The following is a 44,514-nucleotide window of genomic DNA, read 5'->3' as shown; positions in this document are numbered from 1 at the left end:
GAATTTTAGAGACTGGGTCAAAATCCGCCCAATTGCCCTATCCTCGATGATCACGGCACACCAAAACCCTGATCAGACCTTATTAAAATTTCTTTGAGAAACTTTTGCAGAAACCGCCGTTCGGGGCACGAAGGCGGCAAGTCTGTCGAGGGCTGCCAGATTCTTGAGGCCGGAGATTCGCAGGAGTTCCTGCGGTGGTGTCCCGTCGCGGAGGCGCTCCCCGAGCCACGTCGCGCGCATGAGACTGGGCCGAACGTCGAGGTCGGTGCGGGCGCGCAGGAGAAAATCCGTGACTTGTCCAGAGGTCGCGCTGATGCGGCCGGGGCGAAAGAGCCAATCAGTGGGTATGAGGTCCCCAAGGATTCGCCGGAGGGGTCGGTCCCACTGGGGGCTGAGGGGTACGACGCGTGGCCGGCTCTCCCAGACGATTACGTGGATGTCATCGGTTGTGGTGTCGAGGTCTCTGACGCGAACTCCGAGGATCTCTCTCGCCGCAGCAATTACGCCGAATAGCGAAGACCCCTTCGCCAAGTGGTGGTCGCTTGTAGATTCGATGCCCGCGCTACCGCGGCGAGACGCACATTCCCTCAACTGGCTAGTCGATGCTGATGCTCGAATACTCGCAGTTGACCTTGAGACGGTGGGTTCAAGGCCCGCAATGTATGAGCTGGCCCAACTCATTGACGATTCGCCGATTTATGCCCCAGACGATTGGTCGGGTCGCAACGAGTTACACTCGCACTACGTCCGAGTTCTCGAAAATCTCGGAATAGAGATTGACTATGAAATGAGCAGAAAGGCTTATCAAGCGTGCACCGCTGCGCGAGCAGTCAGCCTCCTGACTGACCCCACCGGAACAAACTCCCTTCGGCTACACGGATTCAAGCTTTTGAAGGAACTTTCGGCGTCGTCCGATTTCGCAGACGTTGCGGCATGGGCGGATGACATCGCTGTCGCGTGGTCGGTGAAGACCGGACTTTCAGACCCGACGCGCTACAACCCGATTTCGCCAGCTGACAAGGTGCGAATCAGTAAGGCCATGGCCTTTCACCTTAGGCACGATGCAGATGCATTTGTTGTTCGGGGGGATGGATGTACGCGGAGGACCTGGCCGAAAAGCTCAAAGCCAGTGGTCATCGGGTGACTCCCAGCCAACTCCTGGTTGTGGCAGGTGCAATGGGGGAAAAACGTTTCGAGTTAGATGGTCTTGAGATTCGCGCTCTCTATGGTCACTCCGTCGATATGCGTATCGAGTACGGTGAGGCGAAAGCTCCCAAGCAGCTTTACCACGCAACCACGAGTGACCGTTTGGCTTCGATTTTCGAGGCACGCGCAGGACTTCGTCCGATGTCGAGGCTCTACGTTCACCTCAGCGATAATCCCAAAGCGGCGATTCAGGCAGGTGCTCGGAGAGGAGCGCCGGTTCAGCTCCTGCGAGTCGACCCGAAAGGCGCGAGCGGGCTGGTCTTCGTGGGGGCAAACACTTGGCTTGCGACTGCGGTGAAGTCCACGGGACTTTCAGTGATGACCGTGGTGGAACAGGTCGCACTTGAAGCCGAGGACTAGAGTCCGGCGTATCGAAGTCTTGGCCCACGGACATGCTGTCAACTGCCGCATCTGGTCCGATTTGGCGACGGTCCCAGCTCGCTGCGCCGTTAGATGACCCCACCACCGCGACGTCGGGTGCGCTAGGTTGACACTCATGAATTGGGAGCCATATTTCTTAGGACTTGCTGCATTCGCTGGCACGGTCTTCGCAGTAACCCTGGCTGCACGACAAATCGTGCCCCACGCCTTCATGCCCACAACTCAGAGCGATGCCCTTCACAGCGATGCAACCCTGGTGACCAAGTGGGATTCAGTCGCCGTCACGTACGAGCTTGCCGCCAGCGCGATGTTCGCAATCGCTGTCATAATCCGGGGTTCGTTCACAGCCTCGGGACTCGTGGTACTTGCGGCCGCGCTTGGCGGATGTCTCATATACCGTCACGGCCGCGCTTACCTGAAGCTCCGTCGTTCTGGCACCGAGAATCTCTCGTGGAAAGATGATGCTTGGGCGGCCGCAAATGTCCTGCCCCTGTCCGCCTATGTCCTAACGGCGTCGCTCTTCGTGTGGGGAGACTTCTTTGGGCACGCATCCGCTGAGCTCCTCGCGGCCGCGATTACCTGGTTGACGCTTTCTGGGACCTACCAGGCAGTCGCATGGTACGAACGTTCGTGGGCTAAACCGCCGGCGGCGAAGAAGGCCTTGTCTCCCGTGTGACTGCGTGCAGTGGGTGCGGTGCGCTGATTGGTGGGACGAATTAGGGTTTTGTCTCTCTCAGGGTCCACCGCCTCGAGCAGTATCGCAGGTGGGAGTCCAGAGATACCGCGGGCACCATGTTCACATTACGACTGGCTCGGGACGGAGCAGAGACGGTGGGGTCTGTGACCCTTTTCATTTCAAACTTGACACAATCTTGGACAAGGTATTCGAGCTGAGTAGCTGCATCCGTCCACCGCTCCGATAAGTCGCCGACGGTTCTATGTGCGCTTCAGGTTTTTCAACCCGTCGATACCGACGGCGAGCACGATCACGGCCCCCTTCACTATGAGCTGGTAGAAGAACGGGACGTTCATCAGAACTAGGCCATTGCTCAGTACGCCAATGATGAGCGCGCCCACCAGGGTTCCGTAAATGCGCCCGCGTCCGCCGGCGAGGGCCGTTCCGCCGAGAACGACAGCGGCGATTGCGTCCAGTTCATAGCCTTCACCGGCCTTGGGCTGTCCGCTTTCGACGCGGGCCGAGAAGATTACTCCGGCCAGTCCAGCACACACGCCCATGATCAAGTAGACACGCACGAGGGTCCATTTGACCTTGATGCCCGCGAGACGGGCCGCCTCGCGGTTGCCACCGATCGCGTAGATGTGCCGACCAAAACTCGTCCGCTCCAACACGAACCATAGGATCACGTAGACCAGAAGCATGATCACAACCGGGGTCGGAATGCCGGCCACAGCACCATTACCAAGACCTCGATAGCCGAGGTCGCTGGCGATGAGAGGTTGGGCATCCGTTAGCGAATAAGAGAAGCCTCGAATGTAGGTGAGCGCCCCGAGCGTGATGATGAATGAGGGCAGCCCGAGATACGCGACAAGAGTTCCATTGATGAGACCTGTGATTGCTCCCACGAGCATGCCACCGACGACCGCGACGATGGCGGGGGCTCCCGCGGTCCAGAGAAGCACTGAACTGACGCCGGTGAGGGCTACGACGGACCCGACGGACAGATCAATGCCTCCCGTAAGAATAACTAGGGTCATTCCGGCAGCAAGAATCGCGTTTATCGACACCGCCCGGGCAACGTTTAGCCCGTTATTGACGCTCAGAAAGTTCGGTGCAATCACGCTCATCAGGGCGACGAGCAATAGCAGCACCGCGAGGATGCCATAACGGTCCCACAAACTGGCTACGTCCACACCGGACTCACGTTTGGGCGACCGCAAGGGTTTCAGATCCGTCTTCTCCGTCAAGGTCATCGTTTTTTCTCCCCCGCGATGGGTGTCTCGGTGCGTTCTTCTTTGATGCGGTGCTCATCGGCGGCGACACCGGTGGCGTACATCATGACGTTTTGTTCTGTCGCTTCCGCACGACTAATTTCCTTGGCGATGAGGCCGTTGCGAACGACAAGCACGCGATCGCTGATGCCGAGCGCTTCCGGCAGGTCCGATGAAATCATCAGGATGGCCATTCCTTGCAGGGTGAGGTCATTAATGATGCGATAGATCTCCTGTTTGGCACCGATATCGACGCCCCGTGTGGGCTCATCGAGTATCAGTACTTTCGGCTGTACGAGAATCCACCGCGACAGTACGACCTTCTGTTGGTTACCGCCGGATAAACCGGAAACGTTCTGACTGATCGATGTGCTGCGCACCCGGAGGGCCGCTACCTCACGCTCGACGGCATCGCGAATCGCGCGCAGGTTCAGAATTCCACCCGTACCGTAATTGTCCATACTGCTCATCACGGTGTTATCGCGAATCGACATGTCCAAAAACAGCGCCTGCTCCTTGCGGCTCTCTGGCAACAAACCGATGCGGTGGCGAATTGCATCTCGCGGGCTACGCACCGAAATTGGCGTGCCATCGATACTCACCTGGCCGGATTTCGCGCGATCGGCGCCGAAAATCATGCGCGCCAATTCGGTGCGCCCTGCGCCAACAAGTCCGACCAGCGAAACGACCTCACCGGCACGAACCTCGAGGTTCATGGGGCCAACATCCCGGCCATTACCAAGCTCGCTGACGGCCAACACGACTTCACCAGCGGAGCGATTCTCGTGCACGTAGAGGTTATTCACGTCGCGCCCCACCATGTGGTTCACCACTTGGGCAGGTGTGACATCCTCGCGGGCTGTCGTACTCACCCATTTTCCGTCACGCAACACGGTGATGCGATCTGACAGCCGCCACACTTCTTCCATGCGGTGGCTGATGTATGCCAAAGCCATACCGCGTGCCCGCATTTCGTCGACCAGGGTGAACAAACGCTCGGCTTCGTTCTGAGACAGCGATGCCGTCGGCTCGTCAAGAACCAAGATCTTTGCGTTTTCGGCCACGGCCCTCGCGATTTCAACCAGCTGCTGCATACCGACACTGAGTCGGCCCAGCGGCACATCAACGGAAATATCTACGCCGATACGGTCCAGCTTCTCCCGGGCCGAGCGCCGCATCTCCTTCCGGTCGAGGACCCCGTGCCGCGTAGGCTCATGCCCCAGCGACAAGTTCTCCGCGATCGTCATTTCGGGAACTGTATTCAGCTCCTGGTGGATGATGGCGATTCCCTGGGCGAGGGCATCCCGCGGATTCTGGATGGTCGTGACTTGCCCGTTGATCTCAATCGTTCCAGCGTCCGGAGTGTACACGCCCGAGAGAATCTTCATGAGCGTGGACTTACCGGCCCCGTTTTCTCCCATCAACGCGTGCACCTCGCCGGCGCGCAGGTCAAGGTGCACGTCATCGAGCGCTTTCGCGCCGCCGAATCGTTTGCTGACGCCGGTCATGCGCAGTAGTGGTGGTGTCATAGTCCGCAGCCTTAGTTGCTGGTCAGTCATGATCATTTGAGGTCTCGCACAGGGGCGACGACGGCAGCGTGGGCTACCGTCGTCGTGCTGAGTGGTTAAACCCAACCCTCATAGGTTGCGACGTTCTCGCTGTTAACGATGGAGCTCGGAACAAGGATGGTGTCGCTGTCGAGAGTCTCGCCGGCGCGCAGTTGCACGGCCATCTCGAGTGCGGTGGCCCCCAGCAGGTTCGGATCCTGCGCTGACGTCGCCTTAAACATCGACGATGCTGACGACATTTCCTTGACGGCTTCGGGCGAACCGTCGACACCGGTGATCACGATGTCGGACTTGCCAGCCTGCTGAGCGGCCAGGGTGGCACCGAGTGCGGTCGGGTCGTTGACGCCGAAGATTCCGACCACGTCGGGATGAGCGGTGAGCATGTCGGTTGTCAGAGTGAGGGCTCGCTCGCGACCGTTGTCACCATTCTGAGTACCCACGACGGTTACATCGGGATGAGCCGCGAGTGCTTCCTCGCAACCAGCCATCCGATCCTGGATCGAGGTGGTCGGAGTTCCGTCCACGATGAGAATCTCGCCGGCTCCGCCGATCTGCTCGATCAGGCTCTCGCAGGAGAGACGGCCAGCCTCAAGATTGTCGGTCGTTACGGTGGCATCAGCATTCTTCGCACCGACATCGACGGCGACGACGGTGATGCCAGCGTCCTTTGCACGCTGCACGGCCGGGCCAATGCCCTCCGAGTCGACGGCGTTAATGAGCAGCACGTCAATACCCTGCTGAATGAACGCATCGATCTGATCGTTCTGCACCGCGAGGTCCTGGCGACCATCCTGCGCTGTGTAGGTAGCCCCGAGTGCCTCGGCTGCAGCTTTCACACCATTGTTCATCGACGCGAAGAATGGGTTGCCGAGGTCCTGCACCATAAGCCCGACGCTAGTCACCTCGGTGCTCGAAGCCCCGGAATCGCTCGTGACGATCTCATTCGTGCATCCAGTCAATGAGAAAGCGGCGATGGCCAGGGTGCCTGTCATCGCGAAAGTCTTGAGAATCTTCATTGGTTCCTACTCCTTTGTAATGACGCTGCACATGGCACCAAAGCAGGTGCACACATCGCGTACCGATCCGGGCTCCTTCGCCCATATGTAACATTGTCCCGATCGCCGGGACAACGTTGTCTAGCTTTACTATATACACTGAGACAACGTTGTCTAGTCGGATACGTGTATTAGCCGACATCCAGAATCAGGAGGATTGATGGACGCCACGGCATCTGGCGCGTTTCCGCGTCGACCCACCATGGCCGACGTTGCTCGCAGCGCCGGAGTGAGTTTAAAAACCGTGTCCCGCGTTATCAACGGTGTGTCTACCGTCGATGTAGCCATGGCCGCCCGGGTCCGCGACGCGGCCGGGCAGCTCGGATTTCGCGCCAACTTCGCGGCCTCCACCCTGCGCTCGGGATCGTCGAGCGCAACGATCGGCCTCCTGATCAAGGACCTGAGCAACGAGTTTTACGCCACCATCGCCTCCGGCGTTGCCGAGGTGGCCAGGGCACACCAGACTCAGCTCATCACAGCGCACTCCGGCGAAAATGCCGAAGACGAGATGGAAGCCATCTTTGACCTGTGCCGGCGCCGGGTCGACGGACTCCTCATCGTGCCGACCGGTGGCAACCATTCCGCTCTGCGATCCGAAATCGACCTCGGCATCCCGATGGTGTTCCTTGACCGCAACCCGGTCGGCCTCGACGCTGACAGCGTGGTCATCGACAACTATGCCGGCGCCCGCGACGCCACTTTGACACTGATATCCGAAGGACATACTCGCATCGGGGTGCTCGTCGACACGCTCAACATGCCGACCATGCGGCAACGCGTCGAGGGCATTCATGCCGCATTCGCTGCGGCAGGCCTCCCCTGGGATGACACGCTTGTGTCCACTAACGTGCGCGGCCCCGCGGAAGCCAGCATCGCAGTGGAACGCCTACTATCCCTATCGCGGCCGCCCACTGCATTCTTCTGCGGAAACAACCGATCCAGTATTGGCGCACTGCGCACCCTGTGGGAACAGCGACGCACGGAAGCCCTGGTCGCCTTCGACGACTTCCAACTTGCGGAGCTCATGCCCCGACCCTTTCGGGTTCTCCGCTACGACAACCGAGCGCTCGGCACGTTAGGCGCCCAGCTGCTGTTTCGTCGCATCAGCGGTGAGATCTTCGACCCTGTGACCGTCGTACTTTCGACCGAACTATGCCCACGTGGCATTCAAAATTTCCAGTGACCGACAAGAAGGAGCCAGAATGACCACGCTTGAGCACCTCAAGAGCAACCAGCCGGCCGACCGGTTCTACCGTGGCGGTAATAAGATTCGCAGCTTCCGCTCGTCCGATGGTGGAGCGGCAACAGGCGATCATGTTCCCGAAGACTGGGTCGGGTCGACCACGACCCTCTTCGGGGATGCTCGGGTCGGTCTCAGCCGCCTCGCGAACGGAACCACGCTGCGCGATGCCGTGGAGCAGCATCCGCAGCATTGGCTGGGTCCGAAGCATGTGGCCGCATTCGGCACCGACACCCGCTTGCTCGTGAAACTACTCGACGCGGGTGAGCGCCTGCCCGTGCACGTGCATCCCACGGATGACTTCGCCTTTAATCATGTGGGCACCCAACATGGCAAAGCCGAAGCGTGGTACATCCTCGAGGGCGGCACCGTGCACCTCGGGTTCACACGCGCGATCGAAGCAGAGGAACTTGGCCGCTGGGTTGACGCCCAGAACGTTACCGCGATCTTGGCGGCAATGCACACCGTTGAGGTTCACGCTGGAGACAGCATCTACGTGCCACCGGGAATGCCGCACGCAATCGGCGCCGGCATCTTCCTCATCGAGGTACAGCAACCCGAGGACCTATCTATCTTGCTTGAATGGCAGGACTATGCCATCGATGGCCCCGCTGACGGCCACCTCGGAATCGGCTTCCGGGCTGCTCTTGATGCCACGGATACACGTGCTTGGACCTCAGCGCAGATCAGTGCGCTGGTGGTTCGGGGCGGGGTTAGTGATCACACGCTCGCAGACTCCTCGGCAGAATATTTTCGTGCATCCCGGGTCAATGTGTCAGCTCCGACGACATTCGCGGCCGGGTTCAGCGTATTGGTCGTATTGTCCGGGACCGGAATGGTGACAGCGTCCGCACCCGGGTCTCAAGCGACCCCGCTGTCGGCTGGAGATACGTTGCTCCTGGCACACGCGCTGGGGGAATTCACCGTCGACGGCAATCTTGCCGTTCTGCGCTGCCAGCCCCCGGAAACTCGATAGGGGAACCTCGCCTCCGCGCGCGATGACGCTTCCCGAAGGGTAAACGGACGCGAGGGGTTCCCCAGCCCGTGCCTCCACGGCACCATAGACGGAGACGTGAATACCCTCGACGCTCGGTTCACTTTCGGCTGTGGTCAGCCACGACCGCGACCGCAGAAAATTCGCCAGATACCGGAGTCGGCCACAGAAGCGACGGGGCGCATTGCGTCGACCCTCGGTCCAGACGAGCCTGAAGACATCGCTGACTAGCTCGTTGCCTGCATTCGCAGATCGACCCCATCTGCACGTGTGCGCCCATGAGCTCCGAGCGCTCCGCCGACGCTGAAGGTGTCGCCATCTGCTCACACCTCCATTCTTCAGCGCTGTAGAGCATTGTTTTATAAAAAATAAAATGTTAGCGTTTGTGCAGGCCACACCGAAGTGGCTGACAAAGGGGCACAAATGAGCGGCTTACCGTCGACCGGCTTGAACCAGACCGACTCCGAGATCGATCCGGATGTCGCGGTAACTCCCCCTAAGGAACGTCGCCGTGTACTGATCTCCAGCTTTATCGGCGCGCTCATCGAGTGGTACGACTTCTACCTGTACGGCATTGCCTCCGCGATCGTCTTCAATCGGCTCTTTTTCCCAGAATTCGACTCCACCGTCGGTACGCTCCTTGCCTTCTCCACACTGGCGGTCGGCTTCTTCGCCCGCCCCATAGGTGGCGCCATCTGGGGTCACTTCGGCGATCGCATAGGCCGCAAGAAAATGCTCGTACTGTCCATTATCGCCATGGGCATCGGCACGACGGCCATGGGGCTCCTACCTACCCATGAGCAGATCGGCATAATGGCACCGATCCTCCTGGTATTTCTCCGCTTGATCCAGGGCCTCGCCGGGGGCGGCGAATGGGGCGGCGCCGTACTCATGGCGATGGAGCATTCCCCCAACAAACGCGGCTTCTCGAGCAGCTTCCCACAGATGGGGCTGACCGGCGGAATTCTCCTGGCCAGCGGCGTATTCGCCCTTATGACTCTCCTGCCGGATGAAGACCTGCTGACTTGGGGATGGCGAGTACCGTTCCTCCTGTCCGGCGTGTTGGTTGTGATCGGCATGTGGATTCGACTTGGAGTGAGCGAGAGTCCCGTCTTTGTTGCTGCCCAAAAGAAGGCAGCTTTGGCGGCCGCCGTCGCTGACCGCAACGGCGAGACCGTTGCTAAGCAGAAGGCCCCGATCATCGAGGTGTTCCGTCACCCCAGAATGCTCATCATCACGATCCTGCTCGTCATCGGACCGTTCGCGGCCAGCGCCATCTACCTCACGTTTGCCACCGCTTATGGCCTTCAGGTCGGCTTCACCGCGGCCCAGATGTTGACGGCAACAATGATCGCTGCGGCCCTGGGCTTTCTCGGCCAGCCCGTGTTTGCGACCTGGTCCGATTCCATCGGCCGCAAGAAGGTCGTGGGTTGGGGACTCGTGCTGCAGTCGATCAGCGGCTTCTTTCTCTTTGAGCAGATGAATCAGGGCAGCCTGATCGGGATGTACCTTGCGATGACCTTCGCCGCCATCGCCCACGCCATGTGTTACGCCCCCCTAGCCGCCTGGTTGGGCGAATTGTTCCCGACGCATCTGCGATATACCGGGTCGTCAATGGGCTACCAAATTGCCGGATCTCTCGGTGGCGGACTTACGCCGGCCTTCTGCGTCGCACTTCTCTTGTGGTCTGGAGGAGCACCGAATTCGATCTTTATTGCCGTCTTTATGTGCGCCATTAGCTTGCTCTCGCTCATCGGGGTTCGCATGGCCAAAGAGACCTACAAGTCAAAGCTTTAACCGATACTCACGCTCCCACGAGCAGAGGAGAACCATGACCATCACAGAATTCCAAACACCAGCCGCAACTCAGGCAGCATCAAAGCTCGGTGTGATCGACGTCGACTTCCACCCGATGCCCCTGCCCACCGACCCCCAGGTCGCCAAGCACATCCCTCAACAGTGGCGCGATTACATCAGCCGCTACGGTCTAGGCGCCATGGGCGGCGGCGTCTTCCCGTCCCAGCGAGAGTTCACGCATCGACTCGACGCCATCGATACCAACGGCCGAGTGGGCCTGGACCCGTTTCTCGCGGTAGAACAGGTATTGGATCCGTTCGACATGACCGCCGCCGTACTGACGTGCCCTCAGGCTTACATCATCACAAACGGCGGGGCGAACATGCCCGAAAATTTGGCCAAGTCGGTTTACAGCGCCTATAACAATGCTCTAGCGGAGACCTGGTGCGGAGCGGATGACCGCTTCCGTGCTTCCGTGACCGTCGCGCGCGATATCCCCGGTGGTGAGAGAGAGATCATTCGCTGCAAGGAGGGCGAATCTGGCGACAAGTTCGTTCAGGTGCTGATCTCCCCGTCCGGCCAGGATCCGATCGGTAAGCAGCGCTACTGGCCGATCTTCGAGGCCTGCGAGAACTACGACATCCCAATTTCGTTTCATGTTCCGGGCCTCGGGCGCCAACCCACGGGCGCCGGGCGGCAGAACTTTTACGCAGAGACCCACGCGGCATTCGGGGTACTGCCCTTGGCCATGCTTCCCAGCATGATCTTCGAGGGCGTTTTCGACCGCTTTCCGAAGCTCAAGGTCGCGGTCCTCGAGATGGGCTGGGACTGGGTCGTCCCGTTCAGTTGGCGTCTCGATGCCACCTGGAGCATGCTGCGCGATGAGGTAGGTCATCTTCAGCGAAAGCCGTCCGAGTATTTGAAGGAACATTTCTGGTTCAGTACCCAGCCTCTCGAAGAGCCGGAGCGTCCCGACCAGACCGAGGACGTCTTTCGAATCTTCGAGGAGTCCGGTTTCGGCGAGCGCCTCATGTTCTCCTCCGACTACCCGCATTGGGACTACGACTCCCCCTACGAATCTGTACCGGAAAGCTTCCCCGAAGCCCGTCGCCGCCGCATCCTTGGAGAGAACGCGAGCAAGCTCTACGGAATCCCGCTTCGGGAAAACAGCGGATTGCCCTCGCCGACGGCCGCGTAACGCAATGTCGACACTGAGCGAAAAGATGGCGAAGCGCCGCATGTCGGGTGTTCGCAACTCTGACGATGCGCGACGCGTCGCGAGAAGTCAGCTTCCGCAGGCGATCTTTGACTACGTAGACGGCGGCGCGGAAGACGAAGTAACTCTGGGATGGAATACTCAAGCGTTTCGTGATCTAGCGTTTGAGCCTCGCGGTGGAACCTGGATCGCAAACCCAATTCTGCGAACGAAGGTGCTCGGCCTCGATCTGTCGATGCCCGTGCTGACCGCACCCTGCGGCGGCATGCGGTTGGTGCATCCAGATGGCGACATCGGCATCGCGGCAGCCGCATCGAAAGCCGGAATCGCACACGTGGCCACCTCCGCATCGGGCTTTTCTCTCGAGGAGATTGCGCAGACTCCTGGCCCGCAGTGGTTTCAGGCCTACCGTTTCTCCAATCAGGAGGCAATGAAGACGCTCATCCACCGCGCCAAGGCCGCCGGTTTCGAAGGTCTCGTCGCGACCATCGACACGAGCGTGGCAGGCAATCGAGAGAAAGACTTTCGCAACGGCTTCAGCTACAACATGCGCATCAACCTAGCCAACGTCGTGAAGATGGCACCAAAGATGGCCTCACGGCCGGGCTGGGTCTACCGGTTCATGCGCGACGGCATGCCCTTTCAGCTACCTAACACCGCCGACCTCACCGTTGACGGCAAGCCGATGGAGCTCACCGAGATGACGCGCGTCGGCAAGGACTCGCACTCCCCCTCGTGGGAGGACATCGCCTGGATGCGCACGAATTGGGATGGCCCGCTGATCGTCAAAGGTATCCTCAACGTGGCCGATGCCGAGCGAGCCAGGCACATCGGTGTCGACGGCATTATCGTGTCCAACCACGGCGGTCGCCAGCTCGACGGGGCCCCCGCCACGATCAGCGTTTTGCCCAAGATCGCTGAGGCCGTAGGGGACGACGTCGTCGTGATGTTGGACAGCGGCATCCGACGGGGCAGTGACGTCGTGAAAGCTTTGTCGCTCGGAGCCAAAGCAGTTCTCATCGGTCGCCAGCCAGCCTGGGGGCTCGCCATCGCCGGGGAGTCCGGGGTAAGCCACACCCTCGAGATTTTGCGCACCGAAATGATTCGGACCATGAGGCTGCTCGGCTGCCCATCGGTCGACCACCTTGACCCCACGTGGGTAGCTGAACGACCTTTGGGTCGCGCCGTTGCCGCACGCCAATGAGAAAGCGAATCTGAAGATGAACCAGGATGTCCGCCGTACCAAACGGCACCAGAAATACGTGGTCGGTCGCGTCGACGAGTTCCCCGAGAGCGGCCGGATGATCGTGGACCTCGGGGGTCGCGAGATCGGGATCTTCCGGATCAAGAACAGGTTCTATGCCGTGCTCAATCGCTGCCCACACCTTGGCGGGCCGCTAGTCAAAGGCCAGCTCGTCAACGCGGTCACCTCGACCGGCCCGGGCAATCTGACTCTCGACAATTCGAAAGACCTCATCACCTGCCCTTGGCACAACTGGGAGTTCGATATCAAGACGGGTCAGTCATTCTGGAATCCGGCGCACCTCAAGGCTCGGCCCTTTTCGGTTGGCGTCGAGGCGGGTAGCGAAGTAGCCGAACAGATCGAGGCCGGCGCCGTCGGACTGATCAAGGGGCCCTATAAGGCAGAGACGATCGAAGTGGCCGTGGAATCGGACTACATCGTACTGTTCACGGTGCCGCAAGCTCCCGGCCTCGTTCAGAATGACGCCACGGCTCTTCACCCCTGCGGCTCTCCGTCAGCCGCCACCAACAAAATGGAAGAAGTCATCTCATGACAACCGCGCTCCTCGCGAAAACCGAAAGACGCCAATTCTGGACGGGTTCCGTCATCGACTGCGATGTGCATGCCAACGTCCCCACCATTGAGACTCTCTTCAACTACCTCGACCCAGTCTGGGTCGAGGGCACCAAAGAGCGCGGATGGCACGGCCCGACCGGACCGCGGCTGAGCTACCCACCGGGAGCCGCAACAACGGCCCGCGATGAATGGCGCCCGGCCCGCCAGATGCCCGCTTCTCAACTGTCCCTGCTGCAAAAGGACATTTTGGACCCGTGGCAGGTTGATCGAGCGGTTCTGAATTGCTACTACGGGATTGACTCGCTGCGGCATCCCGATTGGGCTCCTGCCTTGGCCAGCGCGGTGAACGACTGGATCATTGCGGAGTGGCTCGACAAGGACCCCCGACTCGCAGCATCCCTCGTCATTCCGGCCCGAGATCCCATCGCCGCCGCCGCCGAGATCGATCGGGTCGGCTCCCATCCGGGCTTCGTACAAGTTATGCTTCCGGTTCGGTCCGAGCGTCTGTACGGGCAGCGCATCTTTTACCCCATCTTCGAGGCCGCGACCCGAAACGACCTGGTCGTCGGTCTGCAATGGGGCGGGACGTCGGAGGACGCGCCCTCGCCCACCGGCTACGCCTCCTGGTACGCCGAAGAATACGCCGCCGAGACACAAATGTACCTGGCACAGCTCACCAGCATGGTGTTCGAGGGTACGTTCCAGAAGTTCCCGACGCTGCGCGTCGCGGTGATGGAGGGTGGCTTCACCTGGGTACCGATGTGGGGGTGGAGCATGAACAAGAAGTGGAAGGGGCTGCGCCGAGAAACCCCGTGGGTTGACCGGCTGCCAATGGACATCATTCGTGACCACGTACGTTTTTCCGTGGCGCCGGCCGACCTCGGCCCACGGGAGCACTCCCAACGCATCATCGATTGGCTCGGCTCTGATGACCTCCTGATGTTTGCCACTGATTACCCGCACCGCCACGACGACCGCATCGACGAGCTTCTCGATCTGGTGCCCGAGACCATGAGATCGAAACTCATGTCGGAGACGGCCCGGGCGTGGTACAAACTGTGAGCCCCGCGGGGAACATCAACCTACTCAAAGCGAAAATACTTCGCGGCGAGACTGTCGTTGGTCTGTCCTGCGCGTTGGGAAGCGCCCAAATTGCCGAGGAGTTCGCTCTGGCGAAGTTCGACTACATCTACATCGACCAGCAGCACGGTCTGACTTCTCAGGACACGATGATCGAGATGCTACGCGCCATTGCCCGAAGCTTGACAACACCGCTGGTGCGGGTTGCCCAAAACAATGCCGGCCTCATTGGGCAGGCGCTGGATGCCGGCGCCGAAGGCATCATCGTGCCCATGGTAAACAATGCAGAGGAGGCACAGCTCGCCGTCGCAGCATGCCGCTATTACCCGCAGGGTCGGCGAAGTTGGGGACCCATCCGCGCCAAATACGGGCTCGGCACGGATCCGGCCGCGGTGAATCGTGAGGTGCTTTGTCTCGTCATGATAGAGACCGCCGAAGCACTGGCAAATGTCGATGAGATCGTGCAGACTCCCGGCGTCGACGGCATCTATCTCGGCCCCGCCGATTTAGGCATCAGTCTCGGATTCCCGCCCCTGGCCTTTGAACAGACAACGGATGAGCGGCAACTGGCAGCGATCGAGCGAATCCGGCTGGCCTGCGTGCGGGCTGATCGCGTCATCGGCACCAGCGGCGACCCCCGCAGCATGCGTGCGGCAGGGTTTGGCATGGTCACCGCCGGGATGGACGCGATGCTGATTCGGTCGGCCGTTGCGGAGATCAGCCGCCTGGACGCCGTCCTGGCCGGTTCATAAGCACATCACCAATGATAGAGAGCGATAGATCATGACAATGGTTGAAACCGTCCGAGGCCCGATCCCGATCGAAGACATCGGTGTCACCCTCACACATGAACACATCTTCACAAAAAACCCCGAGCTAGAGCAGAGCTACCCCCATCCCGAGTGGAACGAGGACGCCGCGACGAAGACGGCTATCGACGGGCTAAATGCGCTCCATGCCAAGGGCATCGAGACGATCGTCGATCTGACGGTTCCCGGCCTAGGTCGCTTTATTCCTCGTATTCAAACCGTAGCCGCAGCGGTCGATCTCAATATCGTCGTAGCGACAGGCTTTTACACCTTCAAGGACTTGCCGACTTTCTTTCAGACCACGGGCCCCGGGCGCATGGTCGAGCGAGATGAACCGCTCGAGGAGTTCTTCATTCGCGACATCACAGTCGGCGTCGGCGATACCGGAGTGAAGGCCGCCATGATCAAGGTCGCCACCGACGAGTTCGGCATCACGACCGACGTCGAGCGCGTTATGCGCAGCGCCGCTATCGCTCATCTCGAGACCGGCGTGACGATCACGACCCACACGCACGTCGCCCACTACACGGGCCGTGACCAGCAAAATTTCTTTCGCGAGAACGGCGTGCCACTGGAAAACGTGGTTATCGGGCACTGCGGCGACAGCACCGATATCACCTACCTGCGTGAGCTTTTAGACAACGGGTCCACCCTCGGTCTCGACCGGTTCGGCATGGAGCAAGTTTTGAACGATGACCTTCGAGTTGACACTCTCGTCGAACTCATCGAACTGGGCTACGCCGAGCAGCTGACGCTGTCGCACGATGCCGGGTTCTTCAGTATCAACACCCCGCCGTCGTGGCGAACAAAGAATGCGCCGAACTGGCACCACGCCAATATTTCTGATCGCATCTTGCCAAAAATTCGCAAGCGGGGCATTGCAGAGGAAACCATTCACCAAATCATGGTCACGAATCCGGCACGCATCCTCGCTGGCCGCCGAGAAAAGTAGGGACACAAAAATGTCAATGATTACCTATCACCACGAAAATGGCCACACCGATTTGATTGTGGCGGTCGCGGGTACGTCCGTGATGCGCGCTGCCGTGATCAATGGTGTCGAGGGCATCATCGGCGAATGCGGCGGCCAGGCCATGTGCGCGACCTGCCATGTGTACGTGCGCGAGGAGTTCCTCGACCTGCTGCCGGAGATGAGTGATGACGAAGAAGAGATGCTGGAGATTACGGCCTCGCCGCGCGACGAGGTGCGATCCCGCCTAGGCTGCCAGCTCAAGATCACGACTTCCCTGAACGAGATCGCCGTCGACGTACCGCCGATGCAGGTGCAGTAATGACCGAGAATATCGTCATCATCGGAGGCGGCCAGTCGGGCGTTCAACTCTGTGACTCGCTTCGAACCGAGGGCTACGTCGGCGCGATCACGCTCTACGCCAGTGAGACGCATTTGCCGTATCAGCGGCCGCCCCTTTCGAAAGACTTCATTGCCGAGGGGGCCGATGCGGTTGCCTTGCCGCTGCGGGCGGAGCGATTCTTTGCCGACCGCGCCGTGGACTTTTATCCGGGCATTTCCGTCACGAGCATCGATCTCGGCATCAAGACGGTCACTTTGAGCGATGAAACTTCGACAAATTACTCGAGTCTCGTTTTCGCTACTGGAGCGCGAAACCGCACCCTTACGATCGAGGGCTCCAATCTCGCGGGGATCCACTACCTGCGCACTCTTGACGACGCCACGCTGTTGCGCGGAGAACTGGCCCAGGCCACCCGAACGGTTGTTGTCGGCGCAGGCTTCATCGGTCTGGAATTCGCCGCGGCCGCCCGCCAGCGCGGGCTGGACGTAACCGTGCTCGAATTTGGCCCCCGGCCGATGGGCCGTGTTCTGTCAGAGCCGATGTCCCGCTACTTCACCGAGGCTCACACCCGAAATGGCATCTCCATGAAACTGGGCGAAGGCATCGCAGCATTCGGAGGTGACGGGGGCCGTATAACCAGTGCGATCGGAACAAGCGGAACAGAGTATCCAGCAAATATTGTATTGGTCGGCGTGGGAGTAATTCCCAACGACGAGCTGGCGTCGGCCGCTGGGATCGACAGCGAGAACGGGATCATCGTCAATGCGACGCTCCAGACATCCGACCCAGACGTCTTCGCCCTCGGAGACTGTGCACGGTACCCGCACGCTCAGACGGGTGTTATGACCCGGCTGGAATCTGTGCAGAATGCGACCGATCAGGCAAAGACACTTGCCAAGACCCTCACCGGCTACCCCGCCAACTACGACAGCCTCGCCTGGTTTTGGTCGCAGCAAGGTCCCATCAAACTCCAGATCGCTGGCATCACCGACGGTCACGACAAGTCTGTCCTTCGCGGCAATCTGCAAGCAAACAAGTTCTCGATCTACTGTTTTCGCGATACAGCTCTAGTTGGGGTCGAATCGGTTAACAGTCCGGCAGACCACATGACCGCACGACGGGTTCTTACCAGTGGCTTTCCAATTAGTCCAGAGCAGATCGCCGACAGTGGCTTCGACCTAAAATCACACCTGAAAGCATTCGAGCTGGCGGATCGAGGTTAGTCAGCTTGCGGATGTGAAGGGCAAAGTTGCGCAGCTATCATCGCGGTGCGCGGCAGTTCATTCCTGCCAGAACGCTAGCGAGTCCAACCAGGCAAGCAGCAAACTGCAGGTGGCCAAAATGTGGTCCCGCATTAGGGATCGGGCACCGTCTGCATCGCCCAACTCGATTCGGTCAATGATCGCGGTGTGACCAAGCCTGTTGACCTGTTCCCAGCCTGGGACGCCATGGAACGCAGAGTCAAATTGCAGCGGCACCAACCGCCGGGCCGAATCGGCGAACCAAAGGAGCTTGGGAGCATCCGCCATTGCGTGGACCGTGGAGTGCAACTTGGCGTTCAGGGTAAGCGCGAGGGCGCTGCGGTGGTCCTCCAGCTGATGAAGGGCACGGTCTACCTCCCGGAGGGCATCCATTCCATCGAGCGTGACGCGAGCCGCCGCTCGAGCAGCGAGCTCTCCCTCTGCCGTGGCCCAAATAAAGTAGGTGTCTTGGACATCGTTTCGCCGGATTGGCGCAACGCGAAACCCCCGGTTCGGAGCGTGAACGACCCAACCATCTTGCGCAAGCAACAGAAGTGCCTCGCGTACGGGCGTGATGCTCAGGTTCAGCTTTTCGGCCAAAGGTGCAAGCCGCAGCTGCTCTCCGTGTTGAACCCCACCGGTTAAGATCTCGTCTCTGATCGCAGACGCTACAACATGTCCCAAAAGTTCGCGCTCCGGCTTTACTACGAAGTTCATACAAATATTTTATCAGATCCCGAACTGGCTGAGAGGGCGTCGTTTCGGGGATCGAATGCTGGATCGTGGTGGCTAACGCGGCGGATGAGGAATCCACGTCCATCACAGAAACGAGCGATCAACGCGGATTCCGCAATCCGTGTCACGTTCTAATGCGCCTCCACGCAGATGCCCACCATTTACCCATCTGAATGAACTCTGACCGACCGACAACGTCCGCGTAAAATCAGATCAAGCGAACTGCCCGGCTCCCTGCAAAATCACGGGAAATCACGAGTTCCCGAGACTTTCGGCAAGGTCCAGAATCGCCCCGATTCTGCAAGGGGTCACAGGTTCGAATCCTGTCATCCCGACCAAAAGTCCCGGAAACTCACGAGTTTCCGGGACTTTTTAGGTTAAACAATTGATCACACCATCAAAAACCCCTCCGAGAACGCCATCCGGCGACTCAACAGTGCGAGGCGACCACGTCACATTTGCTCCCCTGTGATTGCTTAGGTGTGCCGGCCGCACCGGATTCTGGGAAGCCAAGACCCGCACGACTTTGCAGTCGCTGCTACATGTCGCAGCGCGCGACCATTGCCCTCCCGCCGAGCTGCTTCGGTGGACCCTGGACCCGGCCGCCGCCCACGACGACGTCTCCATCCTGCTGAGTATTCCTGCCGCTGCCACCGGCTGGGGCGACGCCCTCCGGGCCATGCTCGAAGCCGACCCCCGCACGCGCGACTCCATCTGGCAGGGTGTCTCGCTGTCGCTGGGTGCCCTAGCCGAACCTCGCATGTTAGATGCTCTTTCCCCGCCGGAGGGTGAGGAGTTTGACCCCGCAGCGTTCCTGCGCAGCAATGGCACCCTGTATCTGCTCGACACCGGCGCGGGATCGAACAACTCGGCCGCTCTCGTGTCGGCGTTCGTCGAGGACCTGGTGGAGACCGCCCGCCGCATCGCGGCCCGAAGCGCGGGTTCCAGGCTCAACCCGCCGCTGCTGCTCGCCCTCAACGAGATCGGCAACCTCGCGCCGCTCCCCTCACTTCCCACCCTCATGGCGAAGGGCGGCAGCACCGGCATCACGACCATGCCGGTGCTGGAGTCACTCGCGCAAGCACGCGCGCACAAAGTGGAGCGACAACGCGGCCAGCACCATCTGGGACTCCTCCATCGTCAAAATCGTGCTCGGCGGAGCATCCAATTCTCGAGACCTGCACGATCTCTCGACCCTGATCGGCGACCGCGACAAAACCACCGACTCGACAACGATCGGCGATCGCGGGTCACGGTCATCGCAGCGTTCCATCCGCTGCGTGCCGATCATGCCGCCCGACACCATCCGTACCCTGCCGTTCGGCACCGGCCCGATCATGTTACGCGCGGCCCCACCTATCATCGCCAGACTTCAAATGCGGACCACACACCCCGATGCCAGGGAGCTGCGCGCGAACCGCGAAGAAGTTGAAGGGCTGATGCGGACGCCGGAACAAGACGCGCCCGCAACCGCGCCGGTCAAAGAGCCGGAGTGACAGCGAGCCCGACGCTCCGGCTCCCGGCCTTAACATCCGGAGGTGTCGTTACCGGGCTGCAGACATCCGCTCTGCCAGCGCAGCCCCTCCCAAGCCGATGCGTCAGCCCGGCGTGAGGACGCAGAACTCGTTGCCCTCGGGGTCGATGAGCACCACCCACGGCACGCCCCCTTCCCAACGTCAGCATCGACCGCGCCCAAAGACCGCAACCGGGCGACCTCGGCCGCCTGGTCGTCACGGAGGTACGGCCGCAGGTCGAGATGGATACGGGTCCAAACGGTGATGTCCGGCACACGAATGAACTCGAGATACGGACCGACACCCGCGGCCGACCCCAGCCTCGCCAAATCGTCGGTCACCTCATGCACGGTCCAATCCATCGCCTCCTTCCAGAATCGTGCCATCGTCCGTGGATCCGCACAGCTGACGACCACCCCGGCGATCCGCCCGGTGTCCTGGTAGATCGCTCGCGGCTCGAGCACGCAGAGCACATTGCCCTCGGGGTCGGCCATAACGATCCATGGCACGTCACCCTGGCCAATATCAGCGGATGTTGCGCCCAACTCCTTCAACCGCGCCACCAATTTCATCTGATGAGCCAAGGAAGATGTGGCGAGATCCAGGTGTGCGCGGTACTTCACCGTTTCGGGATCTGGCCCGGTGACGACATCAACGCACACGGCGGCAGGGCAGGACCAATCCCAAGGGTTCAACGTTCGTCACACCCGGCCCCTCGCTGGACACGCCCCAACCGAGCGCGTCCGCCCAGAAGCGGCCGAGCGCCGAGTCATCCCAAGATTTAAAATTCACCTGAACCAGTCGAAGCGCCATGGCGCCGAGCCTATTCGTGAAAAAACACCCGACACTAGATGCCGCCGGCGTAGACCCTTGAGCTTCCGCCCTCGAACTGGATTGCGCAGGGCACGCCGAGTCCAGTCTTTGTGGCGATGGCACGAGGCCCCCTTGGCCGCACGACCGGCAAGGCCCGTCCGGCGCACCTCTCAGTGAGCGCGGATCACGACGGTCCGGCCACATCACAGGAGGTTCAGTCCCATGACACTTCACACCCAGCAATCGCTGTCCGGTTTCATCGCCTCGGAACCGCAGCAGTCGGTCACCGAGAACGGCGACACCTGCTTCTACGTGCGCGTCGGCCAGCCACACTTCCGTCACGAAGCCACGGGCAACTTCACTGTACTTGAACCGACCTTTCACGACCTCGTCGCCTACCGGGCCACGGCCGACCGAGCTCTTACACTGTTCGCCAAGGGCGACAGCTTCGTGGCTGAGGGCTATGTGCGCACCTACCAAGTCGAGCACAACGGCGAGACCCTCGAGCGGGAACAGTTCGTCGTCAAGAAGATCGGCTACGACCTCGCTCGAACGAACTACGAGGTCGACCGAACCCGCCACTCAGCTGTGGCTGCCGAGCACGACAGCCCGGCCGCGCAGAATGCGATGCCCCAGGAGGCGGCGCCCGTGCACGCGCGCGCCAGCGCACCCGTTCTGGGGATGTGACGACGGCAATGGCAGAGTCCCTAGTCGAGTGGGCATCCGGCGATCACGATGACGCGTTCCAAGAGACCTCATTGGACGACCTCGACGGGCCGCTCACTACGGAGCCGCCGCATCCCATCAACTGGAACTTACTCAGCGCTGACGACGCCGAGGCCGAATGGATCGAGCTCAACCGCTGGGTGAACTGGCTGCGACGCACCTATGGGCTGCCCGCATCCGTCGTGCCGCCGTTCTGGCATCGGCACCCAGAGCTCGTCTGGGAACTCTCAGCGCTGCACCTGCACTGGCTCGGCGCCTACGACCCAGACCAGCACGGCTCTGCCCCGTTCGGCTGGCATCGCGATTTTGCGGATGCCCGCCAGCGCCTCCGCGACTGGGTGGCAATGTCGGGGACTCGACTGGAGCGAGACCGGCAGACCCGGCAAACTTCATGGCCAGGAGAACCACCCGCGGAAAGCGTCGAAGACATCGTCATCGGCGACCGCGACGAGGACTTCGTGCAGTTCGTAGTCGACGACGTCGCTCAGCGGCGCGAGGCCGAGGCTGACTTCTATGCTCGCGCCGGCTCTGGTTGATTCATCATTGGTCATCCATTTTTCGGAAGCTGCGGATCTCGTCTGAGGCGGCCTTGCCTGAAAAGTTGTTCCGAAACTGTAAAAGTCTGGTTGCGCGATCCTTGGTTGTACAGATGGGATTTGAAACCTAAAGCGCCCCCTATGAGAAGACGGAACCAGTCTCAGATCCGTATGATTACACGGTTTTTCAATCATTTCGTCATGTTAGAAAACGATGCGATCTCGTTCAAACGTTGCCAAAGAGGGTGTCAGTTGGTCTCTGTAAGGGGTTGCGGATCTACTCGAAGGGGTGTCACTAATGGTCCTGACGAGTCGAAACATGTTGCGCAAGACACCGCGGTCTCCATCGCAGTTGGCGGCGGTGAAAGCGATCGATGAGCTCGGAGCTAGTGGCGCCTTGGATTCGCAGTCCTCGAAGATCGATGCGGGTGCGCTGGAACTCACTGGTGAGGGCGGGTTCGTGCCCGGTCTGATCCAAGCGGCCCTCGAGCGCGGCTTGCAGGTGGAACTGACTGAGCCCCTCGGCTAAGAGAAGGGCGATCCGGAAGCACAGTTCTACCCGAACTCCTGCAACGACCCCACGTCCAAGCTGGTCGACGCTGAGGTCGGCGGGCTGGCTTGTGACGGGTCAGCGCGGCTGCTCACTACGTCCATCCCTACTGAGGCATTGCTAGGGGATGAATTTGCCGAGCCCAGTATTGTAAGGGGACCTACGGCTTTCGCCGCTTAGAGGCTGCGTGGTTCGCTGACCAGCCGTCTTGGTGGCTTCACATAATCAATCCCTTCCAGAGCTGCAGGCTCGACGGAGAAGATCTTGCAGGCGGCGTCAACGAAGAACTGCTGAACGGTGGACAGTTCAAGTCGGCCATCGGCCCGGTACCAATGGGCGACGCCGGTGCCCATTTCCATTATGGCGAGCCGGGCCATGGTGAGGTCCGCAGATTTGAAGACGCCGACGCGGTGACCGCGTTCTATGACCTGAGCAAAGAGACCTTCGTATTCGTCGCGCATTTCCTGCAAGGCCGGGCGGTTTTTCTCTGAAAGGGCGCGCATCTCATATTCGGCGACTCTCGCGGTCAGTTGATTGACTGCAGTAAATCCGATGTGAGAAGAAACGAGACCTGCGAGCTGGATGACGGGTTCGGAACTGCCTCGAAGGGCGCTGGCGCCAGCATCGATGAGTTCCTGGAGGCAGGCCCGCATGATACTCACGAGTAGGTCTTCCTTGCTACCTACGTAATGGTATAACGTGGCGGAGTTAATTCCCGCCTCGCTGCCTAGTTCGCGGATGCCGGTGGCGGCAAATCCCTTCGTAGCAAACAGGGACACTCCCGCGCGCTGAACTCGCTCTAGATTCATCCATTCCACTTTCGTAACACGAGTATTAATATTTTCGAGCGATCGATCGAAAACGCAAGACAATGACCAGAATCAATGGGCTCTCTATCAATCGATTGATCGAATTCTCTTGACTAAGTTGTTGCCTACATACTATGGTCCTTTTCAGGCGAAGCATCTCGCTTCATCCCGACCTCAACGCCCTTAAGGAGCACTGGTCACATGACGCAATTAGCTCAGTACAGCGCCGAACACACATTGGTAGATAAACCGATGGTCTGAGCCTGTAAAGAAGCATTGCTCGAGGCTTTCAGGTCGGAGCAGTTAGATCATGGCGCAACCTTCATGGCCATGAACCTGGCAACGTCTAGGTTTAAACATCGACGTTCTGTCAGGAGGGGCGCGCATTCCGAGTGTTCACCACGGGCCGCAGACTACTTCATCGCTGAACTTTTCTAGGCGGGTCCGCTTCATTCAGCATGGCATCCATCAATTCTTGGACGCGTGCCCTTGTGCAGAGCCATCGGAGCCTGTCCCATCCACTTAACGGTCGGATCTCTGGCTGTCGTCATTCACGTTACATTCCTGATTTTAGTTTCGTTCGTGCGCGTGTACTTCGTCCGCAAGTCTGACCTATGAGCACGGCAGCCGCTGCATGAACATCGACGATGACCGGGTCTGTCATCCCCTAGACGAGAACACTTCCAACGCCTCGTCCGAGACTTCCCAAATTTGCAGAGGAGAAGCACCTTGATCTCAAAACCATTCGAAGATATCAAAGTCGCCGACATTTCGACAACAGATTCGCGGACCATCACCGAGGACTATGTGCGGGCATTCGGGGAGCTCACCGGAGACAAACACCCGTTGCACATGAACCCACAATACGCGAGAGACACTCGGTTCGGGAAGCAGATCGCGCATGGGGCCCTCATGATATCCACGTTGCTCGGGCTGGTGGAAATGCACCCCAGCTACCTACTGTGCTTCTACAGCCTCGACAACGTGAAGTTCAAGGCTCCGAGCTACTTTGGAGATTCGGTCTCCGTAGTCTGCGAGATCCTGGCGGTGGATCCTCGTAAGGACGGCGATTCAGCGATCGTGACGAGCGCGGCCAAACTCATCAATCACGACGGTGTGGTGGTGCTGACCGGAGATTTCTCCCTACTCGTGGCTGGACGTGCAAGCGCACTCGCAGAGCCGATCGCGGAAGCGAAGGGGGTCCGTTGATCGCCACGACAGCCCATGCATGGTGGCAAGATCTAGAGGCGACAGATTTCCGTTGGCACGTACCGGAAACATTTAACATCGCCGAGGCCTGCACGGATCTTCAGACGCCAGGGAACACGGCGCTGATCGTCGATTCCAGTGACGCACTTACAACATACTCCTTCGGCCAGCTCGGCGTGCTTAGCAGGAAATTCATGGGACTGCTGCAGAACTGGGGGCTAAACCATGGCGATCGCGTGGCCATTATGGTTCCCCAAGGAGTCGAGGTGCTCACTGCGCATCTCGGCAGCTTTCGTGGTGGCTTTGTCACAGTTCCGATGTCCGTGAAGTTCGGGGCGACGGCAGTTGCCTACCGGCTTCGAGACTCGGGGGCGAAGGCTCTCGTCATTGACGCCGATTGTTATGACAGAATCAAGGACGCCCTTGCCGATACACCTGACCTAACGCACGTCGTCGTCGTCGGCCGGCGCGTGACGCGTGACCCCAGTATTGACGCTCATATCCTGGATTATCGCGCGGAAGTGGAGAACCAAGCCGAGTCGGCGGCGCCCGCGGTCACTGGGCCGCGGTCACCAGCCATCATCATTTACACCTCGGGTACGACGGGAAGCCCCAAGGGCGCTCTTCACGGTCACCAGATTCTGTTGGCACACATGCCGGGAGTTCGAACTAGTTTTGGAAACGCTCCGCAGCCGCAGGATGTTTTCTGGACTCCGGCTGATTGGGCATGGATCGGCGGTCTCTTCGACGTGCTGTTTACGGTCCTATCGCTGGGCTGCCCCGTTGTGGCGACTCCGGATAAGTTCGATCCACAGCGCACCCTCGATCTACTCCGGCGGCACCGAATTACCTGCGCGTTCATCCCTCCGACCGCACTCAAGCAAATGCGAAGCTCGGGGATCGATGCCGACGCCGCAGCAGGTACCACGATCCGAACCTTGGCTACGGGCGGCGAAGCTCTCGGAGAAGTCATAGAACGGTGGGTGGAGACGACTTTCCGGGCGCCGATCAACGAATTCTACGGCCAGACAGAAATGAATCTAACTGTCGGCACTTCCCGAACCAGCCGAACAACCCCACCCGGATGCATGGGACGAGCCTTTCCCGGCTTTGAACTGGCATTGCTCGACCCAAGCGGGCATGCTGTCCCGGACGGGCGGGCGGGAGAAATTTGTATTCGTACCGGTAACCCCGGCCAGATGCTTAGATACTGGAACGATCCGGACAAGACTGCCAAGAAGATCTACGCCAAGTGGATCCATACCGGGGACCTCGCCAAAGCCGACACCAATGGAGATCTTTGGTACGAAGGTCGCGCCGATGACGTCATCTCGACTGCTGGCTATCGTGTAGGCCCCAGCGAAATTGAAGACTGCCTCCTGTCTCATCCTGCTGTATCCATGGCCGCCGTGATCGGCATTCCCGATGAGTTGCGGGGAGAATCTGTGAAAGCGTTCGTCGTCCTGTCAAGAGGCTACGTCCCGTCTAAGACGCTCTCTACAGACCTGCAGAACCATGTCAAGCTCAAGCTCGCTTTTTATCAGTATCCCCGTTCGATTACCTATCTAGAAGAACTCCCAATGACGGCGACGGGGAAAATCATGCGGAAGGAACTTCGAAACCACACCGGTCCGAGTCTCCGTGCAGATCTGGCTCCAGATCCAACGGTCTACAAGTCCTAACTTGTCGTTCATTTAAACTGGTTCGCATGTTTATATGAAAACGTTCCAGTTACCACGCATAACACCCGACCAAATACGCAGATAGTCCTATTGAAGATGAGGATAGGCATGCTAGTCTCACGTCTTTTTTCAATACGAATAACGCCCTGCATACTTTCTCTATAGGCGTCTCCGGTTGACTTTTTTCGGTAACAATAACTCACATACCTCATGATAAGGAGCGGTATACATGACAAACTCTACTGAAACCGTGGAAACAATCTTTGGCGTTTCAGGTATCCAAATTTTGCACGAGGTATTACAACTGCATCAGGGGGAACACGAGAGGCTTAGGTCGGAAGCAAATAGACTAAGCGCATTTATGACATCCGTAGAAAACCGGGACGTTACTCCTATCACAACTTTCTCACATACCGACTTTATGGACCACGAGAAATGACCATTGCGGAGGGCGATCTTGCCCTAATGGGCATTCTCGAAATCGCCAAAAAAATTTCAAGCCGAGAATTGTCCCCAGTCGAGATAACGGAGGCATTTTTAGACCGCATTGAAAGGTCACGAACCGGTCTATCGGCATTCATCTCTACGCATCCGGACCAAGCCCTCGCGGTAGCGACAGCTTCAGAATCAATGATCAAGGCCGGCTACACTCTAGGGCCCTTGCACGGTGTCCCAATTGCGATTAAGGACAACATCTCTCTATCTGGGCGGAAGACGTCCGCGGGGAGCAAAATACTCGCAGACTATATTCCCTCGGAGGACTCTACAATCGTATCCCGTCTAAAGCGTGCCGGTGCGAATATCATCGCGAACACAAATATGCATGAGTTCGCTTGGGGAGCAACATCCGAAAATCCGCACTACGGAAAAGTCAAAAACCCCTGGGACACGAATAGAACTCCTTTCGGCTCATCGGGTGGATCAGCATCTGCTGTCGCTGCAGGGTTGATACCTGGTGCTTTCGGTACTGACACGGGCGGATCAGTTCGCCTCCCTAGCAGCGCAACAGGGATCACGGGGATTCGACCCACAATCGGTCGTGTCAGCAACCATGGGATAATTCCACTCGCATGGAGTCTCGACACCTGCGGACCAATGACGCATTCCGCAGAAGATAACGCCCTCCTCCTCCAAATAGTCGCTGGCCATGATCGTCGAGACTCGACGACGGCCACAGTCGCTGTTCCCGACTACCTACGAACTCTCAACAACGGCGTGCAGGGACTCAGAATCGGTGTGGTTCCCGATTATGCTTTCACTCAACTTCAGCCAGCCGTTCTCGCCGCTACTAAAAAGGCCTTGGCGCAGCTATGTGATCTAGGTGCCATTGTGCAGGAAATCGATATACCCGAACTCGAATATAATATTTCAGCCCTCATGACAATTGAGACCGCAGAATCAACGGCGTATCACCAGAGGTGGTTGCGTGAAAGACCTGAGGATTACGGTGACGACGTTCGCTTTATGTTGGAGCAGGGTGAGCTTTATCTTGCGAGTCATTACATACAAGCGCAGCGTTATCGCAGCCTTTTGAGAGATATATTTATAAACCACTTCAACGATTCAATAGACGTCTTTGTGTTTCCGACGACCCCATTCACTGCACCCATGATAGGCACCGAAACGATCGAACTCGAAACCGGGGTTGAACAAGCTACACTTCAGGCGATAATGCGTTATACAGGGATCGCTTCCCTAACCGGATTACCCGCACTCTCTGTGCCGTCCGGATTCGATCACAACACTTTACCCATCGGGATGCAATTAATCGGAAAACCATTCGGTGAGGCGACCCTTTTCAAGGTAGCTCATGCATTTCAAAAGAACAGTTCCTATCACATAAGAACACCCACATCCAGGTGATACTCACCGTAACAGCAAAGGAATAAGGCATGGGATTCTCAAAACATTTTAAAGGACCAGCCACAAGCCTCGACGACCAGATGGAAAGCTACGCCACCAGCAGAGTTCCAGGTAACCAAAGATGGCCGTCATTAGCAATTTTGCTGGTTCTCACGGGAAACGTCACGGCCATGTTCTGGTTTACCCTCGGGGGGCAACTAGGATTCCTCGTCGGTTGGCCACAAATGTTGATTCCAATCCTATATTTGATAACTACTGCAACCGTTCTCGGCGCGTTGATAATGCGCATAGCGAACAAACAAGGCTTAAGCATGGTCCTTCTTACGCGTGGTTTAGGGTTCGGTGCGAAGGGATCGGCAATTGCGTCAGTTGTCTACGGCATCAACTATGTTTTTTACTTTATATTTGAAGGCAGTATCGTTTCTCATGCACTCAGCCAATACTTTGGCATTGGCATAAACTCACCGGGTGCAAGTTTCGTCTTCGCCATCGTCGGTGCTATAGCATTATGGTTCGCATGGCGCGGCATGCACTCAATGAATATATTGCAGAAATTTGGGCTGCCCATATTCCTGATTCTCTTCATTATCGGAATGGTAATGCTGGCAGATGGATATGTTCTTGTTGGCCCTGGCCAGTGGGATGCCACAAACGACCTGGGCTCTCAAGCCATGTGGCAGGCATTTAGCCTCTGTAATGGACAAATTGTATTTCAAGCACTATTAGCCACTGATTACGGTCGATTCACAAAAAAGACGCTAGGATACATCGGCACCGGCCGTATCATGTTCGCGGAAATGCTTATGATCGCGATCGTCCTATTTCTCGGAGCTTTCATCGCATTTACCATTCTTCCGTACCTTGAAGGAGACGAACTCCTAGCAACTGACCCGGGATTCGTTTTTGCTACGTTTATGCTTTTGTTAGGAGTGATTTTTACAATCATTACACAAATACGCATCAATGTCATGAATTTATATTCTGGTTCTCTGGCATTCGCAAACACCTGGGACGTCATATCCAAACGTAAAATTCGACGAAACTGGTGGATGGTCGGTCTTCTCATAGTCGGCATACTGCTATACCCGGCGAACGTTCTCCAGTACACGGATACTTTCCTGGCCGTGACGGGCGTCATGACGAACACTTGGATCTTTATCTTGTTGGCCGATTACTTCATATGCAGGAAGCTACTGAAATTGGCTAAATCCGAAGTGATTGAATACCGAGACGGGGTGATCAGAAATTGGAATCCATGTGGACTCGTAGCAATGGGGCTCGCCGTTGCGATCGGTGCAGCCGGCGTCTTCGGAATGTATCCCGTTTACTACGCATCGTTTATTGCTATGGCTATCGGTCCTAGCGTCTACGTTGTGCTGACCGTTGCAACGAAGGGTAGGTTTTACTTTTCCAAGAGAGGCGAGCAACGTGCTAAGGAGGCGGACTTGCTCACGCCTACGGCCTCCTTCTAAGTTTAGAGTTTTACTTTTTAATATTTAGGAGAGGTAGAAACGAAATGGGTGAATTCATCGAGTTCGAATCCGATGAGGATGCAGATCGGTCGAAACTGGTTTATACGTTCGGAGGAGTCGAGCCGGTTCTCTCGATTAGACCGGGGACTGTGATCAGAGCGACAACATTGGATGCTTTTGGGGGGGTTTTAAATTCCATAGATAAGCTGCCCTCTCAAGTCTGTGACAGCCGCTACCTGAACCCGCAGACGGGCCCTTTCTTTCTTGAGGGTGCAGAGCTCGGTGACACCCTGGCTGTTCATTTCATTCAAATTGAACCACGGTACAAGTGGGGGGTGAGTGCGTCGATACCTTTTTTTGGCGGGCTAACCTCCACGCCGGAAACGGCCATGCTGCAAGAAGCGCTACCCGAAATGACGTGGATTTATGAGTTAGACAAAGTAAATAGGTTGGTCCGGTATGAAGCACGGGAAAGCAAGTTCGGTCTGGACCTTCCGATGGATCCCATGCACGGAACGGTCGGAGTGGCGCCACCACTGCGCGAAGTCCGATCATCGCTAGCTCCAGGTTGCTGGGGCGGGAACATGGATACACCGGAGATGCGCGTGGGGGCGACCTGCTATCTAGGCGTAAACGTTGAGGGAGCTCTTCTTTCTTTTGGTGATGGTCATGCCAGGCAGTCCGAAGGAGAAACCTGCGGCGTTGCCGTTGAGTGCGCCATGGATTCAGTGATAGTGGTCGATTTAATTAAGCACATGCAAACTCCTTGGCCGAGACTCGAAACCGATGAATATTTAATGACAACAGGGTCCTCCAAGCCAATGGAAGATGCATTCCGGGTTGCCCATGTTGAAATGGTTCGTTGGATGTCTGAACTTCTGGAAATTTCTACAATGGATGCCTACCAACTTGTGACCCAGACAGTACTTACCCCCGTGGCGAATGCATGTGACAAGGCTTACACGGTCGTTTGCAAAATGCCTAAAGCGTTCTTGAAGAATGTCGTGGCCATGAAAGGCATGCATGAGAAATTAAAGAAAACGACTTGGTAGCGCGAGATTAATTTCGACAATTACGGCCGGAATCGCGTTCTCGAGAATTGGGGGGAAGCGGGACCTTGCGACTTAGGAGTATGAAGATGTATCCGGCACCTTAGCTTTTCGATCAAGACGCCGAATAGAACCCCTGTGCAGTATTTTTCAAAGTCATACGTTCACGACAAAGACAGAGGAAACTTTTATGCAGAGTAAATCAATATTCATCAAACCAGAAGACGCTACCTTGGCCAAGGGAAATCCTCTCCATTATGCAGAGATATCGGAGGTGGCAGAACTCATAGCCCGCCGAAGTATCTCGGTTACTGATCTCCTCGCAGCGCAACTCACACGCATAGAAGAATTCGATCCCGAGCTGAAAAGCTTTAAGTTTATCGACGATAGCGGTGCGCGCGCAGCTGCGGCAGAACGAGACAAGGAACTCGCGGAGGGCTTCTGGCGGGGACCGCTACACGGAGTACCGCTTGCTGTCAAGGATATCTACGAAATTGCTGGATGGCCAGCATCGATGGGAATGCCCAGCAAGATCGGTGATGTATCCACGGTCACCGCAACGGTAGTCGAGCGCCTCCGTTCTGCTGGAGCCATAATCGTCGGCAAGGTGCACACCACGGAAGGGATTTACGCTGAGCACACGTTCCCATTCGAGGCTCCTCTTAATCCTTGGGATCGTTCTAAGTGGACGGGGGTCTCGTCGAGTGGGAGCGGTGTCGCATCTGCGGCGGGTCTAGTCTTCGGAGCCCTTGCTTCAGACACTGGCGGTTCAATCCGGATGCCCGCATCCGCCAATGGCGTGACAGGTATCAAGCCAACCTGGGGTCGCGTCAGCCGCGCAGGAGTGTTCGAGTTGGCCGCGACGCTCGACCATGTGGGAACCCTAACCAGGTCCGTAATCGATGGAGCGATCATGCTGTCAGCGATCGCTGGGCGGGACCTACTCGATCCAACGGCGAGCCTACTCCCCGTGCCCGATTACGCCGCAGTTTCACCTCACGGACTGCATGGTGTCCGCATCGGGATCGATATCGGATGGGCATACGACGACGTGTCGGTTGAGGTGAGCAGAGCACTAGATTCCACCCTCGACGTGCTGACGCACCTTGGAGCGCGAATCGTACCTGTCTCGTTCCCGGATTCACGGCAGATCGTTGAAGACTGGTTCGACGTGTGTGGAGTGCAAACCGCTGTGGCACATCGGAACTGGTACGCCGCAAATAAAGGGTCTTACGGCCCCGCTCTTGCTGCGCTTATCGAGAGGGGTCGAAAACTTAGCGGAACCGAATATCAGGAGCTGCTGCTCCGTCGCGCACACTTCCGGGGAAGCGCTCAAACAGTTCTTAATGATATTGACGCCCTACTCATTCCGGGATTGCCTTTCCCTGCACCTCCAGCAGTGGACATGGTACGTATGGACGAACAAACCGTGACCCAGGTACATCGGTATACCGTGCCTTTTACAATGTCGCAGCTGCCGACTGTGACTGTTCCGGCCGGTTACAGCGATGATGGACTACCAGTTTCGGTCCAGTTTGTCGGGTCGGATTTCGACGAGGCAACGCTTATACGGCTGGCTGCAGCGTTCCAAGCAAAAACAACATGGCACAAGCGCCACCCAACCTTGACAAGGGATTAGGAATGGATCGCAAAGTGTTCGAAGTGGTCCTATTGAGGGCAGTCTTGATCATGTCCCCCCGGAAGAAGATGTCAACTTTTATGGGTCAGTTCCCTTAGCCGGTCATAGAGTTCGTTTTCGCCTTCTCGGGTTCGTTGATCCAGGTCGTCGTCGGGAACGTTGGCGGCTGCGGGTGCTGCCGAACCAAGCGTTCGGGGTGATCGGCGTATGCCGTCGTGAGGACGCGCGCACGGGCATACTGGACGAAGGGTGCGCGGCCGTAGTGAACGTTGAACGGCGTATGCATCCCGATGCCCGAATGACGATGTTCACCGTTATACCAGTCGTAGAATTCGGTGCAGCATGAGCGTGCCTCAGCGAGGCTGTAGAACCGGTCGTGAAACTCGGAAATGTACTTCAGAATCTTGAAATGCGACTCCGAAAATGGATTGTCGTTGCTCGTATGCGGGCGGGAGTGCGATTTGGTCACGCCGTGTTAGAGCCGACTGAAAATAGGGCCGAGAATGCCTTGGGTTCTAGCAATCGTTGCAGTACAGAGATTTTGGGAGTTTGCAGGACCAGGTCAAACCTGCTTGATGAGTCTTCGACCGACTTTTCTGGCTTTGCTGGAGCGGCTTGCTGACGTGAGTGGTGCCTCGGCTGAGCTGGGCTTCAACCGAGGCAGCGGCTAGCTGTACTGAGCCGACTCGCAAGATGTGTCCACGCCTCGTCGTTGACGACCCGATCGGCGATGCCAGCGTCGAGCACATCCGTCACGATTGCTTCCATCCGCCCGATTTGGTCCGGGTCGTAGACCCGTGCTACAGCATCCTCGTAGGTCGGCAGCAATGTCGAGACGCTCGCCGCGGCATCCTGCTCGCGCTGGATCTCCTCGGTCGCAGACCGCTCAACGCCCTCGCGCGCGAGCACCGCGGTGAGCGCATCGATGATCGAGGTGCGCAGGTGATCGGGAGCGTGCGCATCCGCCTCAAGAGTCTCTTCAACGACCGCATACATCCGGTTGGACTCACGCCCGCGGGTCGCCGCCACGTAGAGCTGCTCCCGTGACGTCGACTGCGGGTCCACAAGAATGTGGGACGTGTCCACGGTCATGCCCTGCACTCGATTGATCGTCGCCGCCTACCCAAGCTCCACGTATGTGGCCACGTATTCGACCGGCAGGGTCAGCACTCCCCCGTGCCGAAGGCTCTTCACCTTCAGGTCTCCGCCCTCGTCGCCCAGGATCGTCCAGAGGTCTCCGTTCGCGACAAAGTCCTTGCCCTGGTTGGAGCGCAGCTTCCGATCATTCGGGACTGCCCCGGGTTCAGTTGACTCATAGGGTTAGTGGTTTCAGGCGGTCGTGAGGGCCATAATCATTGTCTCAAACTCGATCGGGGTGAGCTTACCAAGGCGGCGTTGTCGTCGCCGGCGGTGGTAGGTCCGTTCGATCCACACGACCATCGCCAGGCGGAGTTCGTCCCGGGTGGCCCAGCGTTGCCGGTCGAGGACGTTCTTCTGCAGCAACGCGAAGAACGACTCCATCGCGGCGTTGTCGCCACGCGCGCCGACCCGGCCCATCGATCCAGTGATGCTGTTGTTCTTTAGCACCCGGACGAAGGCGTTAGACCGGAATTGCGACCCGCGGTCGGAGTGCAGGATCGTCCCCTCGATGGTCCGCTGCCCGATCGCGTTGCGGGCGGCGGCGACGGCCAGCGACGCTTTCATTCGTGAGTCGATGGAGTAGCCGACGATCTTGTTCGAGTAGACGTCCTTGATGGCGCAGAGGTAGATCTTGCCCTCGTCGGTGCGGTGCTCGGTGATGTCGGTCAGCCAGAGCTGGTTCGGACGGGTCGCGGTGAACTTCCGTTTAACGAGGTCATCGTGCACCGGCGGCCCGGCCTTCCGCGTCAGGCCGCGTTTCTTCGCGAACACACTCCAGAGCCGCTGCTGGGAACACAGCCGCCAAACCCGGGGCAGTCCCTTTCTAGCAAGCCAGTCACCGTCGATTTTCTGAAAGCGCACACACAAGTTTACGGAGTCCTGAGCTCAAAATCCATCATGAGACCAGCCGCGCGCTGCACTTCACGCTGCCGGTCGTCCGTGGCCCGGTTCGCGGCGCGCATCGCCTTGAGCGCGGTGGGTGGCTTCTGCCGCCCAGCCTCGGAGGTGTTCAGCCGGGCGCTCTGAGCCCAAGCCGTCTCCTGCAGTGCCGCCACGCGGGCCGCAAGCTCCGCACCAACACCGCGCTCACGGTACGCCTCAGGGATAGCCTGTGTTTGGGCCGGGTCGACCTTGTACCGATCGCGGAACACGTCGACTTCGTCAGCGAGGCGCACCCACTCCTGGCGAAGGGTGCTCTCGGCCGGGACATCGCCAAGCTGCTGTGCCCAGTCGGGCTGTTCGGTGGCGATCGCTGTGCCGCGTTCCTCGAGGCGGACGGCCAAGTACTCGTACCGCTCCGCGAGGTGGTCCCGCCATGCGGGGTCGGTGCCGGCAGCATCGAGCACCCGCCGATCGGCAATCCACGCCGGTACTGCAGGACGGTCGGCCGCTGACACCGGCGCCTGGTCGGCGGGTGCTGTTTCGATGCGTCGTTGCATCCATGCTCGCACTCAACGCCCCGCGATGAGGTTGTCAACCGCCTCGAAATCCCTACCCTCGACGTCAAAAAAACTCTCCGCTAGCACGGAGGAAAGCCTGCGGCAAGAGACGAACGAGGCTGCGTATTGACTGCAATCGAAACAGTCAACGGGCGGGACTAATCGTCAATCACGCCGCAATCACCAGAACCGGGATAAGAAGAAATCACGGTTTCGTCAGCAACCGACCGGTGGGCTGAGGCTAAGCTCGGGCACACCGTTGCCACGCTGACCCAGAGGACATCCGAGTCATGAGCACACTGAACTTCGGCGAGACTGACCCCGCCCCCTCGACCCCCACGGTACCGCTGGCATGCGTCCTCTCCCTCGCTCGCGAGCGACGGGCGCGCTGGCACCCCGCGTCACCCGTGCACCTGCAGATCGCCGAGTGGGTGTGCAGCCTGGTCACCTCAGGCAACCTGACCGCTGGCGACAAGCTACCGCCGGAACGCCAGCTTGCCGAAGCCCTCGCCGTGAGCCGAATGACCCTGCGACAGGCCCTTGAAGGCCTGCAGACCGCTGGATGGCTCACCCGCACCCGCGGCCGCCACGGCGGCGCCGTGATCGCCAATCACCGCTCCGACGTGGACATTTCTAACCTGGTCGGCCTGCGCACCCAACTGTTGCAGTCGGCCATGACGGCATCCTCCCGGCTCATTTCGGCCACCGTGCAGGTTCCCGACGACGCCACCCGCGCGGCGCTGCGGCTCGGCCCCGACGACACCGTTTTCGACGTGATACGAGTGCGGTTCGCCGACGATGTGGCCGTAGTACTCGAACGCTCGTTCTTTCCCACTGCCCTATTTGCTGACCTGCTCGACCTCGACCTCACGGGGTCGATGTATTCGATCATGCGCCGGCACTACGCACTCGGGCCGGTCTCCGCCACACAGGAACTAACCGCGATCATCATCGACCCGGCGGATGCCGCCGTGCTCGATGCCGCCCCAGGCAGCCCGATTCTTAGCATCGCCCGCACATCGATCGCGGGCAACGGCACGCCGGTGGAGTTCTCCCGCGACCTGTTCCGCTCCGACACGCTGCGCGTAACCGTCTCGGGCCGCGTCAGTTCGGCAACGGATTCCCTCAGCGAGCCGTCGCAGACCAGCCCACCACATTCTCCACCGCCGAACCGAAGCGCCGGATCAACGCTGGCGGGCTGAGCGACTCCAGCACCCCGTCGCAGTGCGATGCCAGCTCGCTCGCAGAGTGCGTCCCCGCGATCGCGAGCACTCGCATGCCAGCCGCCCGCGCCGCCGCAATCCCAGGAAGTGAATCCTCCAGCACCACGATCCGCATGGGATCGCTGAGCCCGAGCAACTCCGCCCCGCGCAGAAAGCCCTCGGGGTGCGGTTTGCCCACGGCCACATCCTCTTCCGCGACAACTGTGCCCAGCAGTTCGTGCAGGCCGGCGTTCCGCAAGGCGGGCAGGACGCTCTGCCGGCCCGCTCCGGTGACCACGGCCAGGGCCAGGCCGAGCCCAGCGGCCTGTCGCACAAAGTCCCGGGCAGGTTGCGAGATCAGCTGAACCCGAGCAGCCTCCCGCTGATATCGTTCGGTCAACTCGGTCAGCAACATATCGACGGATGCATGGGGCCGCGTGCTCTCAGCGGCAAGCAGCGTCACGATTGCGCGATCGCTGAGGCCCGCGCACACGGCGGTGTACCTGTCGGCGCTCAGCTGCACGCCCAGCTCGTCGCGCGCCAGCTCGCAGATCAAGTCACTCAACAGGTCTTCATCGTCAGACAGGGTGCCATTGAAATCGAGCAGTACACCCTGCATCTCGGCCATGCTCCAGCCGGCTGTCGGTGTCCCCCGCTGTTCTGCCATCTCGGTCGTCCTTTGTATTGGGTGCGCAAAGTATCCACTATGAAGTACTCAAAAAACGGTCTAGACCAAATTCAACGGACGGACACGCACAGTTCATTTGCCAGACACCTCGGTGCTCAACGCTGGAAATATCCCACCCACCACTTCTTCTGGAGCGCGACTATGCCTGCCCTTTTCTCTCGTTTGTCTCGGCCGTCTGCATCTTCGTCTGCGCGACGCCGTGCTGGCATCCGCTCGGTAGCGGCGGCCATCGGCCTCGCCGTCACCCTTCCGCTGCTGGCTAGCTGCTCCGCGCCGGCCGCCGAGGCCCGCGAAATCGGGGGGACCCTCGACGAGATCATCGTGCTCGCTCAGGCGGAGGGGATGGTGCAGCTCATCGCCTACCCGGAGACCTGGGCAAACTACGGCGAGTCTTTCGCGGGTTTTGAAGCTAAGTACGGCGTGAAGGTCGAGGTGGCCAGCCCGAACGCGTCCAGCGGCGAGGAACTCTCCGCCGTGAAGAACCTCAAGGGCCAGTCCACCCAACCCGACGTCCTCGACATCGGCTACTCATTCACGCAGCCGGCTATCGACCAGGACCTGCTCGACATCTACGTGCCCACCCAGATCGCCGAGGTACCCGACGGTCTCAAAGACCCCGAGGGCTACTGGGTCGGCGCGTACTACGGCGTGCTCAGCATCGGCGTCAATGCCGACGAGGTCGACGTGCCCGCCTCGTTCGCCGACCTCAAGGACCCGCAGTACAAGGGCAAGATCACCATCAGCGACCCGCGCGATGGCGCCTCCTCACTTGCCACGGTCTTCGCGGCGGCGCTAGCCAACGGCGGCAGCCTCGACAACATCCAGCCCGGGATCGACTACTTCGCTGATCTCGCGGCTGGCGGATACCTCGTCAACTCGGTCTCGAACGCTGCCGCACTCTCGACCGGCGAAGCGGCCGTGACCTTCGACTGGAACTATAACTACAGCGGCCTCGAAGCCGAGATGACGCAGTCGGCGGTAGACCTGCAGGTTCTGGTACCCGGCGACGGCGTGTTCGGCAACTATTACGCCCAGCCAATCACCAACGACAGCCCGCAGCCGAACGCTGCCCGCCTGTGGGTGGAGTGGCTGCTCAGCGACGAGGGCGCGATCAGCTACGCCAAGAGCGGTGCCGTGCCCGCCCGGTACGCCGCGATGGATGCCGCCGGCACCCTTCCCCAGGAAGCCCGCGACGCCCTTCCTTCGGCCGACATCCTTGCACAGATCAAATTTCCCACGCTTGACCAGGCTGCTGCGGCGACTGAGCTGATCGTTGACCAGTGGGGTGCTCGTGTCGCAGGCCAGTGACCTGCTTGTGCGGGGGCGAGCCCGGGCCGCTGAGGCGGTGTCGCAGCCGGTGAGTGTGGGATCCGCTGGCCGGCAGCTGCTGCTGGCGCGACTTCCAGGTCGCAACGCCCTGGGCCTGCTTCCCTACTTCGCCTTCATAGGCGTGTTTTTGCTACTGCCGATCGTGGCCAACGTGTGGACCAGCCTGCATGACAACTCCGGCGCCTGGTCGCTCAAGTCCATGGTCAAACTCGGTGAGCAACAGTATCTCTCCGCGTTCCTGAACACTATGGCGCTCTCCGCCGTCACCGCTGTTCTCGGCGGCGCGCTCGGACTGCTCGTGGCCTGGGCCCTGGCCACGCTGCAGCACCCGCGCTGGCTGCGCTCGATCATGCTCTCGTACTCGGTCGTTGCGTCACAGCTCGGTGGCATTCCGTTGGCGTTTGCGTTCATCGCGACCATCGGCTCGCAGGGCCTGATCACGATCGCCGTCTTCGACGCGACCGGGTGGGACCTCACCGAGATCTTCGCGGTGTCATCGTTCTGGGGACTCGTTGTGGTCTACCTCTACTTTCAGGTGCCGTTGATGGCGATTCTCGTGCTGCCGGCCATCATGGGCATCCGCCGGGAATGGGGCGAATCCGCACTGAGCCTCGGGGCTGGCCGTTGGCGCTACCTAACCGACATTCTGCTGCCCATTCTTTCCCCCGCCATTGGAGGCGCAGTGCTGCTGCTCTTCGCGAACTCGTTCAGCGCCTACGCGACCGCGTATGCCTTGAGCGGCGGCGGCGCTAACCTGGTGCCGATTTTGATCGGCTTCTTCATCTCGGGCAACGTGCTCACCGATCAGAGTTTCGGCGCCGCCCTAGCGACCGGAATGATGCTCGTGATCACGCTTGCCATGGTGCTGCGCCACCTGCTCGTACGGCGCACCACGCGGTGGTTGCAGTGAGCGGCACGAGCCGCATCGGCACAGGCTCTCGCAGCATTGTGCAGGGGATCGTTCTCGTCACGGCCGGGCTCCTATTTGCGGTGCCGCTCGTGGCATCCGCTTCGTTCGGATTCACGCTGCCGGAGCAGGGCTTATCACTCGAACCGATCCGGGATGCCGTGGCGGACTCGGGGTTTGCCCCGCAGGTGCTGCAGAGCCTGACGCTCGCCTTGCTCACCATCGTGGCATCGTTTGCGCTGCTCATTCCCACGCTCGTCTGGCTGCACCTGCGCGCGCGGCGCTGGCTGCCGCTCGCGGAGGCACTGTCGGTGATTCCATTCGTCGTCCCCGCAGTCGCACTCGTCAACGGCGCCAACCTCGCATTTCGTGTCACCACGCCCGGCTTTCTCACGAGCGTCTACAGTCTGGTGCCTTTCTATGTGATTCTCACGCTGCCGCTCGTGTACCGCGCGCTCGATGCGGGGCTTCGGGCCATTGACCTGCGCACCCTGTGCATGGCGAGTGCGAGTCTCGGGTCGGGACCAGTGCGCACGTTTTTCAGCATCATCCTGCCAAACCTGCGGGCGGCGCTGCTGACCGCGGCGCTGCTGTCGTTCACCATGGTGCTGGGTGAATACGTACTTGCCACTCTGCTGCTGCACTCGACGTTCCCGGTGTTCTTGGTGCAGATCGGGCAGGACCGCCCGCGGGCGGCGGCCGGTCTCTCGCTAATCACCATTGTGGGCACCTGGCTGGTGCTGTCGGCACTCACCGGCCGCGGGCTCTCAAAGCACCGCACTTCCCTCCCGCGTTCCCCTGACCTAAGGACTGCCTCATGACCGGCACCAGTGCAGACGTCACCCTTCGTTCCATCAGCAAGAGCTACGCGCGCCAGAGCGTGTTGAATGACGTCGACCTCTCGATTCGGGGCGGCGAACTGCTCGCCGTGCTTGGCCCGTCGGGATGCGGCAAGACCACCGCGCTGCGGGTGATAGCCGGGCTGGAACGCCCCGACGGTGGAACCGTACACATCGACGGCAGTGACGTGACTCACCGGCGCATTGACAAGCGCGGCATCGGCATCGTCTTTCAGGCCTACTCGCTATTTCCGCACCAGACGGCGACCGAAAACGTGGCATACGGGCTACGGGTGCGAGGAGCCAGCCGCTCCCGCCGGACAACCCGGGCGGCCGAACTGCTCGCACTAGTCGGCCTAGTCGACCACGGGGCAAAGTATCCCCAGCAACTCTCCGGCGGCCAGCAACAGCGGGTGGCGCTGGCCCGGGCAATCGCCATCGAACCACGCGTGCTACTGCTCGATGAGCCGCTGTCGGCGCTGGACGCGCAGGTGCGGGTGCAGCTTCGGGAAGAGATTCGACGTATTCAATATGAAATGGGCACCACGACCGTGCTTGTCACGCACGACCAAGAGGAGGCGCTGAGCATGGCCGACCGAGTGGCCGTGATGCGCGCCGGTCGAATCGAGCAGGTCGGCACTCCTCACGAGGTGTATCGCCAACCCACGACCGCCTTCGTGTCGTCATTCATCGGGGTGGTCAATCGCATTCCAGGCCGAGTCACGGGAGCCGGCCAGGTGTCGGCGCTCACCCAGCAACTTGACCTGGCCACGGCCGGATACAGCACCGGCGACCTCGTGGAACTTCTTGTGCGACCCGAGCACATCAGCATCCGCCCGGAAAGCGACCGGCCAGCCGGCGCGACCACGATCGACACCGGCGTCGTGACCGCGCTCACGCTACGCGGTGCTATCTCGAGCCTGACTGTGATATTTCCCGAACTGCCCAACCCGATTCGGGTCGACCTGCCGTCGCGTGAGGCCCAGCTGTTCGAGCGCGGGCATCGGGTGCGCCTCACCGTGCACGCCGAAGATGCCCTGATCGACACAGCCGCGGTCAACCAGACTGCACGGGTTGCAGCATGAGCCGCCGCAAGTTCTGCCTGATCGGCATCGACGGCCTCATCATCGACCGGGCTTTGCGCTCCGGGTCGGCGCCGAACCTCAGCGCGTTCATCGAACGCGGTCATCTAGCCGCGATGACCATGGAGGTGCCCACCATTTCGGGGCCCGGCTGGTCGTCGATTCTCACCGGGGCTACCCACGCCGAGCACAACGTGTTCGACAACACCTTCCACGGCCACACGCTTCGGGCCAATGCCGACCTGCTCAGCCGCGCGTATTTCGCCGACCAGTCGGTGACCAGTTACGTGGCGAGCGGCTGGCCCCCGCTGGCCGACCCGGCCGGCCCCGGCCCGGTGATCAGCCCCCGCCTTGACCAGCAGAACGCCGGGGTCCACAAGGTCATCGTGCGCGACGGCGAACTGTACGGCTATCGGCGCGCCGACTCCGAGGTGGCCGACATCTCGCAGTTGTACTTGAGCCAGGGCGGCCCGGATGCGAGTTTCGTGTACCTCGGCGAAGTCGATGAGGCCGGGCACGTTTACGGTGGGGCTTCGGCGGAATACCTCATGGCCGTGACCCGAGTCGACGAGCACCTCGGCACCCTGTTGCACGCCATCGCCTCACGTGCCGCGCGCGAAGACGAAGACTGGCTGGTCGGCATCACAACCGACCACGGACACCTCGATGAAGGCGGCCACGGCGGCGGTGAAGACGTGGTGCGCAGCTCGTTCTTCGCTGTCGCGCGTTCGGTTGGCGGCGACCCGGGCACTGAGCCGCAACCGGCGGAGGCCTGGTCAGCCGAGGGCGTCTCCCTGTCCGAGTCGATGCGACCCGAGCAGATCGCCGCGTACCTTCTCGAGCACCTCGCATAGCCGACCCGAGCGAGTACCCGTGCGTATATATGCAGGGATGCTAGTGCCGGGGCTGTCGGCCCGGGGAGTCTCGGCCGGTACGCGCGGGTCACTCGCGACCGAAGAGCTTTCCGAGGTCTGCGGGACCCCAGAATCTCGAAGTTGGCGCCGCGGGACTACTACGTGCGTGTGGCCAGCAATGATTACTCGGTGGACCCGACCGCGATCGGCCGGCTGGTCGACGTGTCCGCAGATCTGGCCCAGGTGACGCTGCGGTTGGAGGAGCGTGTGGTGGCCTGTCATGAGCGGGTGTGGTCGACCGCGCAGACCATCACCGATCCCGCCCATGTGGTTCAGGCCGGTCGGTTGCGCCGGGCATTTCAACATCCGGCTGCGCCGGCGGATGCGGACTTGCTGCGGGATCTGGCCGATTACGACACCGCGTTCGGCGTCGATTTTGATGCCCTCGGCGTGGATGAGGAGGCCGTGTGATGGGCGACTCGACCAGCAGTGAGATCGAGTATCTCGCTCGAGCGCTCAAAGCGCCGCGCATTCGCGACGCCGCCACCCGGCTGGCCGAGCAAGCCCGGCAGGCCGTCTGGACTCACGAGGAACACCTCGCCGCGGTCCTCTCCCGGGAAGTGTCTGCGCGAGAAGCGTCCGGGGCTGAGATCCGTATCCGAGCTGCCGGGTTCCCGGCTCGGAAATCTTTAGAAGACTTCAACTTCGACCACCAGCCCGCGTTGCGCCGCGACACCATCGCCCACCTGGCGACAGGATCGTTCCTGGCTGAAGCGCAAAACGTCGTGTTGCTCGGCCCTCCCGGCACCGGAAAAACGCATCTTGCGATCGGTCTCGGCCTCAAAGCCGCCCACGCCGGCCACCGGGTGCTGTTCGCAACCGCCGTCGAATGGGTGGCCCGGCTCCAAACCGCGCACCAACTCGGACGGCTCCCGCAAGAACTCGTGAAACTGCGCCGTTACGGGCTGATCATCGTTGACGAAGTCGGTNCTTCCAACTCGTCTCGTCCCGTTACGAACACGCCTCACTGATTTCGACGTCGAATTTGGCCTTCGCCCGCTGGGGCGACGTGTTCGGCGATCAGATCGTCGCTGCCGCCATGATCGACCGCATAGTCCACCACGCCGACGTCATCACCCTCAAAGGCGCCAGCTACCGACTGCACAACACCGGGATCGAAACTTTACCTTCAGTCCGCGCCGAGAACGCGGCACAATAGAACACACAACAAGGGCTCAGTTTTCACCGTCGAAAGTGGCTCAATTTTCAATTGTCGTCGACAGGCAGAGTTACACAAGTTGCCGGCCTCGATGGTGTCAGATGAGGAACCTCATACGGGAATTGAACTGTATCGAGACACCATTCTCCATTTGTCCTGGCCGTCACAGGGCACGCGACGCTCTCTGCGCCCGTCGGATAAATCCACGGTGACCGAGTTTCACAGCGGTGTACGTCAAGGGCCCCTATTCCGGCGGTTATCCCAGCGGCGCCGAGCCAAAATGTAGGAAGTCGGGACTCGTGCAATCAACAATTGTGACGCTGTTAATCTCGTTCATGAAGTTGCTGCCAGGAATCTCAACTTCCTGCGGACTGGCTGATGCCATGACGGGGGCGATTTCATAACTGAGACCAGCATCGGTCGTCCAAGCTCCATCGGCATTGGTGACCAGGTCGCCTTCATTGAGATAGAGCCTCAGATTCGGCGAGGTTCCTGTACTGAAGTCGGTGAGAGTCGCCTTGATCGTGCCGTCACTGTCACGCGCGATCTCGACAGAGCCAACCGTTTCAGTCCATTGAGTCACGAATTGCCCGGTGAGCGGGAGTTGCTGCTCGAACGCGCTCATTTGGGGTGAGTCGTTTTGGTGTGCCTCAGCTGGCGTCGCCACAGGCACCGGCGCGGACGGCGCAGACGACGGAGCGAGAGAGTCAACGCTCGGGAGTGGGGCGCTGATGCATCCACTGGAGCAGAGCACGAACGCCCCAGCAAGTGGAAATATTGACATCTGACGAATATCGAAGCGCATACGCTCGAACCTAACAGTCAGCTGATCGTTGCTGCGGCATCAGTCTTCGGCTACCGGTATTGTACCCACGCGGTGATCCCCGCTGGCCGTCGTGAATAGAGCAAAGGGCCAGCGCGCCGTTGACCGCTGCGTTTTGGTCGACACAAGGAGACATTGAACGGCGAATATCAATCATGTGGCGCGGAGGATGGGACGAGAGCAACGAGTGGCAGGGCAGGGAGCACACGTTTCACATCAATTCTCCACAGCGGCGCGGTCTGTCCAAGGCCGAGACAGCTCGTTTTGCACCCTCTCGTTAGGGGAACGGTGACCGGGACACCCGCTCGGATCAAGAGCGCCGAGGGCAATCTGTCATTTTCAAAGTCGTCTGCACAACGGCCATGGCGTTTCGGGGTTGTGCAGACGAGTGTGAACATTGGCTTGTCTGCACTCCTCTGCACGACGCACCTTCAGGCGGCGGTGTCCCCGGCTCGTTGGATTGCCCGGTAGACCGTGGATCTGGCGACGCTGAAGAGTTCTGCGATCTGCGCGGTGGTGTGTTCGCCGCGCTGGTGGACCTCGACCAGGTGCTTCTCCTGGGCCGGGGACAGTTTGGGTTGCTTGCCGCGGAGCCGACCGGCCGCTTTGGCGACCTGCATCCCTTCGCGGGTGCGTGCACGGATCAGGTCGGCTTCGAATTCAGCGACCATCGCGAGCACATTGAAGAGGAGCCTTCCGACCGGGTCGGTGGGGTCATGAACGGAA

Annotated in this window: 41 protein-coding genes and 3 pseudogenes; 31 read left to right on the top strand and 13 right to left on the bottom strand. The window is 59.7% G+C overall.

Annotated elements, in window-relative coordinates:
- Nucleotides 1–1,092: 1,092 nt before the first annotated feature.
- Together CXY72_RS03040 and CXY72_RS03035 are read left to right on the top strand one after the other, a co-directional pair.
- Nucleotides 1,093–1,566, top strand: a complete 474-nt coding sequence (locus CXY72_RS03040; RefSeq protein WP_158252449.1) for an RNA 2'-phosphotransferase — start codon at nt 1,093–1,095, stop codon at nt 1,564–1,566.
- Nucleotides 1,567–1,702: 136 nt separating this feature from the next.
- Nucleotides 1,703–2,263 (top strand): hypothetical protein, encoded by a 561-nt coding sequence (locus CXY72_RS03035; RefSeq protein WP_104126234.1) that lies wholly within the window; start codon nt 1,703–1,705, stop codon nt 2,261–2,263.
- A 260-nt stretch (nt 2,264–2,523) separates the two neighbouring features.
- Here CXY72_RS03035 and CXY72_RS03030 read toward each other — a convergent pair whose 3' ends face one another.
- Genes CXY72_RS03030 through CXY72_RS03020 form a run of 3 tightly spaced genes read right to left on the bottom strand, consistent with a single transcriptional unit; the run spans nt 2,524 to nt 6,121 of the window.
- Nucleotides 2,524–3,519, bottom strand: a complete 996-nt coding sequence (locus CXY72_RS03030) for an ABC transporter permease (protein ID WP_104126233.1) — start codon at nt 3,517–3,519, stop codon at nt 2,524–2,526.
- Entirely contained in the window at nt 3,516–5,102 is a 1,587-nt protein-coding gene (locus CXY72_RS03025) for a sugar ABC transporter ATP-binding protein (RefSeq protein WP_199183938.1), read from the bottom strand. The genes CXY72_RS03030 and CXY72_RS03025 overlap by 4 nt, the downstream gene beginning before the upstream one ends.
- Nucleotides 5,103–5,161: 59 nt before the next feature.
- Complete coding sequence (locus CXY72_RS03020; RefSeq protein WP_104126231.1) at nt 5,162–6,121, bottom strand: ABC transporter substrate-binding protein; 960 nt, start codon at nt 6,119–6,121, stop codon at nt 5,162–5,164.
- Between the two features lie 199 nt (nt 6,122–6,320).
- Between CXY72_RS03020 and CXY72_RS03015 the strand changes: the two genes are divergently transcribed.
- The 11 genes from CXY72_RS03015 (at nt 6,321) to CXY72_RS02965 (ending at nt 17,651) form a co-directional block, all read left to right on the top strand.
- Nucleotides 6,321–7,343 (top strand): LacI family DNA-binding transcriptional regulator, encoded by a 1,023-nt coding sequence (locus CXY72_RS03015; protein ID WP_199183937.1) that lies wholly within the window; start codon nt 6,321–6,323, stop codon nt 7,341–7,343.
- Nucleotides 7,344–7,362: 19 nt separating this feature from the next.
- Entirely contained in the window at nt 7,363–8,376 is a 1,014-nt protein-coding gene (locus CXY72_RS03010) for a class I mannose-6-phosphate isomerase (RefSeq protein WP_104126230.1), read from the top strand.
- Nucleotides 8,377–8,817: 441 nt separating this feature from the next.
- Nucleotides 8,818–10,191, top strand: a complete 1,374-nt coding sequence (locus CXY72_RS03005) for an MFS transporter (protein ID WP_104126229.1) — start codon at nt 8,818–8,820, stop codon at nt 10,189–10,191.
- A 34-nt stretch (nt 10,192–10,225) separates the two neighbouring features.
- On the top strand, nt 10,226–11,389 hold the full coding sequence (locus tag CXY72_RS03000; RefSeq protein WP_104126228.1) for an amidohydrolase family protein: 1,164 nt from the start codon (nt 10,226–10,228) through the stop codon (nt 11,387–11,389).
- Between the two features lie 4 nt (nt 11,390–11,393).
- Complete coding sequence (locus tag CXY72_RS02995) at nt 11,394–12,611, top strand: alpha-hydroxy acid oxidase (protein WP_104126227.1); 1,218 nt, start codon at nt 11,394–11,396, stop codon at nt 12,609–12,611.
- 16 nt (nt 12,612–12,627) lie between these two features.
- Nucleotides 12,628–13,203, top strand: a complete 576-nt coding sequence (locus tag CXY72_RS02990) for a Rieske (2Fe-2S) protein (RefSeq protein ID WP_104126226.1) — start codon at nt 12,628–12,630, stop codon at nt 13,201–13,203.
- Entirely contained in the window at nt 13,200–14,288 is a 1,089-nt protein-coding gene (locus CXY72_RS02985) for an amidohydrolase family protein (protein WP_104126225.1), read from the top strand. The genes CXY72_RS02990 and CXY72_RS02985 overlap by 4 nt, the downstream gene beginning before the upstream one ends.
- Nucleotides 14,285–15,058, top strand: coding sequence for an HpcH/HpaI aldolase/citrate lyase family protein (locus CXY72_RS02980; protein ID WP_199183936.1), 774 nt, complete (start codon nt 14,285–14,287; stop codon nt 15,056–15,058). The genes CXY72_RS02985 and CXY72_RS02980 overlap by 4 nt, the downstream gene beginning before the upstream one ends.
- A 37-nt stretch (nt 15,059–15,095) precedes the next feature.
- Nucleotides 15,096–16,067 (top strand): phosphotriesterase, encoded by a 972-nt coding sequence (locus tag CXY72_RS02975; RefSeq protein WP_158252448.1) that lies wholly within the window; start codon nt 15,096–15,098, stop codon nt 16,065–16,067.
- A 16-nt stretch (nt 16,068–16,083) separates the two neighbouring features.
- Entirely contained in the window at nt 16,084–16,407 is a 324-nt protein-coding gene (locus CXY72_RS02970) for a 2Fe-2S iron-sulfur cluster-binding protein (RefSeq protein WP_370446197.1), read from the top strand.
- Nucleotides 16,407–17,651, top strand: a complete 1,245-nt coding sequence (locus CXY72_RS02965) for an NAD(P)/FAD-dependent oxidoreductase (RefSeq protein ID WP_104126222.1) — start codon at nt 16,407–16,409, stop codon at nt 17,649–17,651. Before CXY72_RS02970 ends, CXY72_RS02965 begins: the two co-directional genes overlap by 1 nt.
- Before the next feature lie 57 nt (nt 17,652–17,708).
- Here CXY72_RS02965 and CXY72_RS02960 read toward each other — a convergent pair whose 3' ends face one another.
- On the bottom strand, nt 17,709–18,386 hold the full coding sequence (locus CXY72_RS02960) for a GntR family transcriptional regulator (protein WP_104126221.1): 678 nt from the start codon (nt 18,384–18,386) through the stop codon (nt 17,709–17,711).
- A gap of 514 nt (nt 18,387–18,900) precedes the next feature.
- Here CXY72_RS02960 and CXY72_RS02955 point away from each other — a divergent pair.
- A pseudogene (locus tag CXY72_RS02955) lies at nt 18,901–19,900 on the top strand (type IV secretory system conjugative DNA transfer family protein); the annotation flags it as partial.
- 29 nt (nt 19,901–19,929) lie between these two features.
- Here CXY72_RS02955 and CXY72_RS02950 read toward each other — a convergent pair.
- A complete protein-coding gene (locus CXY72_RS02950; protein ID WP_233197626.1) occupies nt 19,930–20,541 on the bottom strand; it encodes a VOC family protein in 612 nt (203 codons plus the stop codon).
- 412 nt (nt 20,542–20,953) lie between these two features.
- Between CXY72_RS02950 and CXY72_RS02945 the strand changes: the two genes are divergently transcribed.
- The 3 genes from CXY72_RS02945 (at nt 20,954) to CXY72_RS02935 (ending at nt 22,522) form a co-directional block, all read left to right on the top strand.
- Entirely contained in the window at nt 20,954–21,418 is a 465-nt protein-coding gene (locus CXY72_RS02945) for a single-stranded DNA-binding protein (RefSeq protein WP_104126220.1), read from the top strand.
- Between the two features lie 8 nt (nt 21,419–21,426).
- Nucleotides 21,427–21,993: a DUF4913 domain-containing protein gene (locus tag CXY72_RS02940; protein WP_233197625.1), complete on the top strand. Its 567-nt coding sequence runs from the start codon at nt 21,427–21,429 to the stop codon at nt 21,991–21,993.
- Between the two features lie 319 nt (nt 21,994–22,312).
- Nucleotides 22,313–22,522, top strand: coding sequence for a hypothetical protein (locus CXY72_RS02935; protein ID WP_199183935.1), 210 nt, complete (start codon nt 22,313–22,315; stop codon nt 22,520–22,522).
- Between the two features lie 197 nt (nt 22,523–22,719).
- On the opposite strand, the gene CXY72_RS02930 is transcribed toward CXY72_RS02935, so the two are convergent.
- Nucleotides 22,720–23,352 carry a TetR/AcrR family transcriptional regulator gene (locus CXY72_RS02930; RefSeq protein WP_199183934.1) on the bottom strand — a complete coding sequence of 211 codons (633 nt, stop codon included), beginning with the start codon at nt 23,350–23,352 and terminating at the stop codon, nt 22,720–22,722.
- 729 nt (nt 23,353–24,081) lie between these two features.
- Here CXY72_RS02930 and CXY72_RS02925 point away from each other — a divergent pair.
- The 6 genes from CXY72_RS02925 (at nt 24,082) to CXY72_RS02900 (ending at nt 32,266) form a co-directional block, all read left to right on the top strand.
- Nucleotides 24,082–24,561 (top strand): MaoC/PaaZ C-terminal domain-containing protein, encoded by a 480-nt coding sequence (locus tag CXY72_RS02925; protein WP_104126219.1) that lies wholly within the window; start codon nt 24,082–24,084, stop codon nt 24,559–24,561.
- Entirely contained in the window at nt 24,558–26,243 is a 1,686-nt protein-coding gene (locus CXY72_RS02920) for an AMP-binding protein (RefSeq protein ID WP_199183933.1), read from the top strand. Before CXY72_RS02925 ends, CXY72_RS02920 begins: the two co-directional genes overlap by 4 nt.
- Nucleotides 26,244–26,678: 435 nt before the next feature.
- Entirely contained in the window at nt 26,679–28,106 is a 1,428-nt protein-coding gene (locus tag CXY72_RS02915) for an amidase (RefSeq protein ID WP_199183932.1), read from the top strand.
- 29 nt (nt 28,107–28,135) lie between these two features.
- The gene (locus CXY72_RS02910) at nt 28,136–29,578 is read left to right on the top strand and encodes a cytosine permease (RefSeq protein WP_104126218.1); all 1,443 of its coding nucleotides are present in this window, start codon (nt 28,136–28,138) and stop codon (nt 29,576–29,578) included.
- A gap of 44 nt (nt 29,579–29,622) precedes the next feature.
- Nucleotides 29,623–30,630, top strand: coding sequence for an acetamidase/formamidase family protein (locus CXY72_RS02905; protein WP_104126217.1), 1,008 nt, complete (start codon nt 29,623–29,625; stop codon nt 30,628–30,630).
- 187 nt (nt 30,631–30,817) lie between these two features.
- Entirely contained in the window at nt 30,818–32,266 is a 1,449-nt protein-coding gene (locus tag CXY72_RS02900; protein WP_104126216.1) for an amidase, read from the top strand.
- A 94-nt stretch (nt 32,267–32,360) separates the two neighbouring features.
- Here the strand turns inward: CXY72_RS02900 and CXY72_RS02895 are convergent, their stop codons facing one another.
- The 4 genes and pseudogenes from CXY72_RS02895 to CXY72_RS02880 all read right to left on the bottom strand — a co-directional run bounded on the left by CXY72_RS02895 (nt 32,361) and on the right by CXY72_RS02880 (nt 34,845).
- Complete coding sequence (locus CXY72_RS02895; RefSeq protein ID WP_104126215.1) at nt 32,361–32,735, bottom strand: integrase core domain-containing protein; 375 nt, start codon at nt 32,733–32,735, stop codon at nt 32,361–32,363.
- Between the two features lie 182 nt (nt 32,736–32,917).
- Nucleotides 32,918–33,358: a hypothetical protein gene (locus CXY72_RS02890; protein ID WP_104126214.1), complete on the bottom strand. Its 441-nt coding sequence runs from the start codon at nt 33,356–33,358 to the stop codon at nt 32,918–32,920.
- Between the two features lie 237 nt (nt 33,359–33,595).
- Nucleotides 33,596–34,225, bottom strand: a pseudogene (locus CXY72_RS02885) (IS3 family transposase); the annotation flags it as partial.
- Nucleotides 34,226–34,275: 50 nt separating this feature from the next.
- Nucleotides 34,276–34,845 carry a hypothetical protein gene (locus CXY72_RS02880; RefSeq protein ID WP_104126213.1) on the bottom strand — a complete coding sequence of 190 codons (570 nt, stop codon included), beginning with the start codon at nt 34,843–34,845 and terminating at the stop codon, nt 34,276–34,278.
- 290 nt (nt 34,846–35,135) lie between these two features.
- Between CXY72_RS02880 and CXY72_RS02875 the strand changes: the two genes are divergently transcribed.
- On the top strand, nt 35,136–36,047 hold the full coding sequence (locus tag CXY72_RS02875; RefSeq protein WP_104126212.1) for a GntR family transcriptional regulator: 912 nt from the start codon (nt 35,136–35,138) through the stop codon (nt 36,045–36,047).
- Here CXY72_RS02875 and CXY72_RS02870 read toward each other — a convergent pair.
- Nucleotides 35,971–36,714 (bottom strand): HAD family phosphatase, encoded by a 744-nt coding sequence (locus tag CXY72_RS02870; protein ID WP_104126211.1) that lies wholly within the window; start codon nt 36,712–36,714, stop codon nt 35,971–35,973. The two genes, CXY72_RS02875 and CXY72_RS02870, sit on opposite strands and share 77 nt — an antisense overlap.
- A 162-nt stretch (nt 36,715–36,876) precedes the next feature.
- Between CXY72_RS02870 and CXY72_RS02865 the strand changes: the two genes are divergently transcribed.
- From CXY72_RS02865 to istB, 7 genes and pseudogenes are all read left to right on the top strand, one after another.
- Nucleotides 36,877–38,043, top strand: a complete 1,167-nt coding sequence (locus CXY72_RS02865; RefSeq protein ID WP_104126210.1) for an ABC transporter substrate-binding protein — start codon at nt 36,877–36,879, stop codon at nt 38,041–38,043.
- A complete protein-coding gene (locus tag CXY72_RS02860) occupies nt 38,027–38,974 on the top strand; it encodes an ABC transporter permease subunit (RefSeq protein ID WP_199183931.1) in 948 nt (315 codons plus the stop codon). The genes CXY72_RS02865 and CXY72_RS02860 overlap by 17 nt, the downstream gene beginning before the upstream one ends.
- The gene (locus CXY72_RS02855; RefSeq protein ID WP_104126209.1) at nt 38,971–39,792 is read left to right on the top strand and encodes an ABC transporter permease; all 822 of its coding nucleotides are present in this window, start codon (nt 38,971–38,973) and stop codon (nt 39,790–39,792) included. The genes CXY72_RS02860 and CXY72_RS02855 overlap by 4 nt, the downstream gene beginning before the upstream one ends.
- The gene (locus CXY72_RS02850; protein WP_104126208.1) at nt 39,789–40,895 is read left to right on the top strand and encodes an ABC transporter ATP-binding protein; all 1,107 of its coding nucleotides are present in this window, start codon (nt 39,789–39,791) and stop codon (nt 40,893–40,895) included. Before CXY72_RS02855 ends, CXY72_RS02850 begins: the two co-directional genes overlap by 4 nt.
- Nucleotides 40,892–41,746: an alkaline phosphatase family protein gene (locus CXY72_RS02845; protein WP_104126207.1), complete on the top strand. Its 855-nt coding sequence runs from the start codon at nt 40,892–40,894 to the stop codon at nt 41,744–41,746. The genes CXY72_RS02850 and CXY72_RS02845 overlap by 4 nt, the downstream gene beginning before the upstream one ends.
- A 141-nt stretch (nt 41,747–41,887) precedes the next feature.
- Nucleotides 41,888–42,217: a hypothetical protein gene (locus CXY72_RS02840; RefSeq protein WP_104126206.1), complete on the top strand. Its 330-nt coding sequence runs from the start codon at nt 41,888–41,890 to the stop codon at nt 42,215–42,217.
- Nucleotides 42,217–42,965: pseudogene (gene istB, locus CXY72_RS02835) on the top strand (IS21-like element helper ATPase IstB). The gene CXY72_RS02840 and the pseudogene istB overlap by 1 nt, the downstream one beginning before the upstream one ends.
- A gap of 256 nt (nt 42,966–43,221) precedes the next feature.
- Here istB and CXY72_RS02830 read toward each other — a convergent pair.
- Nucleotides 43,222–43,590: a DM13 domain-containing protein gene (locus CXY72_RS02830; RefSeq protein ID WP_104126205.1), complete on the bottom strand. Its 369-nt coding sequence runs from the start codon at nt 43,588–43,590 to the stop codon at nt 43,222–43,224.
- A gap of 629 nt (nt 43,591–44,219) precedes the next feature.
- A partial coding sequence (locus CXY72_RS02825; RefSeq protein ID WP_146071028.1) for a recombinase family protein occupies nt 44,220–44,514 on the bottom strand: 295 nt, incomplete at its 5' end.

The organism is Cryobacterium sp. Y57 (assembly GCF_002929505.1).
In the GTDB taxonomy this organism is placed as follows: domain Bacteria; phylum Actinomycetota; class Actinomycetes; order Actinomycetales; family Microbacteriaceae; genus Cryobacterium.
Note: the sequence above shows the minus strand (reverse complement) of the source record. Positions and strands in the feature narration are given on the sequence as shown.

Bases quoted from the DNA above. Each gene is read 5' to 3' on its own strand.
- CXY72_RS02945 (WP_104126220.1), top strand. From the start codon at position 20,954: ATGACACTTCACACCCAGCAATCGCTGTCCGGTTTCATCGCCTCGGAA.
- CXY72_RS02830 (WP_104126205.1), bottom strand. From the start codon at position 43,590: ATGAGCGCGTTCGAGCAGCAACTCCCGCTCACCGGGCAATTCGTGACT.
- CXY72_RS03020 (WP_104126231.1), bottom strand. From the start codon at position 6,121: ATGAAGATTCTCAAGACTTTCGCGATGACAGGCACCCTGGCCATCGCC.
- CXY72_RS02970 (WP_370446197.1), top strand. From the start codon at position 16,084: ATGATTACCTATCACCACGAAAATGGCCACACCGATTTGATTGTGGCG.
- CXY72_RS02850 (WP_104126208.1), top strand. From the start codon at position 39,789: ATGACCGGCACCAGTGCAGACGTCACCCTTCGTTCCATCAGCAAGAGC.
- CXY72_RS02910 (WP_104126218.1), top strand. From the start codon at position 28,136: ATGGGATTCTCAAAACATTTTAAAGGACCAGCCACAAGCCTCGACGAC.
- CXY72_RS02930 (WP_199183934.1), bottom strand. From the start codon at position 23,352: ATGAATCTAGAGCGAGTTCAGCGCGCGGGAGTGTCCCTGTTTGCTACG.
- CXY72_RS02900 (WP_104126216.1), top strand. From the start codon at position 30,818: ATGCAGAGTAAATCAATATTCATCAAACCAGAAGACGCTACCTTGGCC.
- CXY72_RS02880 (WP_104126213.1), bottom strand. From the start codon at position 34,845: ATGCAACGACGCATCGAAACAGCACCCGCCGACCAGGCGCCGGTGTCA.
- CXY72_RS02940 (WP_233197625.1), top strand. From the start codon at position 21,427: ATGGCAGAGTCCCTAGTCGAGTGGGCATCCGGCGATCACGATGACGCG.
- CXY72_RS03035 (WP_104126234.1), top strand. From the start codon at position 1,703: ATGAATTGGGAGCCATATTTCTTAGGACTTGCTGCATTCGCTGGCACG.
- CXY72_RS02905 (WP_104126217.1), top strand. From the start codon at position 29,623: ATGGGTGAATTCATCGAGTTCGAATCCGATGAGGATGCAGATCGGTCG.
- CXY72_RS03000 (WP_104126228.1), top strand. From the start codon at position 10,226: ATGACCATCACAGAATTCCAAACACCAGCCGCAACTCAGGCAGCATCA.
- CXY72_RS02865 (WP_104126210.1), top strand. From the start codon at position 36,877: ATGCCTGCCCTTTTCTCTCGTTTGTCTCGGCCGTCTGCATCTTCGTCT.
- CXY72_RS03025 (WP_199183938.1), bottom strand. From the start codon at position 5,102: ATGATCATGACTGACCAGCAACTAAGGCTGCGGACTATGACACCACCA.
- CXY72_RS03040 (WP_158252449.1), top strand. From the start codon at position 1,093: ATGTACGCGGAGGACCTGGCCGAAAAGCTCAAAGCCAGTGGTCATCGG.
- CXY72_RS02985 (WP_104126225.1), top strand. From the start codon at position 13,200: ATGACAACCGCGCTCCTCGCGAAAACCGAAAGACGCCAATTCTGGACG.
- CXY72_RS03015 (WP_199183937.1), top strand. From the start codon at position 6,321: ATGGACGCCACGGCATCTGGCGCGTTTCCGCGTCGACCCACCATGGCC.
- CXY72_RS03030 (WP_104126233.1), bottom strand. From the start codon at position 3,519: ATGACCTTGACGGAGAAGACGGATCTGAAACCCTTGCGGTCGCCCAAA.
- CXY72_RS02960 (WP_104126221.1), bottom strand. From the start codon at position 18,386: ATGAACTTCGTAGTAAAGCCGGAGCGCGAACTTTTGGGACATGTTGTA.
- CXY72_RS02975 (WP_158252448.1), top strand. From the start codon at position 15,096: ATGGTTGAAACCGTCCGAGGCCCGATCCCGATCGAAGACATCGGTGTC.
- CXY72_RS02995 (WP_104126227.1), top strand. From the start codon at position 11,394: ATGTCGACACTGAGCGAAAAGATGGCGAAGCGCCGCATGTCGGGTGTT.
- CXY72_RS03005 (WP_104126229.1), top strand. From the start codon at position 8,818: ATGAGCGGCTTACCGTCGACCGGCTTGAACCAGACCGACTCCGAGATC.
- CXY72_RS02990 (WP_104126226.1), top strand. From the start codon at position 12,628: ATGAACCAGGATGTCCGCCGTACCAAACGGCACCAGAAATACGTGGTC.
- CXY72_RS02965 (WP_104126222.1), top strand. From the start codon at position 16,407: ATGACCGAGAATATCGTCATCATCGGAGGCGGCCAGTCGGGCGTTCAA.
- CXY72_RS03010 (WP_104126230.1), top strand. From the start codon at position 7,363: ATGACCACGCTTGAGCACCTCAAGAGCAACCAGCCGGCCGACCGGTTC.
- CXY72_RS02870 (WP_104126211.1), bottom strand. From the start codon at position 36,714: ATGGCAGAACAGCGGGGGACACCGACAGCCGGCTGGAGCATGGCCGAG.
- CXY72_RS02935 (WP_199183935.1), top strand. From the start codon at position 22,313: ATGTTGCGCAAGACACCGCGGTCTCCATCGCAGTTGGCGGCGGTGAAA.
- CXY72_RS02875 (WP_104126212.1), top strand. From the start codon at position 35,136: ATGAGCACACTGAACTTCGGCGAGACTGACCCCGCCCCCTCGACCCCC.
- CXY72_RS02915 (WP_199183932.1), top strand. From the start codon at position 26,679: ATGACCATTGCGGAGGGCGATCTTGCCCTAATGGGCATTCTCGAAATC.
- CXY72_RS02845 (WP_104126207.1), top strand. From the start codon at position 40,892: ATGAGCCGCCGCAAGTTCTGCCTGATCGGCATCGACGGCCTCATCATC.
- CXY72_RS02890 (WP_104126214.1), bottom strand. From the start codon at position 33,358: ATGACCGTGGACACGTCCCACATTCTTGTGGACCCGCAGTCGACGTCA.